At 65.3% G+C, this 45683-nt stretch carries 39 protein-coding genes (1 of these 39 running past the window's edge); 18 read left to right on the forward strand and 21 right to left on the reverse strand.

The features are described 5' to 3' along the window. On the forward strand, window positions 1–86 hold the final stretch of the coding sequence (locus ON43_RS24575) for a nucleotidyltransferase domain-containing protein (protein WP_086008011.1). It extends 718 nt beyond the left edge of the window; 86 of the gene's 804 nt are visible here — the last part of the coding sequence; its start codon lies off the left edge, out of view; it ends in the stop codon at window positions 84–86. Between the two features lie 91 nt (window positions 87–177). On the opposite strand, the gene ON43_RS24580 is transcribed toward ON43_RS24575, so the two are convergent. Further along, window positions 178–396 carry a cold-shock protein gene (locus ON43_RS24580; RefSeq protein WP_040811107.1) on the reverse strand — a complete coding sequence of 73 codons (219 nt, stop codon included), beginning with the start codon at window positions 394–396 and terminating at the stop codon, window positions 178–180. Between the two features lie 405 nt (window positions 397–801). Next, the gene (locus tag ON43_RS24585) at window positions 802–2850 is read right to left on the reverse strand and encodes an ATP-binding protein (protein WP_051179112.1); all 2049 of its coding nucleotides are present in this window, start codon (window positions 2848–2850) and stop codon (window positions 802–804) included. Window positions 2851–3104: 254 nt separating this feature from the next. On the opposite strand from ON43_RS24585, the gene ON43_RS24590 reads away from it, so the two are divergent. Both ON43_RS24590 and ON43_RS24595 read left to right on the forward strand, forming a co-directional pair. Beyond that, window positions 3105–4193, forward strand: coding sequence for a heparan-alpha-glucosaminide N-acetyltransferase domain-containing protein (locus ON43_RS24590; RefSeq protein WP_051179113.1), 1089 nt, complete (start codon window positions 3105–3107; stop codon window positions 4191–4193). Between the two features lie 413 nt (window positions 4194–4606). Continuing rightward, on the forward strand, window positions 4607–5614 hold the full coding sequence (locus ON43_RS24595; RefSeq protein WP_157514167.1) for an MBL fold metallo-hydrolase: 1008 nt from the start codon (window positions 4607–4609) through the stop codon (window positions 5612–5614). A 22-nt stretch (window positions 5615–5636) separates the two neighbouring features. On the opposite strand, the gene ON43_RS24600 is transcribed toward ON43_RS24595, so the two are convergent. Continuing rightward, window positions 5637–6086 (reverse strand): winged helix-turn-helix transcriptional regulator, encoded by a 450-nt coding sequence (locus ON43_RS24600; RefSeq protein ID WP_040811108.1) that lies wholly within the window; start codon window positions 6084–6086, stop codon window positions 5637–5639. 83 nt (window positions 6087–6169) lie between these two features. Between ON43_RS24600 and ON43_RS24605 the strand changes: the two genes are divergently transcribed. Next, window positions 6170–6847 (forward strand): nitroreductase, encoded by a 678-nt coding sequence (locus ON43_RS24605; protein ID WP_040811110.1) that lies wholly within the window; start codon window positions 6170–6172, stop codon window positions 6845–6847. Between the two features lie 3 nt (window positions 6848–6850). Here ON43_RS24605 and ON43_RS24610 read toward each other — a convergent pair whose 3' ends face one another. Both ON43_RS24610 and ON43_RS24615 read right to left on the reverse strand, forming a co-directional pair. Continuing rightward, window positions 6851–7348: a GNAT family N-acetyltransferase gene (locus ON43_RS24610; RefSeq protein WP_051179115.1), complete on the reverse strand. Its 498-nt coding sequence runs from the start codon at window positions 7346–7348 to the stop codon at window positions 6851–6853. 5 nt (window positions 7349–7353) lie between these two features. Then, window positions 7354–9420 carry a neutral/alkaline ceramidase gene (locus tag ON43_RS24615; RefSeq protein ID WP_040811113.1) on the reverse strand — a complete coding sequence of 689 codons (2067 nt, stop codon included), beginning with the start codon at window positions 9418–9420 and terminating at the stop codon, window positions 7354–7356. A gap of 413 nt (window positions 9421–9833) precedes the next feature. On the opposite strand from ON43_RS24615, the gene ON43_RS24620 reads away from it, so the two are divergent. Further along, the gene (locus tag ON43_RS24620; protein ID WP_040811114.1) at window positions 9834–10658 is read left to right on the forward strand and encodes a DUF559 domain-containing protein; all 825 of its coding nucleotides are present in this window, start codon (window positions 9834–9836) and stop codon (window positions 10656–10658) included. A 79-nt stretch (window positions 10659–10737) separates the two neighbouring features. On the opposite strand, the gene ON43_RS24625 is transcribed toward ON43_RS24620, so the two are convergent. Beyond that, a complete protein-coding gene (locus tag ON43_RS24625; protein WP_040811115.1) occupies window positions 10738–11610 on the reverse strand; it encodes an alpha/beta fold hydrolase in 873 nt (290 codons plus the stop codon). Window positions 11611–12188: 578 nt separating this feature from the next. Next, a complete protein-coding gene (locus ON43_RS43905) occupies window positions 12189–13832 on the reverse strand; it encodes an AAA family ATPase (protein ID WP_157514168.1) in 1644 nt (547 codons plus the stop codon). A gap of 867 nt (window positions 13833–14699) precedes the next feature. On the opposite strand from ON43_RS43905, the gene ON43_RS45025 reads away from it, so the two are divergent. After that, the gene (locus ON43_RS45025) at window positions 14700–14897 is read left to right on the forward strand and encodes a hypothetical protein (RefSeq protein WP_157514169.1); all 198 of its coding nucleotides are present in this window, start codon (window positions 14700–14702) and stop codon (window positions 14895–14897) included. A 119-nt stretch (window positions 14898–15016) separates the two neighbouring features. Further along, window positions 15017–15832, forward strand: a complete 816-nt coding sequence (locus ON43_RS24635; protein ID WP_051179117.1) for a DUF6551 family protein — start codon at window positions 15017–15019, stop codon at window positions 15830–15832. An 83-nt stretch (window positions 15833–15915) separates the two neighbouring features. On the opposite strand, the gene ON43_RS24640 is transcribed toward ON43_RS24635, so the two are convergent. Beyond that, complete coding sequence (locus ON43_RS24640) at window positions 15916–17112, reverse strand: DNA cytosine methyltransferase (protein ID WP_063712614.1); 1197 nt, start codon at window positions 17110–17112, stop codon at window positions 15916–15918. 314 nt (window positions 17113–17426) lie between these two features. Between ON43_RS24640 and ON43_RS24645 the strand changes: the two genes are divergently transcribed. Then, entirely contained in the window at window positions 17427–18593 is a 1167-nt protein-coding gene (locus tag ON43_RS24645; protein ID WP_040811117.1) for a DNA cytosine methyltransferase, read from the forward strand. A gap of 20 nt (window positions 18594–18613) precedes the next feature. On the opposite strand, the gene ON43_RS24650 is transcribed toward ON43_RS24645, so the two are convergent. The 4 genes from ON43_RS24650 to ON43_RS24665 all read right to left on the reverse strand — a co-directional run bounded on the left by ON43_RS24650 (window position 18614) and on the right by ON43_RS24665 (window position 24745). Beyond that, window positions 18614–21553 (reverse strand): Z1 domain-containing protein, encoded by a 2940-nt coding sequence (locus ON43_RS24650; protein ID WP_040811118.1) that lies wholly within the window; start codon window positions 21551–21553, stop codon window positions 18614–18616. A gap of 17 nt (window positions 21554–21570) precedes the next feature. Then, window positions 21571–22548, reverse strand: a complete 978-nt coding sequence (locus ON43_RS24655) for a PD-(D/E)XK motif protein (RefSeq protein WP_051179120.1) — start codon at window positions 22546–22548, stop codon at window positions 21571–21573. Continuing rightward, window positions 22541–24115, reverse strand: coding sequence for an ATP-binding protein (locus ON43_RS24660; RefSeq protein WP_245568724.1), 1575 nt, complete (start codon window positions 24113–24115; stop codon window positions 22541–22543). The genes ON43_RS24655 and ON43_RS24660 overlap by 8 nt, the downstream gene beginning before the upstream one ends. A gap of 72 nt (window positions 24116–24187) precedes the next feature. Next, a complete protein-coding gene (locus tag ON43_RS24665) occupies window positions 24188–24745 on the reverse strand; it encodes a TetR/AcrR family transcriptional regulator (RefSeq protein WP_218003352.1) in 558 nt (185 codons plus the stop codon). A 194-nt stretch (window positions 24746–24939) separates the two neighbouring features. Between ON43_RS24665 and ON43_RS24670 the strand changes: the two genes are divergently transcribed. The 3 genes from ON43_RS24670 (at window position 24940) to ON43_RS24680 (ending at window position 27061) form a co-directional block, all read left to right on the forward strand. After that, the gene (locus ON43_RS24670; RefSeq protein WP_040811122.1) at window positions 24940–25710 is read left to right on the forward strand and encodes an SDR family NAD(P)-dependent oxidoreductase; all 771 of its coding nucleotides are present in this window, start codon (window positions 24940–24942) and stop codon (window positions 25708–25710) included. A 215-nt stretch (window positions 25711–25925) separates the two neighbouring features. After that, entirely contained in the window at window positions 25926–26645 is a 720-nt protein-coding gene (locus tag ON43_RS42760) for a hypothetical protein (protein ID WP_157514170.1), read from the forward strand. Between the two features lie 122 nt (window positions 26646–26767). Further along, a complete protein-coding gene (locus ON43_RS24680) occupies window positions 26768–27061 on the forward strand; it encodes a hypothetical protein (RefSeq protein ID WP_157514171.1) in 294 nt (97 codons plus the stop codon). Between the two features lie 102 nt (window positions 27062–27163). Here ON43_RS24680 and ilvC read toward each other — a convergent pair whose 3' ends face one another. From ilvC to ON43_RS24695, 3 genes are all read right to left on the reverse strand, one after another. Next, complete coding sequence (ilvC, locus tag ON43_RS24685) at window positions 27164–28165, reverse strand: ketol-acid reductoisomerase (RefSeq protein ID WP_174416487.1); 1002 nt, start codon at window positions 28163–28165, stop codon at window positions 27164–27166. 158 nt (window positions 28166–28323) lie between these two features. Next, the gene (gene ilvN / locus ON43_RS24690) at window positions 28324–28827 is read right to left on the reverse strand and encodes an acetolactate synthase small subunit (protein WP_040811126.1); all 504 of its coding nucleotides are present in this window, start codon (window positions 28825–28827) and stop codon (window positions 28324–28326) included. Next, on the reverse strand, window positions 28824–30779 hold the full coding sequence (locus ON43_RS24695; protein WP_040811127.1) for an acetolactate synthase large subunit: 1956 nt from the start codon (window positions 30777–30779) through the stop codon (window positions 28824–28826). The genes ilvN and ON43_RS24695 overlap by 4 nt, the downstream gene beginning before the upstream one ends. Before the next feature lie 321 nt (window positions 30780–31100). Between ON43_RS24695 and ON43_RS24700 the strand changes: the two genes are divergently transcribed. The 3 genes from ON43_RS24700 (at window position 31101) to ON43_RS24710 (ending at window position 33838) form a co-directional block, all read left to right on the forward strand. Beyond that, window positions 31101–31592, forward strand: a complete 492-nt coding sequence (locus ON43_RS24700; protein ID WP_245568725.1) for a PH domain-containing protein — start codon at window positions 31101–31103, stop codon at window positions 31590–31592. An 87-nt stretch (window positions 31593–31679) separates the two neighbouring features. Further along, on the forward strand, window positions 31680–33521 hold the full coding sequence (gene ilvD, locus ON43_RS24705; protein WP_040811128.1) for a dihydroxy-acid dehydratase: 1842 nt from the start codon (window positions 31680–31682) through the stop codon (window positions 33519–33521). Between the two features lie 17 nt (window positions 33522–33538). Next, window positions 33539–33838: a hypothetical protein gene (locus ON43_RS24710; protein ID WP_040811129.1), complete on the forward strand. Its 300-nt coding sequence runs from the start codon at window positions 33539–33541 to the stop codon at window positions 33836–33838. Between the two features lie 59 nt (window positions 33839–33897). Here the strand turns inward: ON43_RS24710 and ON43_RS24715 are convergent, their stop codons facing one another. Next, window positions 33898–34803, reverse strand: a complete 906-nt coding sequence (locus ON43_RS24715; protein ID WP_040811131.1) for a DoxX family protein — start codon at window positions 34801–34803, stop codon at window positions 33898–33900. Between the two features lie 135 nt (window positions 34804–34938). On the opposite strand from ON43_RS24715, the gene ON43_RS24720 reads away from it, so the two are divergent. Continuing rightward, a complete protein-coding gene (locus tag ON43_RS24720) occupies window positions 34939–36084 on the forward strand; it encodes a PQQ-dependent sugar dehydrogenase (protein ID WP_040811132.1) in 1146 nt (381 codons plus the stop codon). A gap of 81 nt (window positions 36085–36165) precedes the next feature. Here ON43_RS24720 and ON43_RS24725 read toward each other — a convergent pair whose 3' ends face one another. The 5 genes from ON43_RS24725 to ON43_RS24745 form a co-directional block, all read right to left on the reverse strand. Beyond that, on the reverse strand, window positions 36166–36981 hold the full coding sequence (locus tag ON43_RS24725) for a MerR family transcriptional regulator (protein ID WP_040811133.1): 816 nt from the start codon (window positions 36979–36981) through the stop codon (window positions 36166–36168). Between the two features lie 43 nt (window positions 36982–37024). Further along, complete coding sequence (gene gatB / locus ON43_RS24730) at window positions 37025–38539, reverse strand: Asp-tRNA(Asn)/Glu-tRNA(Gln) amidotransferase subunit GatB (RefSeq protein ID WP_040811181.1); 1515 nt, start codon at window positions 38537–38539, stop codon at window positions 37025–37027. Between the two features lie 79 nt (window positions 38540–38618). Further along, window positions 38619–41114, reverse strand: a complete 2496-nt coding sequence (locus tag ON43_RS24735; RefSeq protein WP_040811134.1) for an FtsX-like permease family protein — start codon at window positions 41112–41114, stop codon at window positions 38619–38621. Beyond that, window positions 41111–41884, reverse strand: coding sequence for an ABC transporter ATP-binding protein (locus tag ON43_RS24740; protein WP_083913689.1), 774 nt, complete (start codon window positions 41882–41884; stop codon window positions 41111–41113). Before ON43_RS24740 ends, ON43_RS24735 begins: the two co-directional genes overlap by 4 nt. A 40-nt stretch (window positions 41885–41924) precedes the next feature. Continuing rightward, window positions 41925–42257 (reverse strand): hypothetical protein, encoded by a 333-nt coding sequence (locus tag ON43_RS24745; protein ID WP_040811135.1) that lies wholly within the window; start codon window positions 42255–42257, stop codon window positions 41925–41927. Between the two features lie 186 nt (window positions 42258–42443). Here ON43_RS24745 and ON43_RS24750 point away from each other — a divergent pair, with 186 nt between their 5' ends. From ON43_RS24750 to ON43_RS24760, 3 genes are all read left to right on the forward strand, one after another. Further along, window positions 42444–43784, forward strand: a complete 1341-nt coding sequence (locus ON43_RS24750; protein ID WP_051179126.1) for a sensor histidine kinase — start codon at window positions 42444–42446, stop codon at window positions 43782–43784. Then, window positions 43781–44467: a response regulator gene (locus ON43_RS24755; protein ID WP_086008012.1), complete on the forward strand. Its 687-nt coding sequence runs from the start codon at window positions 43781–43783 to the stop codon at window positions 44465–44467. The genes ON43_RS24750 and ON43_RS24755 overlap by 4 nt, the downstream gene beginning before the upstream one ends. Before the next feature lie 56 nt (window positions 44468–44523). Further along, window positions 44524–45683, forward strand: a 1160-nt coding sequence (locus ON43_RS24760; protein ID WP_040811188.1) for a serine/threonine-protein kinase, incomplete at its 3' end; no start/stop codon positions are given.

Raw genomic sequence — 45683 nt, forward strand, 5'->3', positions numbered from 1 at the left:
TGGAATTCGTGAAATCCGACCCGGCCCAGCGGCAACATGCACAGGCTCTATCAACCGAATTCTTCCGCCGCCGCCTGCGCGGCTGAAAGAATCCATCGAGCATCGGCCCGTGAAAGCGGCCTGCCCGGCGTGGATCAACCACGCCGGGCAGGCCGACTACGAATCGCGAGGGTGCGGCTAGCGGTGGGCTCCGGCGGTGACCCACACGGCCACGGCCTCCGGCCCCTGCTTGGTGGCCCGCGCCTCGAACTCCACCCGCTGCCCCTCGGCCAGCGACCGGAACCCCTCCCCCGCCACCGCGGTGTACTCCACGAACACGTCGGCCCCACCCTCATCAGGGCTCAGAAACCCGAACCCCTTCTCACTGTCGAACCACTTCACCGTGCCGTGCGCCATTACCCGACCTTCTCGACCGTTCCGATTACCTTCACGTCCCCGCACGTGCCGCGGTCCATGGTGTCACGCCCCGCACGCCGCCCGGTCAGCCACCCGGACCGGCCGCGGCCGCACCCGCGACCGCCACGGCCCCGATGACTCACACATGTATCGAATAACCACTCCCCCGCGCATCACTCACCGAGCTCGCTCGGAGATCCACCACCACGCCCGTCGTGCGACATGCGGGATGGGCTCGGGGGTGCCTGATTCGAGGTGTTGGGTGGGCACAGGGTGGGATGGTGAGGCGGATGCCCGGGCCGTCCCTTCCTCCGGCCCGGGCACCGCGTCCCCGCATCTCGCAGTCGCGTCTCGGGCTGCGCCCTCGAGGCCCGGCGCGGGTTCTGCGGCGCGGGTGGTCACCGCTCAGCCGGCGCGCATGGTGCGGCCCTCCTCGTCGGGGGTGTCGGATCCGCGCATGGCGTAGACGCGTTCGAGGAAGTCGCGGTGGGCGCGGAGGGTGGAGTCGAGGAGTTCGCGCCAGGTGCGGCGGTCCACTCGCTGGTCGCTGACCAGGGAGGAGAGGGATGCCGGGCCCAGCTTGTCGATGTGGTCGACGATGAAAGTGAGACGGCGGCGGGGGAATTGGGCGCCGATGCGGGGGTTCTCCTCGAGGAAGTGGTCGAGTTCGTAGAGGTAGTTGACGGCGCGGTTGTACTCCTCATCGGTGAGGTGGTAGTCCATGCGCTTGATCTCGACGATCCACAGTTCGCCGGAATCGTGCAGCAGGACGAAGTCGGGTTCGCGCTTCGGGCTGCCGATGGTGGTGGTGACCAGCGGTGTGCCGAATTTGTGTGCGTACCAGCGCTCGAAGCTGGCGCGCACGCGCTTGAGGGATTCGTTCATGCCCAGCGGCGTCCACTCGGGAGCGAGCAGCCAGGGGGCGGATTCGATCAGCTCCTGGAAGGGGCGTTCCAGGGAGCGGCGGTCGTCGATGAGCGTGCGCAGCCGGTCCACCACGGCGACGCGCTCGCTGGCGATCTGGCCCAGCGAGTAGATCTCGGCCACCCGCGCCCGCTCGAACAGCGCCACCACGACGTCCAATTCGGGATCGCCCTCCTCCTCGGCGATCTCCTTGAGGGTGTCGAGCAGGCTGCGCTGCGGGCCCAGCGACAGCGCCAGGCGCAGCATGTTCTGGATGTGCGCCGGATCGTCCAGGGAGGCACGGTCCTTGTGCGCCACCAGGATTCGCGCGGCGTCGAGCACCGAGTCGCGGAACAGGCGGTCGCCGGGGGCGATGGCGTCGAGAGTCTCGTGGATGCGGGAGCGTTCCACGAACTCCTCCCAGACCCGGCGGCGAATGGATTTCTCGCCGAGCCGGCCGATCTCCTTGATCAGCGCCCGGCCCCACTGGGCGAGGGCCTCGCCGCGCGGGGAATTCCAGATGATGTCCTGACGGTCGGAGCGGACCAGGTCGTCGTCATCGTCGAGCCAGTCCACATTGATCGCACCGACCAGGTAGGAGCGCAGTTTGAATTCGCCGGTGAATCCGGCGGAGATGCCGAAATCCCTTGTCTGCGCGACGATCTTGCCGCGGGCGTAGATGCGGACACCGGCCATCGCCTCATCGCGGTACGGCTGCTTCGAGTAGGCGATCCAGCCGGTCACCGGCAGGAACTGCCGCCCGAACCGCACCGGCACCCGGCCGACGTCGACGCGGGTCTCCTCCATGACGTCGATGGGCAGCTGGCTGAGGATGAAGCTCTCCTGCCCGATGGCATTGCGCACCTCGACCCGCCAGTCGGTGCGCTCGATGCCGAAGCGCGAGGCCAGCTGCCGGTTCAGCTCCGTGCCCGTATTGACCCTTTTGCGAAAGAAATTGCGCAGGATGATGGTGGTGCCGCGCTTGGCCGTGAAGCTGCCGTCCAGGCGGCCGGGGCGCGGGAAGTAGTCGCTCTCGGTGTCGGAGAGCATGTCATCGAGATCCATGATGATGTGAGAGACGTTCCAGCCCAACGCTGTTCGGTCCTCGTCCCGGCTGCCCGCCGTGATCACCTCGATGGTGCGGCAGATGCCGAAGGCGGCGAGCTTGCCGATCCCCTTGCGCCCCATGACCGGCCGCCGCCGCTCCCGGGACAGATCGGAGCCGGTGCGCACCCGCCGATCCGAGCCCACCATCAGATAGTGCTCGTTGATCTCCGCCGCCGTCATCCCGTGACCGTTGTCGGAGACGACGATCTCGTACGCGGGTTCGTCTGCGGCCCTGACGGTTCCGGCCAGCATCGCACCCCAGGGCAAAGTGACCTCGACCTCGGTGGCGTCCGCATCGTAGGAATTTGCGATCAGTTCGGCCAGTACCGCCGACACCCGGTCATACAGCCGGATGCCGAGCTTGTCGATCGCCAACCGGCTGATCCGCATCGTGTACTTGTGGTCTTCGCGATCGTGCGCGGCCACATGCACCTCGTTGTACATGGTGGGCCCCCAATTGCCCTACGGGTAGCCGTCGTTCAGCTACCTCTGAATTCGATGCAACGCCGATTGATTAACAACGGGCTGAACATTTACCCACCGGTTCGTCACGGTGTGATTCCAGGATTCACCGACCGATAGCCCAAGGCAACGGCAAGGTCTCGGTTACCTCCGCGAGACCGCATGGGGCCCACGAAGAGCGGCCGCACGACCCGTTCCTCACGATCCGCTAATGATGGGGTGGGCACTATGCGGGTATGACGACCGCTCTTGCCGTGCCCGCACGCCCGCCCGCGACCGCATCCCGGATCGCGGCCATCGACGCCGCTCGCGGGCTCGCCGTGCTGGGCATGATCACCGTGCACGTCGGTGTGCTGCGGGATCCTTCGTGGACCGACCCGGGGAGCTGGCTGGGGGTGGCGGCGGGGCGGTCGTCGATTCTGTTCGCGACGCTGGCCGGGGTGTCCATCGCGCTGCTGAGCGGGCGGCGGCAGCCGCCGACCGGGGCGGAGTTGGTTTCGGTGCGATTGCGGATCCTGGTGCGCGCCTTGGTTTTGTTCGCGCTGGGCGGGCTGCTGACCGCGCTGGGGAGCGGGATCTCGGTGATTTTGCAGACCTACGCGCTGCTGTTCGCGTGCTGCCTGCCGTTTCTGCGATGGCAGCCGCGGCGGCTGCTGCTCCTGGCGGCGGGCTGGGCGGTGATCGCGCCGCCCCTGACGGCGGCCCTGGGGCAGCTGGTGTCATCGAGCTGCGAGGGCGCGGACGTCTGTTTCGGTGCGCAGGTGACTGATCTGGCGATCACCGGCGATTATCCGGGGCTGGTGTGGATGACCTTCGCGCTCACCGGACTTGCGCTGGGTCGCTGCGACCTGACCGCGACGGCGACCCGGATGCGGCTGGTCGCGGCAGGAGTACCGCTCATGGTCCTCGGATACGGCGGGGCGTGGCTACTGGGGCGCTTCGGCTCACTCGAATCGGCCGAATACCCCCAATTGCTCACGGCTGAACCGCATTCCGGATCCACCTTCGAGATCGCAGGCTCATTGGGGTTCGCGCTTACGATGATCGGCGTGCTGCTGTTCACCATGAACCTGCTGCACCCCTTGCTGTTTCCCGTCATGGCCGTCGGAACCCTGCCATTGACGGTGTATTCCGCGCACATCATCGCGGTACGCCTGCTCGGCGACGCGGTACCGGATGCAATCGTGCTGGCCGTCTTCCTGACGATCACGCTCGCGGCCTCGACGATATGGGCGCTCGTCGTCGGCCGCGGCCCGCTCGAGCGCGCCGTGTCATGGCTGTGCGACCGCGCCACCGACCGGCGAGGCGCGGTCGCCACCGCCTGAAAGCCACGCGCAATCCACCGCCGAACCGAACCACAACCGCGCGAGACTGCATGGACGAGCCCGGAGTCGGCCGCGATTTCGTGGTGCGCGCTGCCCGGTGGGGACGACATGCGGAAAGGGATCCGGCCCTCGGGGCGTGGCCATGCGCGCCGACCGGCGGCTGGTCGGTCGGCCTCCCCGGGCCAGACCGAGGTCGTCGGCCGCGGATCGCTGGAGCGTGGGTGTCGTGAATTCGCGCTCGCGCGACCCAAGACGCGCTGCGGTCGCCGCCCGGTGACGGTCCGAAGCGACGCGAGCTCGGGCTGAGAATGTCGAGGCCGACAGCGCTGATCGGTGACAGTTGGGTTGGATCCGGGCAGAATGCGGGTCGGCGCGGGGTGATACCCGCCAGCATGCGAGACAAGGGGAACCCGGTGCCCAGTGATCAGACAATTGCCGCACGTCAGCGATTCTTCGGCGAGGATGCGGTGGATCCGGTCAGCGGGGCGGTGCGGGATGATCAGGTGCTGGTGTCCTGGTTCGGGTGTGCGAGTTTCGCGGTGGCCATGGGTGGGGTGGTGTTCCTGCTCGACGCGTGGGTGCCGCGCGGGGCGACTTCCGGATATGTGCCGACCACGCCCGCGGAGGTCGCGGCACTGGAGCCGGTGGCGATCTTCATCGGGCACGGGCATTTCGATCACGCCGCCGATGCCGGGGCGATCGCGCGGGACAGCGGGGCGGTGGTGCACGGGACCGCGGAGCATTGCGCGACGGCGCGGAAGCAGGTGAGTGGCGTCGAATTGTCTTGCAAGGAACTCGGTTCCAGCAGTTCCGCTCCCGGTGAGCGCCACGATTTCGACCTCGCTCCGGGACTGTCGGTGACCGCGATCCGGCATATCCACTCCGCGCGCACGCCCCGGCACGAAGGGCACGACGCCTCGACCCCCGTGCGGCCCAGGCCGTGTCTGTGCGATATCCGCACGTACCCGCCGAGTCTGGCCGATGCCCGGCATCTGGCACGCAATCTCACCGCGCCGGAGGGCGGGGTGTTGCTGTACCAGTTCCGGCTGGGCGAGTTCGTGCTGACCTGGCACGACTCCTCCGGCCCGCTGCTGGACAAGGCTCCGGCGGTGCTGGACGTGCTGCGGGAGCTGCCCGCCTCGGACGTGCACATCGGTGCGGTGCAGGGCTTCAACCAGTTCACCAATGGGCTGCGGGATCCGCGCAGCTATGTCGAGGCGCTGCGGCCGAAGGTGTTCGTGCCCAACCACCATGACAACTGGCTGCCCGTGATGACCGCGCGCGGTGAGGCGTTCCGCTCGCCCGTGCACGACGAGCTCGCCCGGATCCCCGCGGCCGAGCGGCCGGAGATCCGGATGCTGATCGACCGCGACGATTACCTCGCGCCGGGTCGGCTGGCCTTCGACATCGCGAAACACTGAGCGCCGCAGGCTGATTCGGCGGTCAGGCCGTCATGCCCGGCCCGACCTCCGGCGCCACGTCGCGGGCGGTGAGTTCCTTTCCACACGAATCGCATTCGAGCTGAACGTGGGCCTCGCCTGGGCAGTCGCGGTGGCGGTAGTACACCGGCGGGCCGTCGGGAGCCATGTATTCGTCGCCCCAGTCCCGGAAGGCCATGAGGATCGGGTACACGTCGTGCCCCTTGGCGGTGAGCCGGTATTCCTCGTAGGTGCCGGTCTCCGTCGGCTGCTTGGTCAGTATCTGGTGCTCGACCAGGCGATCGAGGCGGTCCTGCAGCCGCCCTTTGGAGATCCCCAGGTACGCCTGAAAACCGTTGAAGCGGCGCACTCCCGAGAAGGCCGCCTTCAGGATCAGCAGCGTCCATCGGTCGCCGAAGACGACCAGTGCCCGCGTGATGGAGCACGGTTCGTCGGACAGTTCCTCGTACCGCATCTTCCAATCCTAACCATCTGGTCCTAATATGAGACCAGTTTGGAATCGGTCTCGAAATGGGACCACATTCGGAGGGGTGACACATGTCCGATCGCTATGCCGCACTGGAATCACTGCTGGCCGACCGCTATACCTGCCGGGCCTTCCGCCCGGATCCGGTCCCGCGCACGGACATCGAGGCGATCCTGCGGCTGGCGCAGCGCACGCCGTCCTGGTGCAACACCCAGCCGTGGCAGGTGGCGATCACCGAGGATCCGGCGGCGACCGATCGGTTCCGCAAGGCGTTGCTGGATCACCTGGGTGGCGCGACCATCGCGACGGACATCCCGTTCCCGGCCGCCTATGAAGGCGTCTACCGGGACCGTCGGCGTGAATGCGGCGGGGCGCTCTACACGGCTGTCGGTGTCGCCCGCGAGGACAAGGCCGGTGCGTTTCGCCAAACCATGCGCAATTTCGAGCTTTTCGACGCACCGCACGTCGCGATCCTCACCACGGAGGCGGATCTGGGGACCTACGGCGCGGTCGATTGCGGGCTGTATCTGACGTCGTTCCTGCTGGCGGCGCAGAGCCTCGGGGTGGCGACGGCGCCGCAGGCCGCGCTGGCGACCTACTCGCCGTTCCTGCGCGAATACTTCGGTCTGCCCGCGAATCGTCAGGTGATCGCCGGTGTGTCGTTCGGGTATCCCGAAACCGAGCACGCCGCCAACAGTTTCCGGACCACCCGGGCCGAGCTCGATCAGGTGGTCACCTGGCATTCGTGAGGTTCAGCGGAATCGGAGAACCATTGTGATGCTGGTGGTTCCGGCGATATTGGTCATCTCGGAGTCCTCGATGTCGACGAAGCCGAGGCGTCGGTAGAGCCGATACGCCGGATTCCCCTGTCGCACACTCAAACAGACGGCGTCGTACTTATCGCGAGCGGCGTCGAGCAGGGCGGTCATCAGGGCCGTACCGAGCCCGGTGCCGCGACTCTCGGGCGCGACACCGATTGCCAGTTCCGGAGTGTCGGCGTCGATGTAGCCGTAGGCCGGATCCTCCGGGCTGAACAGCCGCAGCCACGCGGCGCCCAGCGGGACACCGTCGAATCCGCCGACCACACCGAGATCACCCGGAGCTCCCCAACCTTCGACGTAATGCGCGAGTTTGGGGACGTCGCCCAACTGGTCGGGGGATTCGATCCCGTTCTCGTGGGCGTAGGACGCCTCGTAGAGCATCGCCCAGAGGAGCTTCTCGTCGGCGGCCTCGGCAGATCTGACGAACATGTCGCTCAGCCGATCACGAATTCCGCCGATGTTCCAGTGAATTCATTGACGGTTCCGGCGGCGTCGCGGCTGTTACCGGTGTAGCTGATGCGGTAGCGTCCCGAGGCATTGTCCGGGACCGTCCACTGGATGCGAATGGTCGAGGCGGCCGGCTGGCCGTCCGGGCGGGACCAGTGCAGTTCGGTGCACCAGTCGTTGTCGTCGTAGACGCGCCGCCAGCCGCCGCCGGAGGACTGCTGAATCTCGAAGTAGGTGCCGTCGAGGCGGAAGTCGTTGTTGGGGTGGGCGCCCACGAATTCCACCGAAACCGTCTGTCCCGCCGCGTAGTTCGCATCCGGCTGGGTGAGCACATCGCCGAAGGCACGCCCGGCATGAGGCACGTCCGCGGGAACGGCAGGCAGGAAGTTCGGCTGCAGCCCGAAGTTCCAGTCCAAGGGTGCGGGCCCACGCCCGAGATCCACCCGCGCCGCCAAAGCCTTTGCCAGCCGGTCGAATTCCTGCATGTGCGCCGACAATGTCCAACGGCCGTAAAGGGTTTCGCCACCCTCGTACTGCTGGACCGCGTACTCCTCGGGCGTGGTCACATAGCCGTTGTATCCATTGGAGTACCCCTGCACCAGGACATTCTCGATCGGTACATTGAGCGCCCGCGACACGATCCGCCGAATCCGCAGCCCCGACACCACCGTGTACTCCGACGGCCCCGACGCCAACACCAGATCCCCGATCCGCATCAACTGCAGCGCCACCACCTGCGGCACCCACGGCCGCGGCGGCAACACCCCCAGCGGAGCCAGAATCAGCTTGGGCGCCTGCACATCCCGCATCCAGTCCTCGATCGGCGAGTTCAACCCGCCGAGCGCGGCCACCATCGGATTGGAGTCGCCTTCCTGCAGGAACGACAGCTGCGAGTTCCAGTTGTCCTCGGTACTGGTCGCCATGGCCGCCGCACCCATCATGGCCGGCGAGGTCCGAGCAGGCTTGCCATCCGGCGTGTAATCGCCATCGATAGCGGTATCGGCCAGATTCACGTAGTGCACCACCGAGTCCACCCCGGCACTACTCATCGGCGTCGCGGCATCGAAAGCCTTTCGCCCCGCCTGATATTGGCGCTCACCGATCAACGCACAGTTCGTCCGATTGTCCTCGGTCGGCCCCGACGGATGCATCGGCCGAATCCAGAGATTCGGCGTCATATCGCCGGGATTGGTCTGCGGAAACGCGGCCACGAACGACGGCGGCCCATCCAGATGCCGCACCCCCATCTCGTCATGCTCCCAGCGGTAGCTGGCGTACCCCTTGTTGTCCGCGGAGATGAGAGTGTTCCGATCGGTCAGCGAGGTGCCATGCGTAGCGAACCATGTGATCGCCCCAACATCCCTGCCCCCCTTACTGAATCGCAACACCGTGACCTTCGGGTCAATGGCATCCGGAAACGCAGCCTTGTCCTCCCCCGGATTCGCCTCGAACGCCACCCGCGACCGGTTCGCACTGGCATCGTGCAACTCCCCATGCCCAAGCCTGATGCTCCCCGGCCCGAGGTTCTCATGCGCATTGACGATCGCCTTGACGATCCCGCCCACCTCGCCGTCATAAGAATTCTGCTGAAACCCCATGGCCGCAAGCGAATACGCATACTCCCGCGCGGTGCCGCCACACGAGTTGTGGTTGTGCGTGGCGTTGATGTTGACGTTTCGCTCGGTGTACAAACCCCCGAACCGCTGCTGCAGCTGCTGCATCACAACCAGATGTACCGACTGGAACAGGCAAGCATTGTCGGTGTTCACGAACGCGACGCGATCGCCCGTAGCCTGATCCACCACGATGTAGGCGCGCGCATAGCAACGCGACAACAACCCCGTGGTGACCTGATCAGCCTCCGAGTACCCCATCATCCCCTGCCCCGCCGGAGCCCCGGTGATATCCGCGATCCCCACCCCGACGAGGTAGTCCTGCCCAGCAGCCCGCTGCCGAATGGGTTGCGCCCCAACCCCACTCGCGGCAACCACGGCCCCGGCCCCCACCCCGGAAACCGCAGCCCCAACCAGCACAGCCCGCCGAGACAGTGTCATCGCACCCTCACTTCCACACCGCGACAATGCGACCCAGCCGCACCCGCCAAAGAGTGAACCCGTTCCATTTCAGGTTTTCCGGAACCCTAGTCGGTCACTTGACCAATTTCTACCCACCCGCCCAATCCCGCGCCCGCCACCCTAACGCCCCCACCCACCGCAACTCCGCCACACACGCCGATAATCCCAGCTCACCGGCATTTCCCCCATTCCCCAGCAACCCAATGTGTCAACGAGCCGCAGCCAAAGAGTTTGCACCCCCGAAACGTCACGGACCTCCAATTCAGCCCATTCGACCGCTCTCGAACGCCCCAGCCCACACCGTTTTCCACAGCCGCACAACCATCCACAGCCTCGTCATATCCGCAGTTCGCCCACGCCGCCGCATCCGACCTCTATGACACCCTGGCCGGATGATCCGCACACGCACCGAACTCCTCGCGGAAGGAATCCCACCCAGCACCATCACCGACCGCTGCCGCCGCGGCGTCTACACCCGACCGCTCCCCGGCATCATTTGCCTGGGCGCCCCAACCACCCTCGACCGATGCCGCGCGGTCGTCACCTGGCACCCCCGCGCCGTCCTCAGCCACCGCACCGCCGCGTGGCTGCACGGCTTCCTCCCCGATGAGCCGGCCCAAGTGGAAGCAACCATCCCCCGAAACGCCGCCCGCACCACCCCGCCCTGGCTGGAACTCCACCGCCGCCAACTCCGCCCCGAATGGATCGACGAACGCTACGACCTCCCCGTCACGAGTGCTGCCTTGACCGTATTCGACTGCGCCACGATCCTTCCCGAGCGGGAAGCCAACACCCTGATCGACCTTCATGTGGGCAAACAAGTATCCGGCCAAGCTCTCCTGGACCTGTGCGATTCCGGACTGCACGGCTCCACCGCCATTCGCAAACAACTCCGCGAGGCAGCCACCCGGGCAGTCTCCGAACCGGAACGCCTCTTCGCCCGAGCCCTCGCCCGCCGAGGCCTCCACCTGCTCTGCAACCACCCGATCGGCCCCTACATCGTCGACTTCGTCGACGAACGATCCCGCACCATCATCGAGATCGACGGCCGCGAATTCCACAGCGACTCAGAAACATTCCGCCAAGACCGACGCCGCCAGAACGCCCTCCTCCTCAGCGGCTACCTGCTCCTGCGCTACGCAGCCAGCGACATCTACCAATCCCTCGACCGTTGTGCAGACGAAGCCGCCGCGGTGATCCGACGCCGCCGGCGCTAAAACTGGCTAGATCCCGCAACTTCCCACCCGATAGCCCGCATTCGCCCTCAAATCAGCCGTTTGTGCGAGCTACAGCCAGTCACCCCAACCTGGTCTCAGCATCCAGCGCAACAAGTCTCGCCCGCACCAACTCCGGCCGCTCATCAACAATGAAATGCCCACACCCCTCCACCAACTCCACCGTGTAATCATCCGCCCGAGCCGTCTCCGCCGCCGCCATCGAGTAATGAATAGCCGGATCCTCCACCCCAAACACCGCCCTGATCGGCACCGTCCCCCGCCGCACCTCCGGCCTCCGCACCGCCCCCGGAATCTCCCTCAACAAGAACGTCCGATACGTATCGGTAGCAGCCCGAGCCACCACCGGATCCCGAAACCGCTCGGAATACACCAGAGCCGTCTCCCGATCCATTCGACTACTCTTCGCGAACAGCCACTCCAGGTACGGAGTCCGCCGCAACACCGGCACCCCCACACTCGCCATCAACGGCTGATAAGCCAACATCCGCCAAACATGCCGCCCCACAACCTCTTTCGGCACCCAAGGATGCGCCATATTCAACGCCAGATACCCCGAGAACCTCCCCGGCTCCCGCAAGATCATCCGATACCCGATAAACCCACCCCAGTCATGCCCAACCAGCAACACATCCTCACCAAGCCCCATCACATCCATCAACGCCAACAGATCCGAAGCCACATCCTCCTTCGCCCACCGGTGCGATGCCGCCCCCGACCACCCGTACCCCGGCAGATCCGGCGCAATAATCCGCAGCCCCTCAGGCGGATTCGCCAACAGTTCCCGATAGACGTAGTGATGCTGCGGCCACCCGTGCAGAAGCAGAACCGGTCGCCCCTCCCCTGCTTCGGTCACATGGAACCGAACCCCGCGAGCCTCGACGTAACTGCGCCGGACATTCGCAATAACGGGCACAACCTGATCCGCAGCCATAGCCCACGCTAACCCCTCCCGATCACCTTTTACTCCGATACCGGCCGACGCATCCAATCCGACGTCAACTCTCGTGGTACCGGCTGAACATCTGAACCCGAACACGAGCTCGCCCCATCTAGATCCGTCCCATCTCCGCGCGGTGTCCGCCCCGCCGTGAACGACATCGTCCGCTCAGCAGCACAGGAAAACGGCGACAGAAGTTCGCCTGACAGCACCAGCCCTCCCCTGAGGAGGAAATTAATCAGAACCTCGAGTTGGATGCGCCGCATTCCGATCATTGGGTAATCCTCAGGTCCGCCGGATCAAATGCCACGCAATCGAACTGCCATCCCGCCCTATCTGCGAAGGATCCCTGTCGAACCCGCCACAGCACACCCGGCAATCCCCGCCGACTCAGGCCACGAAGAGAAGTCAATCCAAAGAATTTCCTGTATCGCTCCGCTGCGTACTCGGAAAGGCCGGAAAGGCGGGCCCTCCGCGACCAACACCCCACTCACGACTCACTCGGCAGGATACTGGAGCGGACCACGAACACCGATAAGAATAAAAAAGCGAGGTATTACCCGACGGAGGAGTTAGCGATCCAGAAACTCTTCAATAATTTCTCTAATAGCCAGAATGTCTGGATTATTCTTCGGAATTTCTGCGATAGATTGCTCCTGGTAGATAAACTGCTCGTCGCCGGTTACAGATTCAGATTCAAGTCGACCAAGACGCTCTTTGGCACGCTTATTCCACCAGTTCTTGCCGTCTCCGACATTGCTTGCGTCTGAATCTACAACTCCGGCAAGCCAGGCGTCAGGCACGTCCCCGGGAAGGTATCTAACATACTTCCTGCCAAATTCAATGATGGCCCTAATGGATTCACTTGTAGGACCACCAGTGTTAGCCGGTATGTGATTAATCTTTGCGAGCATAACATACTCTGCCCACTTCTTTAGATCACAGTCGGGAATAGACTCAATCGGAGGCGGCAGGTCTCTCCGCTGATCGCCATCGAGCAGTATCAGCACATCGTCTCGATCTTCGGCCGCCCATTGAGGAAGAGACTTTGCACGTAGGGTGCTATGTCCACCTGGCTGCACTTTGACGTCTACCGAACGGAGTCGATGTTCACCATCCTGCCGAAGCGCATGAAGGACGATGGCCTTCGCAAGGCGATCTTCCACAAAGATAGTTTTCCGCTGCACATCATACTCAAGTGCCGAAAACGCTTCTGGCGGATATGATCGTTGCGATCTCAACGTAATTTTTCCGTCACCGACACGACGATCGAGCACCTTGATCGCATCGGGCGGGAGCGTGTTTACGATCGTTGGCGAATGTGTCGCAATAACGATCTGCAGCCTCTTCTTCTTTGCACTATCGACAAGAAACTCCATAAGTCGATACTGGGCGCCAGGATGCAGTGACACCTCCGGCTCATCGAGAAGGACAAGCGAATTCTCGAGACATTCACTAATAAATGTCACGAGTCTTATTACAGCAAACTCACCACTACCAGCCCACGCTTCGGTATAACCAAAGTGTTCAGTAGACATTCTGGCGGTTACGCCCGTAGCACGGAAAACCCTATGATTAACGAAGTCAATTTTAGAATAGTCACGGCCGAGAATTCTACTTACAGCGTCGATCTCCGCTTGATTTAGACTGCGCGGCGGCTGAACAATCAACTGCTTTCCGCCCAGTTTATACGAATCAAGATTGCGATCAAGAATCGTCTTCACATATCTCGACCTATCTGCAAGTATCTCCTTACGCGCCTTGAGTTGATCCTCGTATCTGATCAGCGACCGACCTTGAATGCTGGAATCATTATGATAAAAGAACTTATCAAACGCAGATATCTCCGCCCTAAAGTCGAAGTAGACTACTTCCTTTTCAATTGCCTTCCAGCGAGTTCGAGTTCTATCAGATGGCAGAGGGGACGGCGCCGGAGGCATCTTTGCCATCCCATCACTCACCAACGGCTCATTCGATTCGAAGTAGTCCGGACTGGCGTCCCCGGACGTCGCGTCTCGACGCGCACGCCGAATTTGAACTACCTCCACTACGTCCTGAGCAGATTCCGACCAGCGACCATAGATGAATCGATGGCGCTCATTGGGAGGAATGGCATCGAGGGGCGTACCGAACCAGAAGCGGCCAACGTTCTGCCCCTCAGGACACCCCTGCAATGCACGCAGTATTGACGACTTATTCGTACCATTTGCACCCACGAGAGCGGTGATGGGGTGCAGGAAATCGATTCGGAACCCGGGCTCAAGGTTCCGGAAGTGAGGGAACCTGATGTGCCGAATAACTGGCTCAAACTTCTTCGCAGACCACATCGAAGCGAGCGCACGATGCCCTTCTTCGGACGTAGTGTTCGACACCGTTTTGACTCCCAACGCCATAGGCTCTACACCTCCGAGGGCTCTCCCGAAGGCAGCGAGCCAGTCAACAAGAACCTACTGCAAGGCAGCCATGCTACAACCACGCGCTGCTTATCGCGCACGACTGACCAAACTCGGCCGGGCCTGAGGTATTCGATCGAGCGCGATACCCACGGGCCGTCGTTGGTCAGCAATGTTCGATTACACCTCGATAGGGAGGCGATTCGATGTCAGCCATGTCGCCTTGCCTACCAGCCCATGGTAGAAGTAGCCACCGCCGACGTGCGACATCTTGTGCCAACTTCTCGTGACATCAGCGCGTTTGCCCGATTCAGCTACCGATTCACGATTCCCGCCCTGCGGCTATCATCCGCTAATCGAGGATTCGAAAAGGAGTTCTGACATACAGACCTCAAGATGTCGAACATACGTTCGCTAGATCTAGCGTCCACCTTACCCAGACATGCCAGTGGTGCATGACACGGTCCCCGATACAACCGACTCGAATGCGAGAGGGGTAAATCCAGCTCAGGGGCAGGCGGTAGATCACCGTCGATATCGAACCCCTCGATGTGAAGTGTCAACAGCGCCGAATTTGACCAATTGGCGATCGGCAAGGATAGGCCGCTATCGACTTCACTGCGGAAATGGATCCAGCAAGCCGCGGTCGATCGGCGTGAGGTCGAGAGGATCTCGACAGCGTCGGCCAGAATGATCGGTGAGCAGAAGCGGAAGATCGCCGAGTTCGAGCAGATGCTCGAAATCCACACTGCGGCAACGTTTTCGCGCGAGCTCGTCACGCCCGGCCGCCGATTACCCCGCACCGGCCTTGCCAAGTGGCCAGCGACCTCGGGCGTCAGGCAGGTGGCCCTCGCCGAGCCCATCGACAATCGAAGTCCTTGGACCTAGCCAATGCAACCGACCTAAGCAGACTTCTATGGCATAGAATTTTGCATACGTCTCCAGATTCATATAGGATGATCGGGACGGCCCTGGGGGCGTCGCTAACGAACCATTGGAGTAACTAAATGGACAAACATTTTGACCGAATCAAGGTGGGAAAGCTCACGGTCGACCCGTCGATGGACACCGGGCGTCTCTACATGCAGCGCGAGGAGATCGAGACCTGGACTGCGAAGATCGCTGAGGACTGGGACGCGGAAATGCTTCTCCCGGCCCTGGTTTCGAAGCGGAGCAACGGCCAGTTAGTGATCATCGATGGTCAGCACAGTAATCAGGCGTGCATCCGCAGAGAGGGGCCAGACTTCCTTCGCGACACGATGGTTTACGAAGGACTGACCATCCAGCAGGAGGCGAAGCTCTTCCTTGCCGCGAACAAGCATCGCAAGCCGGTCAGGCCATTCGACAACTTCCGGGTCTCGCTCACAGCGGGTGACCCCATCGCGATTCGCGTCAACGATGAAGTGCAGTCTCTCGGCGATGACCTTCAGGTAGCTGCAGCTCCGAGCACGAACCGTGTCGGTGCGGTCCAGGCGCTGCTGGCAATGGGCAAGACGCCGGGAATGGTTAGCCGAGTGTTGAGAGTGGTCAGCACGGCCTGGGGTCGTGATGCCAGCACCTGGGACAACATTGTCCTGCGGGCGGTGGCCATGGTGCTGGGGTGGCCTGGAAACTGGGAACTCGTAGATGACACACGGCTCATCAAGGTACTGAAAAGGGGAGGCTCCCCTACGATCTGGAAGCAGAACTCGGTGCGCACGAGGGCAAGCGGTGGTGGCTCAGCGTCCCGGTCGACGCCAATGGCACTGCAGGTCGTACAGGAATACAACTTGGGCCTCGACCGCGAGAAGATGCTCTTGAGTGGCCGGCCACAGAAGGCATAATTGGACAAACGTGAGCTGGGCAGACGCTGCTGGTGGCAACTGCCCGGCTTCGGCTGTTCCTGGGCCCGGGAACGAGGGGTCTACTATGCCGTCGCTGCATCCAGATCGATGGTGTACGGACGCCCGTACTGGTCGAGCAGTCCCGCGACCTCGTCGGGGTACGGGAGCGGTTCACGCTTCAGCTCAAGCTCCCCAGCCAGTACCGCCGCCCACGTTCCACTGACCACGGCGTCGAGCGAGGCCTCTTCGGGCTTCTCCCCGAATATCGCGGCAGCAAGGATGTGCGCGGCGACGCGCGGTGGAACGGCGTTGCCAACCTGCTGATATTGATCGAGACCGGACCATGGGTAGTCCAGTGGGAAGGTCTGCAACCGCCCTGCCTCCTCCGGTTTCAGCCGATCTTGGTCCTTGCCGCTCGAGACAATTCGATTGCGACGAACCTTGCCGGTTACCGTTGCAGAGGGCTCGTTCGATCCGCGCTGACCACGCAACTTCGGGTCACCCCCAGTCCCGTAGTTCGACACCACGTGGAATTCGTAGGGCCGGTTCGGCAGCGCCTCACTCATCGTCGTCCACGGCAAAAAATCCGGATCACCGTCTTCGCGAGGAACACCCTTTTTGTATCGCCGGTGCGTCGGTTTAGGAAAGTGTGCCGCGCGGTCGCGACACGCAATCAGAATCGCCCGACGTCGGGTCTGCGGAACACCGAATTCCTCGGTATGCACGATCCGAACACGAACCTCATAGCGCAGCTTGCGCAGCTCGGCCGCCATCGCTTCCCACACCGGTAAGACGGTCGGCACCTGTTCCAGAACAATCGTCTCGAACGGGCGCCCCTTGTCGATCGCCGCCAGCGCCCACCGCAATGGCTGTAGTACAAGCCCCGTTCGAACGTCATCGAGCGACTCAAGTTCCGCTTCGATGTCCTCGCCAGCGGCCATCCGTGACATGAAGGAAACAACTTGATCCAACGCTCTTCGCCCAGCTCCAGAACCCGCCACTGAAAAGGTCTGACACGGAGGCCCACCTGTGAGGATCTTCGCGTTCGGGAAGAGATCCAGCATCTCGAGAGTCCGGACGTCAGCCTGTCGCGTGCCGAGCTTCGCCTCGAGGCGAGTCAAACAGGCGTCTCGGTCGGATTCGATACCGACCGTCGTGATCCCTAACCAACTGGCCGCGACGTCCAGACCGCCTGGGCCAGCGAACAAGTCGATCATCTCGACAGACGGCGACGGTTCAGCGTTGTAGAACAAGCACTCTTCCGTCGCTTCGTCGGCCATGTGATCAGATCCTAATCACGCCCGTAGGTTGCCCGATCCTGAACCTCGGGAATGCTGGCCGCGCAGGCGCGTCGCCGTGAGCCGCGCGTGGCTAACAACACAACACGTTGCCTACCGCATCGCTGAAGGCAGATAGGCAAGGACCCGAGCTCCGTACGGTCGACCCGAAGTGGAGCTGAGAACCTCCTTCACAGGAAACCTGCGGTCCTCTCGTGCCGACCTGCCCTACATACGATTTCGAAACCTGTCGGTCACCCCTACTAGAGTCCGGTATACCCGACTCATCCCGACATGACCTTCAGGAAGGCACCCGAGTGACAGAGCTCAGCGCGCCCTCGTTCACCTCGATCGAAATCTGCGCAGGTGCCGGCGGGCAAGCGGTCGGCCTGCATCAGGCGGGCTTCAACCATCTCGCATTGGTCGAGATCGACCAGCATGCGGTCGAGACCCTTCGACTCAATATCGAGGACCACAAGCTATGGGCCTGGGAGAGAAAGTACTGCGACATCATCGCCCGCGATGTCAAGCAGTTCGATCCATACCACGACCTGATCAAAGCCGCTGGTCTCCTGGCTCCGGGGCAACTGGACCTGCTGGCCGGCGGCGTGCCTTGTCCGCCGTTCTCACATGCGGGCAAACAGCTGGGGAAGGACGACGAGCGGGACCTCTTCCCTCGTATGCTCGAACTGGTCGAGATCTTGAGACCGCGTGCCGTGATGATCGAGAACGTGCGCGGGATCATGGATCCGAAGTTCAACGGCTATCGCCGGTGGATCAGAGCCAGACTCGAAGGCGACACCTACTTCGATGACGACAGGCAGATCATCGACGAGGCCGGTCTCGGCTATACCGTGTGCAGTTGGAGCATCCTCGAGGCGAGCGACTTCGGCGTTCCGCAGCTCCGTCCGCGGACTATCCTCGTGGCCTTCCGCAACGATGTCATCGAGCAGGTGCCGTACGTGTCGCCAACAGCGACCCACCAGAGACCAGTCAGCGTCGCCGAGAGTCTAGAAGAATCGATGTACGAGCGGTTCAGCCGCTACTTCGATGGATCCCGCTCGGACCAGGCCCGCGCTGCCTTCATCAGATGGCAACGCAAGGCGAACGAACGCGGTGGTGTCGCACCGACTCTCGTTGGTGGTTCGAAGAAGCATGGCGGGGCGGACCTAGGCCCCAGCAGAGCCAAGGCGGCATGGAGACAACTCGGGGTCGATCCGATGGGGCTGGCGAACGACATCGAGACCTGTGCGGCGAAGCGCACCGAAGAGCGCGATCTATTCCGGCCCGACGGACCCATGCTGACGGTCCAGCAGGCCGCCATTATTCAAGGGTTTCCCCCGGAGTGGCAGTTCGCCGGCGGCAAGACGGCGCAATATCGGCAGGTGGGCAATGCTTTCCCGCCGCCTGTGGCCAGAGCGGTCGGGGGGTCGATCATCAAGGTGTTGGAAGCGAGCCGGGCGGGCGGCCGTCTCGCTAGTTGAGCGGCCGTCCGGTCCGTTAGCTAGTTTGCGTCGATGATTGGGGTGTCCTTCGAGGAGTCGATGGTGGTGAATCGGATGACTCGATCACTGCCGATCATGGCCGTGTAGGGAGCGACGAAGCAGAAGGCCATCGTCAGATGAGCGGGATCGATTGTGCCAGTTGCGACCTCGTCGCGGTGGTCTTTCTCGACGAGCGGGTAGAGGACGATGACGCCCTGTTTGTGGCGGGCGAGGTCGAGGATGAGAGCATTGTCTCGGGGGCCGAGGGGACCGGCGATGCGGAGGGCGGGGGCACGGTGTTTCGGATCGCTGATGGCGCCGAACAGGCCCTGGCGGCGGCGGTCACGGGCGAACCAGGAGTAGGCGTGCCTGCCGGAGTCGGGTTTGAAGCGGTTTTCTCCTCGGACGTGTTGGGGCGCGAGGATCAGCCAATCTTCCACCAGCGGTTGATGTTTGGTGATTCTACGTAGGTATTCGAGGTGGGGTTCGAATTGGCTCGGGGCTCCCCACTTCAGGGATTCCGCCAAGGTCAGGAAGTCGGGGGCGCTCACGGTTCCGGTCAGGAACGGAATCGGGAAAGTACCTCTGTTGCCGAGATCCGCCGTCAAGGTCAGCGGCTCGGGATTGAGCGACTCGAGGATCGGCAGCCAGAGTGATGTGTTGTGACGCAAGGCCGCTGGAGAGCTGGGGTATGCAGTCGGCTCGACCCACTGACCTGGCGACTGCACTTCGACGAGTTTGGCGTTGTACATCTTGTTCGCGCTAGTCGGCTTCAGCCACGGGAGATGCTGTGAGACCAGAGGCGGCACCTGGGCCGGCGTCACCTGGGGTTCACCGTCGACGAGCACCGAGTACTGCTGGAGTTCCTCGCGGAACTTCTCTTCGTCCAGGCAGATTGCCTCGAAAGCCTGGTACAGGTCGACGTCTTTGGCGCCCATCGTCTCCTGGCGGCCGATGTACAGCCGGACCAGGTCGCGGTAGCCGCGGCGGAAGCCGAACCAGCGGCCCATCTGCATCATCGTGGAGGCATTCGCAGTGGCGCGGCGGAAGTAGGAGACGGTCAGACCCTCGACGGTGAAGCCGCGGGAGAGTTTTTGGCCGCCGATGAGGATTTTCCAGATGGGGCGCTTGTCGAAATCTGCTGCGCCGGTTTCGAGTTCCTTGTCACTGTTGATGACGAGGATGGGGCGGTCGTCGCCGCCGATGCGTTGGGACGCGGCGCCGATGTAGCGCTGGAGATCGTCGAAGGAGTCGGGAACCGCGTAACCCTCGGAACGTACAGCCGAGACGGGGGCGATGTCGCTGTCGTAGAGCAGGCGCAGGCGATCGTGGCCGGTCGGGCCGGTGTAGCCGGAGTCCCACCACATCTTGGTGATTCGGCCTGACAGCTCGCGGTGGTCCTCGGTCAGGCGGGACTCGTTGATGAGCATCGTGTGGTGCTTGTAGGTAGGACTCTGCGGGTCGTTCTCTTCGCGGTAGATCTTCATCGCCGCGGTGAGCACGAACATGTCCAGTGCACGTTGGAGGTCGTCGGTGTCGTCGCCGTCCTCATTTGCGGCGAGGTCTCGGACGTGTGCCTTCTCGTTCGAATTCTCGAAATTCCGTTCCTCGAGCGGGATTTCGGAGTCGATGTCATGGAAGTCGCGGACGCCCATGTAGCCGTCCGGGCGGGGCAGGGAGATCAGGAAGTCTTTGGGGAAGATGTCCTCGGCGTCGGCCGGGTCGACGAAGACGTTTGCGAACGGGGTGGCTGTGTAACCTACGTACTGGGCACGGGGCAGCATGCGCAGCAACTCGGAGATCTTGAGGTTGATCGCGGTGCGCTCGGCGTTGGGCTTGCCCATGTTCGTGGTGTTCAGTGAGGCTTCGTCGGACTCGTCGTCGATGATCAGCACCGGGATTTCGCGCAGATCCGTCTTGATCTTCTTGAGGTCCTTGACCAGCTTGCCGAGCACTGTCTTGTTCTTCTTCACGACCATGAGTCGCGCGTTCGAACGATGCAGGTTCTTCGGGTTGTACAGCGGCAGGTTCGGCTCCCGCTTCTCGAACTCGAGCGCCATGATGCCCTGCAGCAGGCTCTTGTAGTCGTCGTCGCGGGTGGTCATTCGGAAGATGTCGAAAGCGCCTTGCAGAGAGGGCATTTCGCCGAAGGAGACGAACTTGCCCTTGCCCCAGTCCGGGTCGTCGGCATAGTCGGATTCGAACTCGTTGGCGCCGCGGAGGATGTTCTCGCGGCCGATGAGTTCCATGTCGAGGCGGCGCTGCGTTTGTTCCCGGAGCATGTTCAGCGTGCCGCCCAGGACGATGACCAGGCGGTAACCCGCGTCCACCGCCTTGGCGATCACGCCGGTGAAGTTCGCGGTCTTGCCGGACTGCACGTACCCGACCACCAGCCCCTTTGACTGGTAGGCGGCATCCGCCGTGGGGTTCGCCAAACGTTCCACCACCCGGTCGGTGGCGTCGTCGAGACCGGCAACCGCGTGTGCGGGCCAACCCTTCCGAACGAGCAGGCTCCGGTATGCGGGCCAATAGAAGGACCTACCGGTCTCCCGAGGCGGCAGGTACCACGGCGTGAACTTCTCGCTGATCACGACGGGACCGGCGGAGTCGAAGACGGGGATGAGCGAGTCGAGTAGCTGACTTGTCTCCGGTCGAATCGCGAGCAGGCGGTACACGTCACGACGTCGCTCAGCGGTGCGGGGCTTCTCCTCGGACCAATCGACGGTTGCCTTGAAGTCCCAGTCGGTCAGCTGCTTTCGCCACAGCACGACGAGCTGATCGGTCGAGGATGAGGACCTCAGCACCTCCAGGAAGTCCTTCTCTGTCGCGAAAGGCTCCGCGCCTAGGAGGTCATCGGCGTGGTAGGCAAAGGCCTTCTCGAGATTCTTCGGACGACTACCGAACATGGTCGCCAGTACTTCACTGTGTAGCTTGAGCCGCACCGGATCGGAGCTCACCATGGCAAAGTCCTCACTTCTCAGGGCAGTTGCAGCGCAACGGGGTCGATGGGCGGGTTGGCGGTGGGCGTCAGCCCGGTGAGGTCGATGTCGTATCGGACAGACGAAATCCTTGTCCGGACATCGGGTTCGAGCTGGTCGAGGGAGATCCGCGGCAAGCCATCCGCGGTGAGCAGGAGAGGCTCGTTACGGAGAATCCACTGATCCTCTTCCCCGCCTTCGTCTTCCTTCATTGCTTCGGCGAGCGCTTTCTCGAATCGGGCCGCCAATGCCGCGCCTTCTGCCGCAGCGGATTTCGTCAGCGCGTCGATCGATTGCCGTAGGCTCCGCCCTTCGGATCCTCCACGTGTCAGCTGAATCGAGACAAGCCACAACGTTTGACCGACCGCGGGCGTCAGCTGATCGATCCCGTTGATGGTGTGGCGACGGGTCTCGGACGCCGTCGTCTTCACCTCGATTCCGACGCTTCCCACCACGAAATCGTGTTCCTCACCGAAGGGCCCCAGCCAGGCCCGAAGTGCGGAATCCCAGCCATGCGACTCGGCCAACGACCGCAATATCGTGAGTTCACCGTGCAGGCCGAGTCTCCGCTGCAGACTCGCCACGCGCCCCCGATCCAGCAGCGCCGACCACGAGCGGATCGTTTCGCCGAAGGCATCGGACAGCGTGTGCCCGTCCCGCACGATGCGGTCGGCGATCGCCGCGATCAAGTCGTGGAAGTCCCGCATCAGTTCGGGACGCGTCGTCCGAATCCTCGCCATCGTCATCCCGTGGTGGGACACCCGATCGACATGCACGGCAGGGAGCGGAGACCGCGGCACGGCGGCACGAGGAAGCAGCTCGACGTACAGAACGACGCCGTCTCCGTTGTCATCGACCTCGTAAACCACAGCAGGCCGCACACCCGACGGTGACAGCGGGATGCTTACCGCCTCTCGCCTGGCCATGTAGTAATCCGCGTCCGACCATGACAGAACCTGCGATAGATGGTCATCCATCGTTGCTCAACCGCTTCTCCTCGGCGGTCGCCGCGACGTAGAGAATCGACTGCCACAGTTGGAGGTTGTCCTTCTCGCGGCTGCCGCTCCGCTCACCCTCGAAAGCCGTGTGCATCAACAGATACAGCAGGGACTTGATCATCGGCGCGTCGTTCATGCCGCCGCGTCGACCGCCCAGCACCGCGTTGCGAAACCGCTTGTTCAGGTAGATCGCTCGGCCATCTCGATCCACATCGAAGAAGATGTTGCCCTCGAGCGCACTCCAACGAATGTCGATCGGTTCCTCGCCGGGCAATACCGGCAGTTCGTCCTCGATCGTCTCGCGCACCGCCGGGTCGACCCCCCGACCCGGCGGAATCACCGGCTTCCGGGTCGTGCCGGCGCGCTTCCTCGATTCCCGATACGTGGCCTCCGCGTCCGCGATGTACTGACCGAATCGCATGCCCTGTTCGTCTGCCGCGCCGTCGAGGTCCGAGATCAGCTGCGGTGCGACATCGACGCCGTCCTTCTTGACCGTCAGACGAATCAGATTCTCGAGACCGTCCGGGATATCGACGGCGATGCGCGCCGGTGACAGGTGCTGTTCGGGCTGTCGAAAGTTGTTCCAGCCGCCGGCCTGTACGAGGCGATCGTGGCGGTAGAAGTAGAAGCCCTGTCGATTCATCAGCGAGCCGATTGCCCGGTACTGGTCCAGCGAGGACTTCGGCGGCCAAATGTGAGCGGTGAACTTCACCGGCGAGGCATCGACGGTCCGTACCGTGAAGGTGCGCGGATAGCCAGGGCGACCGGACACCGGATAGCCGAACGGATTGAGCGGCAGGACACTGAAATCCATGTAGATCGTGCCGGTATCGATGTCCTCGACCGCCACGGTGATGTTGAAATCGTCGCGCTCCAGGAATCGGTGGAGCTGCAGGCCGAGATGCATGCCCAGTTTGTTGATCGTGCGCTGCAGATAGCGATCCGTCTGACCGCCGGAACCGTTCTGCGGGAAGTTCTTGACTCCATCCCATCGAATCACCGTGCCTTGCCAGGTGATCGGCTTGTCGGCATACCTGTCGATCAGCGACTGGGCGTACATCGGCTCGACGATGTCGCACTGAAACCCGTTGAGCGCGTGCTCCATTGCCCATCGGCGCCCCGCCGGACGTGAGGTGCGAGTGCGGCTGACCACGGTGACGGCCGCCGCGTGGCTCAGGGACGCGGACTTGAGACCGGTACCGAACATGCCCAGGGCGTTACTGCTGTAATTGCGGCGGCCGCCGACCGTCATGGCGACATCGAGCTCTGCTTCCGTCATACCGCAGCCGTCGTCGACGACGAGCAGGCTCACCAAACGGTCTCCGGAACGCAGAAAGTGGATGATGACATCCTTGGCGCCGGCGTCGATCGAGTTGTCGACCAGATCGGCGATCGCGGCCTCGAAGCCGTAGCCCTGACTACTCAGCGCCTCCATGTATCTGGAATCGGGCGGCAGGTACTTGGTACCCGTGGTCGGGACGTCGAACTTCCACTCATCTGCCATAACCACCCCGATGCTACGTATTAGCTGCGACAGGTCTCGCATTCAGCGAGACACGTGTGAACAATCCAATCGGGTCCAGATTGTGTTACCGCCCCCACCGACCGCGCTTGACTGCTATTCGGCGACGTGCAGTCCGCGCATACAACGAACGACGAGATCGGCCGGAGACCCCCGCCCCTCGGCTTGACCGTTCGCGCTCGCCCAAAGTTCCAGTGCCACACGGATTGCGCCTGCGGCGGCCGCGGCGGTCAGTCGGAGTTGAAACGGATCCGACTGTGAGCCAGCAAGTTTCGTCAACAGGTGGTGGAGGTCGCGTTCGGCTTCGAGGTTGATTCGGTGCCAGATGGCGCGGAGGGTCGGGTCGGTTTCCATGGCCTGGAGGAGGCCGCAGGTGATTTCGAGGTCTTCGGGGCTGTCGCCGAGAGTCAGGGAGCGGACTGCCGCAGCTTCGAACTCTTCGGGGGTGGGGAGGCGGTTCGGGCCCTGGGCGATTTCGGCCAGCCAGCGTTGGGCGCCGGCGGCGAGCATGGGCTCGACGGCGTCTTCTTTGGTGCGGGCGTAGCGGTAGAAGGTGCGGAGGGCTACGCCGGATTCTGAGGCTATTTGGTCGGCGGTTACCTCGGAGGTGCCGTGCTCGGCGAAGAGGCGGGCGGCGGTTCGGGCTATTTCCATTCGGGTTTCGGATTTGCGGCGTTCCGCCAGGGACGGGCGGGGGGATGGAGCAGCGGGTTGGGCGGACATTTCACCTCCTTTGGGGTTGGGTGTCGAGTACCGATCCTAGTCCACAGGATGCCATGGTGGCATGACGTGCCACATGGGCGTAGCGTGTCATGTAGAGGCTGAAGTACCTAGTTAGGAGCATCGCAATGGAGCGTTTTGATGGTCGGCGAGTAGTGATTACCGGGGCCGGGTCGGGGATTGGGCGGGCTACCGTGCATCGGATCTTGGCTGAGGGGGGTCGGGTCGTGGGGGCGGATGTGAATGAGGCCGGGTTGGCGGAGACTGCCAAGCAGGCCGCCGAGAACGGGAATGCGGATCGGCTCACGACGCTGGCGATCGATATCGCCGAAGAGGAGTCGGTGAAGGTGGGGGTCGCGGCTGCTGTCGAGAACCTCGGCGGGATCGATGCGTTGATCAATGCGGCGGGGATTCTGCGGTCGGCGCATACGCATGAGATGCCGTTGGCGGACTTCAACAGGATCATCACCGTGAATCTGACCGGCACGTTCCTGATGATCAAGGAAGCGCTCCCGCGGCTGCTGGAATCCGACAAGGGTGTGATCGTGAACTTCACGTCCACTTCGGCGTTCTTTGCGCATCCGTACATGTCCGCGTACGCCGCGTCCAAGGGCGGGATCATGTCGATGACTCATGCACTGGCCGCGGAGTACTCGAAGCAGGGGCTGCGCGTGGTTGCTGTTGCGCCCGGGTCGATTTCTAGTGATATGACCGATGGGAAGGGGCCGGGGCTGCCTGCTGACGCCGATCTGAGCCTGTTCATGAAGTTGGCTCCGGGGATCGGGCAGGGGTTTGCCTCGCCGGATACCGTTGCGGGCGTTGTGGCGATGCTCGCGTCGGATGATGGTGCGTTCATTACCGGTACCGAGATTCGGATCGACGGCGGCACGCATTACTGACAGCCGCATTGCGAAGCTGACAGCCGCATTGCGAACGGCCCCGCGGGAGAGTTGAGCGGGGCCGTTGCCTCGCAATGGGTTTCGTCCGTTTTGTGATCTTTGGCATAGTGCATGCCATAGGGTTTGACGGTATTTACCGCGACAGATCTACTGTCACGTGGTCGCGCTCACATCGGCAAGCCGGGGCGACCGAGGCTAGACCGCAAGGGGGGTCCATGGCGAAGCACCGTAGGCAGACGGCAACTCAGCGCGTATTGCTGCGCGCCGCAGTCTCCGCTATCCCGATGACCGCGGTGCTGGGCATCAGCGCCGTCGCGCAGGCCGCGCCGCAACCCGGTGTGACGCAGCCGGATCCGGGCTCCCCCAATTCCGGTGGCGCCCAGCCGGGCGTCACCGTGACCCCGCCGCCGGCTCAGCACGTCACGCCGCAGGACGACGCGCAAGGCGTTGCGCCGCAAAGCGATTACGCCCCGACCCGGCCGGACACGAAGCGCGACTACCCCGCCGCGCCGATCCAGCCGGGCGAACTGCACGCACCGGAGCCGACGCCGGACATCGGCGTGATCGTCCCCACGAACCCGCGTGAACTACGCGCCGGTGACCTCACCACCATCGCCCCGGACTTCCTCAGCGATGAGCAGGTCGCCCAGATCAACGCCGTGCTGGCGGGTCCCGAAGCCCAGATCTCGCAATTCACCCGCTCCATCGGCGTCCCGCCCAGCCGCGCCGACCATATCGCCGCGGGCGCCTTGGCCGGAGCCGCGGGCGGCGCCGTCATCGGTTGCATCGCGGGCGCGGCCATCGCGACGCTTCCGTTCGGCCCGATCGCTCCGCTCGTCTTCGCGATGACCGGACCGCCCGGATGCGCGATCGGCGGCGTGGTCGGCCTGGCCGCCGGAACCGTCCTCGGCGCGGGAACCGGCGCACTGATCTGATCTCGGCGCCAAGAGGTTTCAGGGTTGCTCAGGGTCGAGGGTCATACAAAAGAACCATTCGGCCCTGAATTCACAGGAAAACCGTTCCTCAGCCGGAGGGTGCTCGGGCACAGTTGCTGAGCATGACGTCGATATCTCTTCGCCGGATCGGCGGCCGGGTGGCCGTGGCCGGTGCTATCGCTTTGATTCCCCTTGCCGCGGTGACGATTCCGGCCTCCGCGGAGGTTCCGCTGGACAACGCGCCGGCCGATGTGGCCTGGCCGCACAACCACAACAACAACCCGTGGTGGGATCGGGATCACGACGATTGGCGGCACGGGCCCGATCGCAATGACTGGAACCGCGGCTTCCCGGGCTGGTGGAACAACAACGACGACTGCTGGCGAAACGGGCTGCCGCACACCGGAAGCTGGTAACAACCGAATACTTCGCGCGTACACACCCCCTTCACGCGCGAATAGCGAAGGCCCGCCGGGGAATCCCCGACGGGCCTTCGTGCTATCGAAAAGCCGGAAACCTTAGGCGGTTTCGGTGATCGGCCGGTCGACCCAGCTCATCAGGCCGCGCAGCTTGGCGCCGGTGACCTCGATCGGGTGCTCGGCGTTGGCCTTGCGCAGACCCTCGAGCTCCTTGTTGCCGCCCTCGACGTTGGCGACCAGGCGCTTGACGAAGGTGCCGTCCTGGATGTCGGTCAGGATCGCCTTCATGCGCTCCTTGGTGCCGGCGTCGATGACGCGCGGGCCCGACAGGTAGCCACCGAACTCGGCGGTGTCGGACACCGAGTAGTTCATGCGCGCGATGCCGCCCTCGTACATCAGGTCGACGATCAGCTTGAGCTCGTGCAGCACCTCGAAGTAGGCCATCTCCGGCGCGTAACCGGCCTCGACCATGACCTCGAAACCGGTCTTGACCAGTTCCTCGGTGCCGCCGCAGAGCACGGCCTGCTCACCGAAGAGGTCGGTCTCGGTCTCTTCCTTGAAGGTGGTCTTGATGACGCCCGCGCGGGTGCCGCCGATGCCCTTGGCGTAGGACAGGGCCAGCGCCTGGCCGTTGCCGGTCGGGTCCTGGTCGATGGCGATCAGGGCTGGAACGCCCTTGCCGTCGACGAACTGACGACGCACCAGGTGGCCGGGGCCCTTCGGGGCGACCATGCCGACGGTGACGTTGGCCGGAGCCTTGATCAGACCGAAGTGGATGTTCAGGCCGTGGCCGAAGAACAGCGCGTCGCCGTCCTTCAGGTGCGGCTCGATGTCGTTGGTGAAGATCGACGCTTGCGCGGTGTCGGGCGCGAGGACCATGATCACGTCGGCCCACTCGGCGACCTCGGCCGGAGTGCCGACGGTCAGGCCGGCCTCTTCGGCCTTGGCGCGGGACTTCGAGCCCTCCTTGAGGCCGATGCGCACGTCGACGCCGGAGTCGCGCAGGCTCAGCGAGTGGGCGTGGCCCTGCGAGCCGTAGCCGATGACGGCGACCTTCTTGCCCTGGATGATCGACAGGTCAGCGTCGTCGTCATAGAACATCTCGACTGCCACTTTGGGTGCTCCTTCTTGGATTCTGGATTAAGCAATTTGTGGATCCCGGCCAAAAGCTCGCCGGGATGACGGGCACAGCATGCCCGTATGACGGGCGGGTGGCCGCCGCGACGCCGGGTTACCGGTGAGTCGCGGCAGCCGTACAACTAACGAGTCGCGGTGATGGACTTGGGTCCACGGCCCACGGCGACAACTCCGGACTGCACGATCTCACGGATCCCGTACGGCTCCATCATGCGCAGCAGCGCGTCGAGCTTGGAGCGGGTGCCGGTGGCCTCGATGGTCAGCGCGTCGGGCGACACGTCGATCACCTTGGCGCGGAACAGGTTCACGGCCTCGATCACCTGGGTACGCACGCTGGCGTCGGCGCGCACCTTCACCAGGATCAGCTCGCGGGCGACGGAGCTCTCCGTGTCCTGCTCGACGATCTTGATGACGTTCACCAGCTTGTTCAGCTGCTTGGTGACCTGCTCGAGCGGCAGGTCCTCCACGGTCACGACGATGGTCATACGCGAGATCTCGGGGATCTCGGTGCCGCCGACCGCCAGCGACTGGATATTGAAGCCGCGACGGGAGAACAGCGACGCCACGCGCGCCAGCACGCCCGGCTTGTCCTCCACCAGCACGGAGAGGGTGTGGGTGGTGGTCATTCCTGGGTCCCCTTCTGGGAGGCGCGCTCGTGAGCCGCCAGAGAAGCCTGCTCGTGCGACATGGCCTCGTGGATGACGGCCGGCTCGGAGATCGACTCGTCGTCGTCGAACAGCGGGCGGATGCCGCGCGCGGCCATGATCTCGTCGTTGGAGGTGCCGGCGGCGACCATCGGCCACACCTGCGCGTCCTTGCCGACGATGAAGTCGATCACCACGGGACGGTCGTTGATCGACTGCGCCTCGCGGATCGCGGCCTCCACGTCCTCTTCCTTCTCCACGCGAATGCCATGGCAGCCCAGGGCTTCCGCGAGCTTCACGAAGTCCGGGATGCGCAGGGTGTGGGTGCCCAGGTCGGTGTTGGAGTAGCGCTGCTCGTAGAACAGGGTCTGCCACTGGCGGACCATGCCCAGGTTGCCGTTGTTGATCAGCGCGACCTTGATCGGCACGCCCTCGACGGCACAGGTGGCCAGCTCCTGGTTGGTCATCTGGAAGCAGCCGTCACCGTCGATGGCCCAGACCTCGCGGTCCGGCATGCCCATCTTGGCGCCCATGGCGGCGGGCACGGCGTAGCCCATGGTGCCCAGGCCACCGGAATTCAGCCAGGTGCGCGGCTTCTCGTACTTGACGAACTGCGCGGCCCACATCTGGTGCTGGCCGACGCCGGCACAGTAGATGGCGTCGGGACCGGCCATCTGTCCCAGCTTCTCGATCACGAACTCGGGCGAGAGCGAACCGTCGGACGGGGTCTTCCAGCCCAGCGGGTAGCTGTCGCGGACACCGCTCAGGTAGGTCCACCAGTCGGTGAGATCCAGCAGCGGGGCCTTGCCCGAACCGGCCGGGTCGGCCTTCAGGGTCTCGATGAGCTCGGTGATGACCTCGCGGCAGTCGCCCACGATCGGCACGTCCGCGTGGCGGTTCTTGCCGATCTCGGCCGGGTCGATGTCGGCGTGGATCACCTTGGCGCCCACCGCGAACGAGTCCAGCTGACCGGTGACGCGGTCGTCGAAACGCGCGCCCAGGGTGATCAGCAGATCCGAACGCTGCAGTGCCGCAACGGCTCCCACGGTGCCGTGCATACCGGGCATACCCATGTTGAGGGTGTGCGAGTCCGGGAACGCGCCGCGCGCCATCAGGGTGGTGACCACCGGGATGCCGGTCAGCTCGGCGAGCTCGAGCAGCTCCTCGTTGGCGTCGGCCTTGATGACACCGCCGCCGACGTAGAGCACGGGCTGCTTGGCTTCCATGATCATCCGGGCGGCCTCGCGCACCTGCTTACCGTGCGGCTTGGTAACCGGACGGTAGCCGGGCAGCTTCATCTCCGGCGGCCAGGAGAAGGTGGTCTGCGCCTGCAGCACATCCTTCGGGATGTCGACCAGGACCGCGCCCGGGCGGCCGGTGGCGGCCAGGTGGAACGCCTCGGCGATCATGCGCGGGATGTCGATCGGGTCGGTCACCAGGAAGTTGTGCTTGGTGCACGCCATGGTGATGCCCGAGATGTCAGCTTCCTGGAAGGCGTCAGTACCGATCAGCGAGCGGCCGACCTGACCGGTGATGGCCACCAGCGGCACGGAGTCCATCTGCGCGTCCGCGATCGGGGTGACCAGGTTGGTGGCGCCGGGGCCCGAAGTGGCCATGCAGACACCGACCTTGCCGGTTGCCTGGGCGTAGCCGGTCGCGGCGTGACCCGCGCCCTGCTCGTGACGCACCAGCACGTGGCGAACCTTGGTCGAGTCGAACAGCGGGTCGTAGACGGGAAGAATCGCACCGCCCGGAATACCGAAAACCGTGTCGACGCCGAGCTCCTCGAGGGAGCGAACGACGGACTGCGCGCCGGTGACCCGCTCGGGCGGGACCTGGCGGCGGTTCGGGGTCGCGGCCGGAGCCGCGGCGGGCTGGGCCGAGGGCGCCGGCTTACGGGCCGAGGGCCCGGGCCTTGCGGTAGGTGCGCTCACCGTCTTGGTTCCTTTACTGCTTGTCGTTCCAGTTCATGGACTTGCCTGAACACAAAAAAGCCCCCGACAGCCAGGTGGCTGTTCGAGGGTGGCGCGTCGCAGCTGCGAGCTGACGTAAATGACCTACAGTCGTCGGCTCAGCGCTGGACGCGCCGGCCGATTACGAGAAGCTCGGTTCGATTCACGCGCTCGACGGTAATTGCGCGTTGGTCGTTCAGTCAAACAGCTGACCTATTGGGTCTCATTATGTGAGACAGTGCGGTTATTCGGGTCCGTTCACCATGATGCAAGGATGTGGGTGTGTCCTCACAGCATCAGTCCGTGCCACCTGCGCCATCGTCCCATACGCCGGAGTCCGAATCGGACGCGGGTCACGTGATCCGCATTCCCCGCCTCGCTCACCTCGGGGTGTTTCTGCTGCTCTTCTGCGTGGCCTTCCCGTTCTTCGGCTGGCCGCAGGTGCTGTGGATCCTGTTCGCGATTCCGCTGGTCGTCGCGATCTGGGTGGAGCGCACCCGGACTCGCGTCTCGGACAATGGGATCGACACCCGCACCCTGTTCGGCTCGCGCCACATCGACTGGGCCGACATCAAGGGGCTGGTCATCCCCAAGCGCGGTTATCTGAAGCTGCACCTGTCCGACGACTCGGATGTGACCTTGCCCGCAGTGGGATACGGACAGCTCCCGGCTCTGATCGCCGCCTCGAACGGACGCATCCCGGATCCCTTCGCCGAGCCGGAGACCGAACCGGACACCGAAACCGAAGCGGCCACCGACCAGGACGCCGACAAGGGCGAGTCCGCGCCGGAGTAACGTTGAGCCCCGCTGGAAACGTTTCGAGGACGTTGTTCCGGCCAGTCGCTTAACAGCCCACTGCGACACGAACCGAGGACCTGACCAATGCCACCGCTTCGCTCACGCACCACCACCGTCGGACGCAATGCCGCGGGCGCTCGCGCCCTCTGGCGCGCGACCGGCCTCGAGGACTCCGATTTCGGGAAGCCGATCGTCGCCATCGCGAACTCCTACACCCAGTTCGTCCCCGGCCACGTGCACCTGAAGGACGTCGGCGAGATCGTGGCCGAGGCGGTACGCGCGGCCGGTGGCGTGCCGCGCGAATTCCACACCATCGCCGTCGATGACGGCATCGCCATGGGACACGGCGGCATGCTGTACTCGCTGCCCTCGCGCGAGATCATCGCGGACTCCGTGGAATACATGGCCAACGCGCACACCGCGGACGCGCTGGTCTGCATCTCCAACTGCGACAAGATCACCCCCGGCATGCTGAATGCCGCCATGCGCCTGAACATTCCGGCCGTGTTCGTCTCCGGCGGCCCGATGGAGGCCGGTAAGGCCGTGGTCGTCGGCGGCGTGGCCCAGGCCCCGACCGACCTGATCACCGCCATCTCCGCGAGCGCCTCGCCGAACGTCTCCGAGGACGGCCTCTCCGAGGTCGAGCGCTCCGCGTGCCCGACCTGCGGTTCCTGCTCCGGCATGTTCACCGCCAACTCGATGAACTGCCTCACCGAGGCGCTGGGTCTCGCACTGCCGGGCAATGGCTCCACGCTGGCCACCCACGCCGCGCGCCGGGCGCTGTTCGAGCAGGCCGGGCGGACCATCGTCGATATCGCGACCCGCTGGTACCGCGACGACGACGCCTCGGTGCTGCCGCGAAATGTGGCCAATGCCAAGGCTTTCCGCAATGCCATGGCGCTGGACGTGGCCATGGGCGGTTCCACCAACACCGTGCTGCACACCCTCGCCGCCGCGCAGGAGGGTGAGGTCGAGTTCGATCTGCAGACCATCGACGAGATCTCGCGTCGCGTGCCGTGCCTGTCCAAGGTGTCGCCGAACTCCGACTACCACATGGAGGACGTGCACCGCGCCGGTGGCATTCCGGCCATCCTGGGCGAGCTGCGCCGCGCCGGGCTGCTCGAGACCGATGTGACCACCGTGCACACCGCGTCCTTCGACGAGTGGCTCGACACCTGGGATATCCGCTCCGGCAAGGCTTCTCAGGAGGCCATCGAGCTGTTCCACGCCGCGCCCGGCGGTGTCCGCACCACCGTCCCGTTCTCCACCGATAACCGCTGGTCCTCGCTGGACACCGACGCGGTCGGCGGCTGCATCCGCGACAAGGAGCACGCCTACACCGTCGAGGGCGGGCTGTGCGTGCTGCGCGGCAACATCGCTCCGGACGGCGCGATCCTCAAGACCGCCGGTATCGACGAGGAACTGTTCACCTTCGAGGGCCCGGCCGTGGTGGTCGAGTCCCAGGAGGAAGCGGTCTCCAAGATCCTGAACAAGGAGATCCAGCCCGGCGATGTGGTCGTGGTCCGCTACGAGGGCCCCCGCGGCGGCCCGGGCATGCAGGAAATGCTGCACCCCACTTCGTTCCTGAAGGGCGTCGGCCTGGGCAAGGTCTGCGCGCTCATCACCGACGGCCGCTTCTCCGGCGGCACCTCGGGCCTGTCCATCGGCCACATGTCCCCCGAGGCGGCCGACGGCGGGGCCATCGGCCTCATCGAGAACGGTGACCGCATCCGCATCGACGTGCACACCCGCGCGCTCGAATTGCTGGTCCCCGAAGAGGTTCTCGCCGAGCGCCGCGTGAAAATGGAAGCGTCCGAACGGCCTTGGCAGCCGGTGAACCGCGAGCGCCCGGTGACCACCGCGCTGCGCGCCTACGCCGCGCTCGCCACTTCCGCCGACAAGGGTGCCGTCCGGCGCGTGCCGTAACTCCAGAAAGCTAGGGAATGACAATCGAATACATCGGCAAGGCCGACTCCATGCTTGCCGAGTACACCGCCATGCTCGAACGGTCGGATGCTCGCAACGCCGAGGCGAAGGCCCTGCTCGCCGAGGCCGAGGAGCTGGCCGCGGAAGTACGCCATCTGGAATCGACGGAATTCATGATGACGCCGGAGGAGATCGTGCAGAGCAACAGCCACAAGGCGATGCTCTCGCAGGAGATCGACACCAAGTCGAACCGCGTGCTCCAGCTGCACCAGGAGACCTTCCAGGAATGGGAATCCTGGACGGCTCGCCAGTACTGAGGGCATGAAAAAGCGGCCGGGGACGATCGAATCGTCCCCGGCCGCTTTGTCTTTCGAGCTCAGTCGAACGGGCCGATGCCCGTCAGCGGGTTGCCGCCGTGCAGATAGATATAGGTCAGGATCGCGGCGACGACCGCGGCCACGAAGGCGGCCAGCGAGCCCATGAACGGCCGCGAGGACCAGCCGCGGTTGCGGTCCAGGGACAACCGGCCCGGGCCGGTCAGGATCAACACCGTGGTCAATCCGACCAGGATGGATTCCAGCTCGACCGAATTCCCCTTGGCGGAGTACTGGAATCCGGGCACCATGCCCTGCTTCCACATCCACGCGTCGAGGATGACCGCGAGCAGCGCGCCCGAGGCCAGCGGCGTGGCCAGGCCGATCGCGACCAGCACGCCACCGCCGAGCTCACCGGCGATCAGCATGGGCGCGGCGAGGTCGACGTGCTTCCAGCCGCCGTTCTCCATCGCCGTCTTGATGCCGTCCAGGCCCGGACCGTGGAACCAGCCCGCCGCCTTCTGCAGGCCGTGGTAGACGAACGTGCCGCCGATGACCAAGCGCAGCAACAGGAGTCCGAGGTCCAGGGTGCCGCGGCGGTCGTCGCGGCGGCGGACGCGGCCGTTGCCCTCGGCGGGGACCGGCGGGGCCGGGGGGATACTGGCGAAGGAGTAGGTCGGGGACGGCTCGGTGGTGGTGCTGTTGGCCGCGCCCGGAATGGCGTTCTTCACCTGCGAGTAGAGCGGAACCTCCGGATCGAGGCCGAGTTCCTCGTCGGTGCGCGGCAGCTTCTCGGTGGTCTGATTCCCGGAAGTCGGGAGTTTCTCGGTGGTCTGGATGCCCGACACCGACGGGAACTGCTCGGTCGGCGAATCGAAGGGGCTGCGGACCGGGCTACCGGTCGGTCGCGGCGTATCGGGCGTGGCGGCGCCCGCCTCGGCGGACGGATCGGTCGGCTTTTCGGTCACGCGGTCAGCGTATTAGCCGGAAGGGCGCGACACACAGCAGAACGCGGGCGTGTCCACAGTCCGATTCGCGCCACGGCACGATATTGCGACACCCCGTCCGAGCATCGACGGCCGGTTTTCCGTAACGTCTCAACCATGAGTTTGGTTGCCGGTGGCCGGGTCGGGGTGGGTGCGCGGAATGTCGCGCTGGGCGTGACGCTCGGCGCGCTACTGCTCTCCGGTTGCGCGCGCTTCGACGATCGGGCCTCGAGCCCGTTCACCCCCGAGCCCACCTGGCAGGACGCCGAACCCAACACCACCACGCCGAAGACCCCGCCCAGCAATGCCAAACGACCCGATCTGCCCTGCGTGGACCCCGACACCGCGGTCGTGGTGTCGTGCCTGGACACCACCGGCGGACTGGTGGCGCTGCCCGACGGCGGCAGCGCGCTGGTGGCCGAGCGCACCACCGGGCGGATCCTGAAGGTGATCGCCACCGACGAGGGTGAGCCGCCCGCGCCCATCGAGGTCGCCAAGCTGGACATCGATCCGGCCGGGGACGGCGGGATCACCGGGATCGCGCTCTCCCCCACCTACGGCGAGGACGGGCTGATCTACGCCTACATCACCACCGCGAGCGACAACCGCGTGGTGCGCATCTCCTCCGACGGCGGCGCGCCCAAGCCGATCCTGACCGGAATCCCGAAGGGCATCAACGGCAATCGCGGCTCCATCGACTTCCTGCACGACCGCATGCTGATCCTCACCGGCGACGCGGGCAATCCGTCGCTGGCCACCGACACCAATTCGATGGCCGGCAAGCTGCTCAGCATCAACTCCCCCGCGCCGGGCGCGACCGCCGACGTGGTGGTGTCCGGGATCGGCGTGGCGGGCGGGGTGTGCACCGACGGCAAGGATTCCATCTGGTTCACCGACCGCACCGCCACCGAGGACCGGCTGCAGCGCCTCGGGCCGGACGGGGTCGCGGTGAAGGCGTGGACCTGGCCCGACCACCCGGGCGTCGCCGGGTGCGCGGCCGCCTCCGACGGTGTGGCCATCTCGCTGACCAACCAGCGCGGCCTGGCGATCGCCACCGCCGACAAGAACACGCACGCCGTGACCGCGGCCCCTTCGGTACTGGCCCAGGACAAGTACGGCCGCCTCGACGGCGCGACGCTCGGCGGCGACGGCAATATCTGGGTCGGCACCGTCAACAAGCCCGACGGCAACCCCAACCAGTACGACGACCGCGTCGTGCGCATCCCGCCGCCGTCGGCGGGACAGAGCAGCCAGGCGGACTAGCCACCGACTTTCACCGCGGCGCACAGCACAAGCTGTGCGCCGCAGTGCATTCGGCTCTCCTCGACCGGCAGGCTTTCGGCCCTACTCGACCGGCATCTGGAGTTCGACGACCCACTCCTCGGAGGTGGGATCGCCCGGGGCCTGGAGGTAGACCTCGCGGATGGGCGCGTTGGGCTTGTGGCCGTTCTCGTCGGCCCAGCGCCCCATGGCCTCGAAGGACACGCACAGATCGACGAGCTTGCCGCGATGGGCGAGGGTGGCGGCCTTGGGGACCTCGGGGAGCTGGAGCAGGTTGAAGGGGTGGCCGGGGGCGGGGGTGCCCGCGACCTGGTGCGCGACGTGGACGCGCAGACCCTCTTCCAGCTCTTCGTAATACACGATCGGCGCGCCGGTGATGGCGAGTCCGGAATCCGGAATCGTCTTGGCCATCTGGGCATACAGCCGCTCGATGATCGGGCCGACCGCGGCCTCGCCGGATTCGGCCGCGACATCACTCATTTCGGCGACGAGGGTGGCGGACAACGGCTTCACGATGATTTCCTGCTCGGGCATGACGCCCTCCATTTCGATACGCAGGAGCCTCGCCTCGACGCTGGCCAGCCGTGCGGTGTCCGCGGCCACTTGATTGGCCAGCTGTGCGCGACGCAGTTGCAGCATGCCGTGCAACCGTTCCGCGGACAGCTGACCGTCGAGCATCTCGGCCACCTGATTCAAGGTGAAGCCGAGATCCTTCAACGCGACGATGCGGTTGAGCCGGGCGAGCTGATCGGCCGAATAGAACCGATAGCCGGAACACGGATCGACCTCGAACGGCCGCAGCAGTCCGATCTCGTCGTAGTGGCGCAGCATCCGCACGGATACCGATCCGAACCTGGCGAAGTCTCCAATACTGAACATGACTCCTCCAGGTTTAGGACCTCACACGGTGTGAGGGTCAAGCTCAGCCCTCGACACCGCAAGCAGCCAAAACCAATTCGCGGACGCGGGCGGCGTCGGCCTGGCCGCGGGTGGCCTTCATGACGTCGCCGACGACCTTGCCGGCGGCCTGGACCTTGCCGGAGCGGATCTTCTCGGCGATGTCGGGGTTGGCGGCGAGGGCCTTCTCGACCTCGGACTGCAGGGCCGAGTCGTCGGAAACCATGCCGAGGCCCTTGGTTTCGACGATCTGCGCGGGCTCGCCCTCACCGGCGAGGACGAAGTCGACGACCTGCTTGGCGACCTTGTTGTTGATGGTCTTGGCCTCGACCAGACCCGCCACCTCGGCGACCTGCTTCGGGGTGATGGGCAGGTCCTCGAGGGCGACCTCGCGCTCCTTGGCCTTCTCGGTCAGGTAGGCGACCCACCAGGAGCGCGCCGCGTCCACCGAGGCGCCGGCGTCGACGGTCGCGATGATCAGGTCCAGCGCACCGGCGTTGACCAGGTCGCGGAACACCTCGTCGGAGAGGTTCCAGTCGGCCTGGATGCGGGCACGGCGCAGCCACGGGTACTCGGGGATGGTGCCGCGCAGCTCCTCGACCCAGGCCGCGTCGGGGGCGATGGGCTCGAGGTCGGGCTCCGGGAAGTAGCGGTAGTCCTCGGCGGTCTCCTTGATCCGGCCGGACGAGGTGGTGCCGTCGGTCTCGTGGAAGTGCCGGGTCTCCATCAGGATCGAGCCGCCGTTGGCCAGCACCACGGCCTGGCGACGCATCTCGAAGCGCACCGCGACCTCGACGCTCTTGAGCGAGTTCACGTTCTTGGTCTCGGTGCGGGTGCCGAACTCCTTGGCGCCCTTGGGCATCAGCGACACGTTGACGTCACAGCGCATCGAACCCTGCTCCATCTTCACGTCGGAGACGTCGAGCGACTTGAGCACCTCGCGCAGCGCGGTCACGTACGCGCGCGCCACCTCGGGGGCGCGCTCGCCCGCACCCTCGATGGGCTTGGTGACGATCTCGATGAGCGGCACGCCCGCGCGGTTGTAGTCGAGCAGCGAGTGCGAGGCGCCGTGGATGCGACCGGTCGCACCACCGACGTGCAGCGACTTGCCGGTGTCCTCCTCCATGTGGGCGCGCTCGATCTCGACGCGGAAGACCTCACCGTCGTCGAGCACCACATCGAGGTAGCCGTTCTGCGCGATCGGCTCGTCGTACTGGCTGATCTGGTAGTTCTTCGGCTGGTCCGGGTAGAAGTAGTTCTTCCGCGCGAACCGGCCCCACGGGGTGATGGTGCAGTTCAGCGCCAGCCCGATGCGAATCGCGGACTCGACGGCCTTCTCGTTCACCACCGGCAGCGAGCCCGGCAGCCCGAGGCACACCGGGCACACCTGGGTGTTGGGCTCGGCGCCGAATTCGGTCGGGCAGCCGCAGAACATCTTGGTCGCGGTGCCCAGCTCGACGTGTACCTCCATGCCGAGCACCGGGTCGTACCGGTCGACGACATCGGAGTAGTCCATCAAGTCCACGGTCGCTGCGCTCATGCGCACCATCCTATTAGTGACCGGTCCGACCGCCTCAACGACGGTCGGACCGGGACTGTCGAGCAACGGCCGGGCGCGATCAGTCGATGGCGATGGCCTCCACGATCGGCAGCCGGGCCGCACGCAAGGCGGGCGGAACGGCCCCGAGCAGGGACAGCGCGAGGGCGATGAACGCGTACGCCACCAGCAGTGGACTGGGGTGATAGGCGATGTCCAGGCCGATGGCGTGGCCGAGGGCGAAGGTGCCCAGATAGTGCACGGCCGAGCCGACCCCGAGTCCCAGCAGAGCGCCGGTCACGCCGATGCCCGCGGCCTCGGTGAGAACGGTGCGCAGCAGGAAGCGGCGGCTGGTGCCCATGGCGCGCAGGACGCCGAGTTCGCGGCGGCGGTCCAGGACCGAGAGCATCAGGGTGTTGAGCAGAGCGACGGCCGAGACCAGCACGGTGATCCAGAGAATCGCGGCGCTGATCGAGGTGCCCTGGCGCACGCTCGAGGAAATCGCGGTCACCGCATCGCGTCCCGTGCTGACGTGGATGTCGGCGGGGACGGCGGCGCGGATGGCGGCCATGACCTGGTTGTGGTCCGCGCCCGGCGCGAAGTCGATGCCGACGATGGTTTCGCCGGGCCGCTGGAACCACTCGCGCATGATGTTCAGATCGAGCACGACCACGCCCGCGATGGCCGAGAAGTACGGCACCACCCGCAGCACCTGGACGTGATGCTCACCCGTCGGCGTGGGCAGGGTCAGATCCGAGCCCTCGTGCACGCCCAGCGAGCGCGCCACATCGCGGGAGATGACGACGCCCTGGCCCGCGGCCATGCGCGCCTGATCGGCCTGGCTCACGCTGTCGAGCGCGGTGGTGCGCGCGACGCCGCCCTCGTAGGCCTGCAGCATCACCCGGCCGCGGCCGAGGGTCGCGAAAGCCATTTGGGCCGAACCGATTCCGCCGACGCCGGGGACATTGCGCAGCTTCTCCTTGAGGTCCGCCGGCAGCAGCGGTCCGGTCGGGAACTGTTCCATGGCGGTCGGGCTGACGAACACGTCGGTGCGGGCCAGACCCTCGAAGCTGTCGGTGGCGGCGGTGACCATATTGCGGCTGGCATTGCCGATGGCCACGATCGCGGTCACGCCGATCATGACCGTCATGACGGTCGCCCAGACCCGGCGCGGGGCCCGCTCGATGGTGGTCGCGCCCAGCGCGCCCGGCGCACCGAACAGGCGCGCCACCCCGGCGACCGCCCGCACGATGGGATCGGTGGCGGCGAAGCACAGCACCACCGCGCCCGCGATGGCCATCGAGATCGATCCGATGGACAGCCGCCCCAGATCGGATTTGGCGAGCACCACCGCGCCGATCACGATGGCCAGACCGAGAACCCCTGCGCTCCAGCGCAACAGCGGCCGCACCGTGTCGGCCGAGCCGACGCCGATCGGGGCCAGCGCCTCGATGGGCGCCACCTTGTACACCTGTCGCGCGGCGATGCCCGCCGCCAGCACGCTGGCCAGCACGCACGCCAGGACCGCCACCGGCACCGCGTATCCGGGCACCTCGTATTCGGTGCGGGACTCGACGGAGTTGACGATGGCGGCCGGCAGCTGATGGATCGCGCTGCGGCCCATGAAGATTCCGAGAACCGCGCCGATGAGGCCGCCGAACAGGCCGAGCAGTGCCGCCTCGGCGAGCAGGTCGCGCACCATGGGTCCGCGTTTGCCGCCCATCGCGCGCAGCAGCGACAGCGTCGGACGGCGTTGCGCCACGGCCATGCTCATGGCGTTGTAGATGAGGAACGACGACACGATGAGCGCGGCCGCCGAGGAGGCCAGCGTCGAGTACCGCACCAGCAGCACCGCGCCGCCCGCCTGCGCGGTGCGCAGATCCGGATCCGCGACGACGGCACGGCCCGCGACCACCTTGGTGAGCTCCGAACGCAGTTGGTCCACATCGGTATTCGGTGCCGCGATGATCTGCACCGAATCCAGGCGGCCGACCCGGTCACTGATCTTCTGCGCCACCGGCAGCAGCGCGATCGCGATATGGCCGCCGTTGATCTTGGCCGCGGCCGGATCGTCGATGACGCCCGCGACGGTGGCCGTCACCGAGCCCAGCTGGAACTTGTCGCCCTCGTGATGCCCCATGCCCGCGCCCACCAGGACGCCGTTCGAGACCGTGAGCAGCTTGGCCGCCTGCTCTTTCAGCGGGCCGTCGAGGTCGCTGCCGAGCTGGGACACCGACTGATCCGCGCCGATCAGCAGCGCCCGGTTCTCGTCGGCGCCGATCGACTGCCGCAGCATGGGCACCGCCGTGCCGACCCCGGAAACGGCGCGGATCTGTTGCAGCAGTGACTGATCGAAGCCGGCGTCGGTGACGCCGCTGATCTCCAGCGCGGCCTTGCCGCCGAGGCTGTGGGTGAGCTTGTCCACCGATCCGGTGATCGAGCCGGAGATGCTGAACACCGAAACCAGCAGACCCGCCGAGACTCCCATGACGATCATGGCCATGGTGGTGCGGCCGCGGTGCGCGAGCAGTTCACCGATATTGAACAGCCGCAGCCGATCCCATCCCGCACGGATCATGCGCGCACCGCCCCGGCGTCATCGGCGGCGTCGGGGGCGGCGATGGAGGCGGTCAGGCCCTCGGGAACGGTGCGGACCTCGCCGTCGTCGGCGCGCTCCACCCGGTCGATGGACCCGATCAGCCCGTCGCGCAGGTTGATCACGCGATCGCAGTACCGCACCGCGCCCATGTCATGGGTCACCATCACCACGGAGTTGCCCTCCTTGGTGATGTCGGCGAGCAGCTGCAGGATCGAGGCGCCGGTCTTGGAATCCAGGTTGCCGGTGGGCTCGTCGGCCAGGATGAGCGGCGGGTCCATGATGAGCGCGCGCGCCACCGCGACCCGCTGCATCTGGCCGCCGGAGAGCTCGGCGGGCCGGTGCTCGGCGCGCTGGCCGAGCCCGACCAGGTCGAGCAGCTCCAGCGCCCGCGGCTTGGCCTTGCGCAATCCGGTGCCGTCCAGCAGTTTCGGGATGGCGACGTTCTCCCAGGCGGTCAGCGTGGGCAGCAGATTGAAGAACTGGAAGACGAAACCGACCTGGTGCCGCCGGAATTCGGACTGGCGGTCATCGTCGAGGTCGCCGATCTCCTTGTCCTGGAATCGAATCGAGCCGGAATCCGGGGAGTCCAGTGCGCCGAGCAGATGCAGCAGGGTGCTCTTGCCCGAGCCGGAGGGCCCCACGATGGCGGTGAACTCGCCCGCGTCGATGCGCAGGCTGATCCCGTCCAGGGCGCGCACGGACTGCTCGCCCACCCGGTATTCCTTGGTGACGTCGGTTAATTCCAGCATGGGCCTCTGTTCCCCTCGAGATCGTTACCAGCGAGTAATATCAGCTGGCCAGCGCTCGCGCATGTGGACGGCGCAAATACAGGCGGTCGGTGTCGTAGGTGTCGAGAATCGCGCGCAGCGCCGGTTGCTCGGTGGCGAGTTCCTGCCAGACCTGGGTCACCGATTTGCCTTGTGCCAGTGCGTGTTCCAGTTTCACGTTCAGATGGTTCTCCCAGCGGTTGCGCAGCGCGAGCAGCACTCCGTTCGGGCCGCCGAACAGCCGAACCAGGTCGGGTAGACCGTCGAAAATGTTGGGATCGGCGGGATTTCGGGCCGCCCGGTCGAGGACGGCGTGCAGGATGTCGGTACGAGCGTGGAAATCAGCCCAGGACATGGCCTCAGCCTTTCTTAGCGCGCCCCTGCCTTGTGTGCGGGCGCTGATGCCGTTGTCCCAAAACTACGATCGTGCCGAGGTCCTGTCTTCGTGCCGCGGACGCGACTTGTCCTCCTACTCCGGTAGGAGACCAGCCCCTGCCACCGAACGATGTACGCCGTCTGATTCGACGGATAGCCTTGCAGAATGAACGTGACCAGCGCCACCCCTGAGGCAATCGGGCAGGTGCGGCAGGAGTTACGGGAGTGGCTTTCGGAGAGTGGCGTCCGGGCCCGCGGTTTCCTGCGCAATCCGGTCGAGGAATACCGGCGCTGGGTGGAGAACACCGGGTTCGACTATCCGGTGGCGATGGTGGTGCTGGTCGATCTGATGATGATCACCATCGGTCTGATCTCCTTCGGGCAGCGCGTGGCGGCCGGCTACTCTCCCGGTGGCCTGGCGTTGGCCGCGCTGGTCATCATCATCATGACCGGACCGCCCTGCGTGGTCCTGAACTTCCCGCCCCGCCCGGCGCTGCTCGTCACGCTGGCCATGACGGCGGTGCTGCTGTTCGAGACGCAGCCGGTGACATTCGATCTCGCGCCGCTGGTGCTGATCATCATCACCGGCGAGGTCGCCGCCATCACGCGCACCGCCTTCGGCACGGTGGTAGGGCTGGCCGCGTTCGCCGAGCTGCTGTTCTTCCGGGTCATCGGGCATGCGGAGGGCGTGGCGTTCCCGTGGTTCGCGCTGGGCATCCTCTTCGGCTGGTTCACCGGCCAGCTCCTCAACTACCAGCGCCGGTATCTGTATCAGGAGCGCGACTATCAGCACATTCGCGCCCTGCAGGCGGCCGGTGAGGAGCGTCGGCGCATCGCGCGCGAGGTGCACGACGTCATCGCGCACTCGCTGAGCATCACCCTGCTGCACGTGACCGCCGCCCGGCACGCGCTCACCACCGATCAGGATGTCGACGAGGCCGTGGACGCGCTCACCGATGCCGAACGGCTGGGCCGCCAGGCCATGGCCGACATCCGCCGCACAGTCGGCCTGCTCGACGGTCATCCCGCGTCGGCACGCCCCGAGCCGGGCCTGGACGACATCCCGGATCTCGTCACGGATTTCGTGCGCGCGGGCATGACCATCGATTTCCGATCGACGGGCGACCCGACGCAGATCTCGGCCGGACTCGGTCTGGCGGTGTATCGGGTCTGCCAGGAGTCACTGGCCAATATCGCCAAGCACGCGCCCGGAGCAGAGGCGGAGGTGCGAATGGTATTGCACGCCAGGTACATCGACCTGGCGGTGACCAACACCCTGCCCACCGGCGTGGTCTCGCGGCCCGGGCGCGGCATGGGCATCACCGGTATGCGCCAGCGCCTGGCCGTGCTCGGCGGCAGCCTCACCGCGGGCGTCGAGGACGAGCGCTGGCAGGTCCGCGCCCGCATTCCGACCACCGGCCAGTTCCCCTGTCTCGCCGCCGCCGAGCAGAGCCTGCGCACGGTGCTGACCACCATGAGCCACAAGCCACAGCAGGAGGGTGTGTGATCGACCGTTCGGACGAGGAGTTGATCGGTGTCCTCGTCGTCGACGATCAGGAGCTGGTGCGCGGCGGTCTGCGCCGAATCCTGCGCCGCCGCGATGGTTTCCTCGTCAGCGAGTGCGCGGACGGCGACGAGGTGCCCGCCGCGGTCGGCGCGCATCGGCCCGATGTGGTGCTGATGGATCTGCGCATGAAGCGGATCGGCGGCATCGAGGCCACCCGGACCCTGCGCACCGCCGCCGACGCGCCCCCGGTGCTGGTGCTCACCACCTTCGACGATGACCAGCTGCTCTCGGGCGCGCTGCGCGCGGGCGCGGCGGGCTTCATTCTCAAGGACTCCCCCGCCGAGGATCTGATCCGCGCGGTGCGCACGGTCGCGGGCGGCGGCTCGTGGCTGGACCCGACCGTCACCCCGCGTGTCCTGACGACCTACCGTTCGGCGCGTCCCACGCCCGCGGCCAGCGGCAATCGCCTGTCGGAGCTGACCGTTCGCGAGCTCGAGGTGCTCGAACTCATCGGCCGCGGCCGCCTCAACGCTGAGATCGCGAGCACATTGGGTATCTCGGAAGTAACGGTGAAGAGCCACGTGGGACATATCTTCGGGAAGCTTGGGTTACGCGACCGCGCGGCGGCCATCGTCTTTGCGTTTGACCACGGCGTAGTGGCACCGGGAGAATCCACCTCGTAGAGGGTGGGTCGCGGGTTCTCGTCTGCTTCCCTCCCGAGAGTTGGAGGTTTGACGGGGTGGATGCACCGCCATCGCGGGCCGGAAGCAGGTTCGGGCCGTACGAGTTGCGCTCGCTGCTGGGCAGGGGCGGTATGGGAGAGGTCTACGAGGCCTACGACACCTCCAAGGATCGCGTCGTCGCGCTCAAACTGCTGCCGTCCGAACTCGCGAAAGATCCGGCCTACCAGGAACGTTTCCGCCGCGAATCGCAAGCGGCCGCCCGGCTGGCCGAACCGCACATCATCCCCATCCACGACTGGGGCGAGATCGACGGTGTGCTCTACATCGATATGCGGCTGGTGCTCGGGCGCGATCTGCGCTCGCTGCTGGACGAGCTGGGGTCGCTGCCGCCGCTGCGCGCCATGGCGATCATCGAGCAGGTCGCGGCCGCGCTGGACGCGGCGCACTACTCGGGCCTGGTGCACCGGGACGTCAAACCCGCGAACATCCTTGTCACCGATGCGGATTTCGCATATCTCGCCGATTTCGGCATCGCGCGGGCCGAGGGCGACTCCACCCTCACCCTGACCGGCACGGCCATCGGCTCCTACGCCTACATGGCTCCCGAACGCTTCGACGCGGGTCCGGTCACCGGGCGCGCCGACATCTACGCGCTGGCCTGTGTGCTGCACGAATGCCTCACCGGCGATAAGCCGTTCCCGGCGCACAACATGAGTGTGCTGGTGCGCGCGCATCTCTCGGAGCCGCCGCCCGCGACGAGCCTGCTGCGCGCCGGGATTCCGCCGCAGCTGGATGCCGTGGTGGCCAAGGCGATGGCGAAGGATCCGAACGCCCGGTTCTTCACGGCGGGCGAATTCGCCCGTGCCGCACGAATGGCGCTGGCGGGCGGGCAGTTCGCGCCGCCGTCCACGCCGCCCGGGCAGCCGCGGCCGGGCCGGACCGTACCGCCGGGTCCGCCGGTCGGTATGCCGGCGGGCCGCCGGATGGACCCGCCGCAGGGTCTCGCGGGTGTGCCGTCGGGTCCCGCCGCGGGTGCGCCTCCGGTTCCGGCGGTGGGTGCGCCGCCGACCACGGTGCTGCCGGCCGGTGATTCCTTCGGGCCGCGCACGACGGTCATGCCGGGCGGTTCCGCGGCCGCGCCCTCGGGCCAGCCGACCGGTCGGAATTCCGATCCGACTGTGCGGCAACCGACTCCGCGCCTGACCACGCCGACCGG

The organism is Nocardia concava NBRC 100430 (assembly GCF_000308815.1).
GTDB lineage: Bacteria > Actinomycetota > Actinomycetes > Mycobacteriales > Mycobacteriaceae > Nocardia > Nocardia concava.

Coding starts and splice junctions, on each gene's coding strand:
- ON43_RS24740 (WP_083913689.1), bottom strand. CDS start 41,884: ATGCTGGAATTAACCGACGTCACCAAGGAATACCGGGTGGGCGAGCAG.
- ilvC (WP_174416487.1), bottom strand. CDS start 28,165: ATGTTCTATGACGACGACGCTGACCTGTCGATCATCCAGGGCAAGAAG.
- ON43_RS45025 (WP_157514169.1), top strand. CDS start 14,700: ATGATCGGTGAGCAGAAGCGGAAGATCGCCGAGTTCGAGCAGATGCTC.
- ON43_RS24745 (WP_040811135.1), bottom strand. CDS start 42,257: ATGTCCTGGGCTGATTTCCACGCTCGTACCGACATCCTGCACGCCGTC.
- ON43_RS24590 (WP_051179113.1), top strand. CDS start 3,105: ATGACGACCGCTCTTGCCGTGCCCGCACGCCCGCCCGCGACCGCATCC.
- ON43_RS24665 (WP_218003352.1), bottom strand. CDS start 24,745: ATGGAAATAGCCCGAACCGCCGCCCGCCTCTTCGCCGAGCACGGCACC.
- gatB (WP_040811181.1), bottom strand. CDS start 38,539: ATGAGCGCAGCGACCGTGGACTTGATGGACTACTCCGATGTCGTCGAC.
- ON43_RS24750 (WP_051179126.1), top strand. CDS start 42,444: ATGAACGTGACCAGCGCCACCCCTGAGGCAATCGGGCAGGTGCGGCAG.
- ON43_RS24710 (WP_040811129.1), top strand. CDS start 33,539: ATGACAATCGAATACATCGGCAAGGCCGACTCCATGCTTGCCGAGTAC.
- ilvD (WP_040811128.1), top strand. CDS start 31,680: ATGCCACCGCTTCGCTCACGCACCACCACCGTCGGACGCAATGCCGCG.
- ON43_RS24580 (WP_040811107.1), bottom strand. CDS start 396: ATGGCGCACGGCACGGTGAAGTGGTTCGACAGTGAGAAGGGGTTCGGG.
- ON43_RS24610 (WP_051179115.1), bottom strand. CDS start 7,348: ATGTTCGTCAGATCTGCCGAGGCCGCCGACGAGAAGCTCCTCTGGGCG.
- ON43_RS24720 (WP_040811132.1), top strand. CDS start 34,939: ATGAGTTTGGTTGCCGGTGGCCGGGTCGGGGTGGGTGCGCGGAATGTC.
- ON43_RS24605 (WP_040811110.1), top strand. CDS start 6,170: ATGTCCGATCGCTATGCCGCACTGGAATCACTGCTGGCCGACCGCTAT.
- ON43_RS24600 (WP_040811108.1), bottom strand. CDS start 6,086: ATGCGGTACGAGGAACTGTCCGACGAACCGTGCTCCATCACGCGGGCA.
- ON43_RS24650 (WP_040811118.1), bottom strand. CDS start 21,553: ATGGTGAGCTCCGATCCGGTGCGGCTCAAGCTACACAGTGAAGTACTG.
- ON43_RS24635 (WP_051179117.1), top strand. CDS start 15,017: ATGGACAAACATTTTGACCGAATCAAGGTGGGAAAGCTCACGGTCGAC.
- ON43_RS24660 (WP_245568724.1), bottom strand. CDS start 24,115: ATGCGAGACCTGTCGCAGCTAATACGTAGCATCGGGGTGGTTATGGCA.
- ON43_RS24625 (WP_040811115.1), bottom strand. CDS start 11,610: ATGGCTGCGGATCAGGTTGTGCCCGTTATTGCGAATGTCCGGCGCAGT.
- ilvN (WP_040811126.1), bottom strand. CDS start 28,827: ATGACCACCACCCACACCCTCTCCGTGCTGGTGGAGGACAAGCCGGGC.
- ON43_RS24655 (WP_051179120.1), bottom strand. CDS start 22,548: ATGGATGACCATCTATCGCAGGTTCTGTCATGGTCGGACGCGGATTAC.
- ON43_RS24725 (WP_040811133.1), bottom strand. CDS start 36,981: ATGTTCAGTATTGGAGACTTCGCCAGGTTCGGATCGGTATCCGTGCGG.
- ON43_RS24585 (WP_051179112.1), bottom strand. CDS start 2,850: ATGTACAACGAGGTGCATGTGGCCGCGCACGATCGCGAAGACCACAAG.
- ON43_RS24735 (WP_040811134.1), bottom strand. CDS start 41,114: ATGATCCGTGCGGGATGGGATCGGCTGCGGCTGTTCAATATCGGTGAA.
- ON43_RS24640 (WP_063712614.1), bottom strand. CDS start 17,112: ATGGCCGACGAAGCGACGGAAGAGTGCTTGTTCTACAACGCTGAACCG.
- ON43_RS42760 (WP_157514170.1), top strand. CDS start 25,926: ATGGCGAAGCACCGTAGGCAGACGGCAACTCAGCGCGTATTGCTGCGC.
- ON43_RS24670 (WP_040811122.1), top strand. CDS start 24,940: ATGGAGCGTTTTGATGGTCGGCGAGTAGTGATTACCGGGGCCGGGTCG.
- ON43_RS24615 (WP_040811113.1), bottom strand. CDS start 9,420: ATGACACTGTCTCGGCGGGCTGTGCTGGTTGGGGCTGCGGTTTCCGGG.
- ON43_RS24680 (WP_157514171.1), top strand. CDS start 26,768: ATGACGTCGATATCTCTTCGCCGGATCGGCGGCCGGGTGGCCGTGGCC.
- ON43_RS24620 (WP_040811114.1), top strand. CDS start 9,834: ATGATCCGCACACGCACCGAACTCCTCGCGGAAGGAATCCCACCCAGC.